The organism is Variovorax sp. OV084, assembly GCF_900111625.1.
In the GTDB taxonomy this organism is placed as follows: Bacteria; Pseudomonadota; Gammaproteobacteria; order Burkholderiales; family Burkholderiaceae_C; genus Variovorax.
The window spans coordinates 499,198-553,781 of the sequence record NZ_FOII01000003.1 but is presented as its reverse complement, the minus strand read 5'-3'; the positions used below and the strand labels follow the sequence as shown (position 1 = coordinate 553,781).

Below are 54,584 nucleotides of genomic sequence, written 5' to 3'. Positions count from 1 at the left end.
ACATCGCGAAGAACCTGCTGCCGTACCTCGTCGCGATGCTGTGCGCGGTCGGCGTACTGCGCGCTTCGGGCGCGCTCGACTTCGCGTTGAACGGCCTGCGCTGGCTGGTGAACGCCGGCGGCTTCGACGCTCGTTTCGTCGACGCCATGCCCACCGCGCTGGTCAAGCCCTTCTCGGGCAGCGCGGCGCGCGCGATGCTGATCGAGACCATGAAGAGCCAGGGCGTCGACAGCTTTCCCGCGCTGGTGGCCGCCACCATCCAGGGCAGCACCGAAACCACCTTCTACGTGCTGGCCGTGTATTTCGGCGCCGTTGGCATCCAGAGAGCGCGGCATGCGGTGGCCTGCGCGTTGCTGGCAGAGCTGGCCGGTGTTGTGGCGGCTGTCGCGGTCTGCTATTGGTTCTTTGGCTAGGACTCGGCGTTGTTTCGGGGCGCGATCACGCCGACGGGGTACCTTGCTCCGCGAATGTCCTCCGGCCTGCGGCCTCCCCCTTTATTTCGCTGCGCAAGGCACCCCATCGACGTGATCGTTCAGAGCACTTGTTGATAGGCCGGCATGAGCGCTGCGTCCATGTGCGAATGGCACCGGGTGCTCCCCGCAGCGAAATAAAGGAGGAGGCCGCAGGCCGGGGGACATTCGCGGAGGGGAGTACCCGGTGTCATTCGCACACCCCCCGAACCCTCACTTCCGCGGCTCGACAACAGGAAACATCGGCTCGAAGGTATCGAGCATCGAGAGCAATTCACCCAGCTTCGCCCGGTCACCATCGATCTTCACCTTGCCCGCCAGCACCGCAGCGGGAAAGCTCGTCTCCTTCAGCGTGACTGCATCGAGCGTGGCGCGGCTCAGCGTGACCGTGGCATCGGCTCCCGGCTGCTGACCGGCGATGTGCGTGAGCGCGGAGTTCTCCAGCGTCAGCACGAACTGCCGGTTCGAATCGGTGAAGTTCCAGTTGATGACCATCTTCTTGCCCTCGGCTTTGGCCGCATCGAGCCGCACGCCGAGGAAGTCGAAGAACAGGTCGTTGCTCACCGCCTTCAGCGTGTCGGCGTTGGAGCTGTTGCCGCCCGGAATCTTCGGCACGCCATTGCGCAGCTCCATCGCACCCACCAGATACGCGCTGCGCCAGGTGCCGGCCTCCGACTGGTAGCCCATCTGCTCGAGCGCATCGGCGCCCAGCTCGCGGGCCGCGCGGTTGGCCGGGTCTGCGTACACCAGCTGGCTCATCGCGCTGGCCACCCAGCGGAACTCGCCCTTCTTGAAGTCTTCGCGCGCACGCGCCAGCACCGCGTCTGCGCCGCCCATGTACTCGACCGTCTTCTTCGCATAGGCCACCGGCGGCAGCGGGTTCAGGTTGGCGGGATTGGCGTCGTACCAGCCCAGGTACTTCTGGTACACGGCCTTGGCGTTGTGCCGCAGCGTGCCGTAGTAGCCGCGCGCGGACCACTCCTGCTCCAGGCTCGCGGGCATGCGCAGCGTTTCTGCGATGTCGGCCGACGTGTAGCCCTGGTTGAGCAGGCGCAGCGACTGGTCGTTGATGAACTTGTACATGTCGCGCTGCTTCTTCAGCAGGTCGACGATGCGCTCGCCCCCGAAGGTGGGCCAGTGGTGCTGGGCGATGAGCACGTCTGTCTTGTCGCCGAAGGCCACGCGCGCCTCGTCGATGTACTTCGACCACAGGTTGCCGTCGCGCACCTCCGCGCCGCGGATGGTGTAGAGGTTGTGCATGTTGTGCGTCACGTCCTCCGCCATGTTGAGCACGCGGAACTGCGGCAGGTACATGATCATTTCCGACGGCGCCTCCGAGCCCGGCACGAGCTTGAAGACGAACTGCACGCCGTCGATGGTGCGCTCTTCGGTCGGCTTGTCGATTGTGGCCGTGGGCGCAATCAGCGAAATGGTGCCGCGCGCCAGCGCCTTGCCCAGGCCCGTGTCGACCTGCCCGCGCGCGCCCGGCGGCAGCAGCGTGCCGAACTGGTACTGCGAGCGCCGGCTCATCGCATTGCCCGCGAGGATGTTCTCGGCCACGGCCGTTTCCATGAAGCCCGCGGGCGCGAGCACCTGCACCTTGCCGGCCTTCACGTCGGCCTCGTCGATCACGCCCTTCACGCCGCCGAAGTGATCGGCATGGCCGTGCGTGTAGATCACCGTGCCCACCGGCTTGTGCGGGCGGTGCTGGTAGTACAGGGCAAGCGCGGCGCGTGCGGTTTCGGCGGCCAGCAGCGGGTCGATGACGATCAGCGAGCTGTCGCCTTCCACGATGGTCATGTTGGCGATGTCGAAGCCGCGCACCTGGTAGACGCGGTCGGTCACCTTGAACAGGCCATGGATCGCATTGAGCTGCGCCTGCCGCCACAGGCTCGGGTTGACGGTGTCGGCCGCTTCGTTTGCCTTCAGGAAGTCGTAGGGCTTCATGCTCCACACCGGCCGCGTGCCGCTGCCGGGCACCAGCGCATCGGGCACGGTGCCGACGAAGCCGCGCATCGCGTCCTCGAAGTCCTGCCGGTTGGCGAAAGGCAGCGTCTTCGCCATGTCGGCGTTGGCTTGCAGCGTGGAAGGCTCGGGCGCCTTGGGCGCGATCTGCGCGGAGATCGACGGGGCGCCGAGCGCGCAAGCCAGTGCGACGAATGCAGCTGTGGAGAAGGAAGAAGGGGTCATCCGGCAATTCTCCGAAGCGGCAGAAGCATTGGCAAATGCAAAATACGCGCTTCCTTTTAAAGTGAAACGCAAAATGCAGTTGCGCCAGCTCCAGCATCTTGTTGCCCTTGCCGAGCAGGGCAGCTTCGGCCGCGCAGCGCAGGCCGTGCACCTGTCGCAGCCCGCGCTCTCGCGCAGCATCGACACCCTGGAAGACAGCCTGCAGGCGCGCCTGATCGACCGGGCCTATGGCACCGTGCGCTTCACGCAAGCCGGCGAGCTCGTGCTGGCGCGTGCCCGCGAACTGCTGGCCGATGCGCAGCAGATCCAGCGCGACGTGCTGCAGCTCGAAGGCCTCGCCATCGGCAGCCTCGCCGTGGGGCTCGGTCCCTTCGCCGCGAGCACGCTCGGGCGCATGGCCCTGTCGCTGATGACGCAGCGCCATCCGCAACTCCTGATGCGCATGGAAGTGGCCGACACCGCCACGCTCAGCGAGCGCCTGCACCGGCGCCAGCTCGACCTGTTCATCGCCGACACTCGCGACCTGAAGAAGCAGCCCGGCCTCAAGCTTGCCCGGCTGCCCGACCTGCCGGTCTCGTTCTTCGTGCAGCCGAAGCACCCGCTGCGCCGGCTGAAGCAGGTGACGCTGGAAAAAGCCATGCGCTATCCCGTGGCCGGCCCCAACCTCCCCGCCGAGGTGGCTGCGTATTTCGACAGCCAGATCCAGCGCGACGACCGCGGCGTGTTCAACGTCACCTGCGACGACGCCGGCACCCTGCGCCACCTGGCCCTGACCGCCAACGCGGTCATCCTCGCGCCCCACGCGCCGGCCCTGAACACCGACACCAACGCCCTCGTGCCACTGCCGGTGGTCGGCTTTGCCCGCATGCAGACGCACTACAGCCTGGTGACGCTCGCGGGCCGAACGCCCTCGGCCGCCGCCACCGTCTATACCCGCCTGGTGACAGAGTTGATGGGCCCGGTCAGGCAGCCCGCCGGGCGCTGAGCCAAAATGGCCCTCCTGCCGACCACCGCCCAGCCTCTTTCGTGACCACTCCCCGCCGGGCCCAGCCGCCCTCCTTTTCGACCGACGAGTTTCGTGAATCGCTCGGCATGTTCGCCACCGGCGTCACCGTGGTCACTGCGCGCGCGGCCGACGGCACGCTGGTCGGCCTCACCGCCAACTCGTTCAACTCGGTGTCGCTGGCACCGCCGCTGGTGCTGTGGAGCCTTGCACGCGCGGCCGGCTCGATGCCCGCACTGAGCACCGGCTCGCACTACACGGTGAATATCCTGGCGGCCAACCAGAAGGCGCTGGCCGAGCGCTTCGCCACCAAGAACATCGACCGCTGGGCAGACGTGGCCTTCACCGAGGGCCTCGGCGGTGCGCCGGTGCTGGTAGGCGCGGCGGCCAGCTTCGAGTGCTTCAACCGCAGCCGCTATGACGAAGGCGACCACGTGATCTTCGTGGGCGAGGTGGAGCGCTGCACGCACGACGCGGGCGCCTCGCCGCTGCTGTTCCACGGCGGGCGCTTCTACACCGAGCATCCCTTGTAATGAACCGCCCTGCGCTCCTGTCGTCTGTCTTGTTGCTTGCCGCACAGACCGGCATGGCGCAGGAAGCGAACGGGCCGCTCAAGCAGAACTGGTTCGACGACCCGTTCTTCCAGGTGTCCGCGGGCCTGCCGGCCTGCGCCATGCCCGAGGGGCCGTTCTACACCGCCGAAGAGCGCCGCATGCAGACCCATTCGCGGCTGGAGCGCGGCACCAGCTGCTGGCTGGCCGGCAAATGCACCGACAGCAACGCCTACCGCTACGACAAGCCCCTCGCACCCAAGGTGCGCGCCGCGCTGCTGGCGGTGCCCGGAGTGAACAAGGGCAGCGTGTGGGTCATGATCCAGCGCCGCTGGGTGTACCTGCAGGGCTGCGTGCCGAACGCGGCGCTGGCGAAGAAGCTGGAACGCGCGGCGCGTGCATTGCCCGATGTGGAGACGGTGGTGCCCGACCTGATGGTGGGCACGCGGGGCAAGCCGCCCTACCCGCTGGCCGCGAAATAGGGCCCCTGGCACTCAGCTTCCCAATGCCGATTCGTGCCAGTGCCGCAGCAGCAGCCGGCCGATCGCGCTCACCACCAGGAAGAACAGAAAGCCCAGCAGCGTCGCCGCGATCACCTCCGCGAACAGCAGTGCGGTGTACATGCGCCCCTGCGCGAACACGATCTGCACGCCCAGCCCGCCTTCGGCATTGCCCGAGCCGATGATGAATTCGCCCACGATGGCGCCGATCACCGACAACCCTGCCGAGATGCGCAGTCCCGCGAAGATGTGCGGCAGCGCACCCGGCAACCGCAGCTTCCAGAACGACACCAGCCCGCTCGCGCGGTGCAGCGCGAACAGCTCCGCAAGATTGCGCGAGGTCGAGCGCAGGCCCAGCATCGTGTTGTTGATGATGGGGAACAGCGACATGATGAAGCTGACGATCACCACCGACAGCTCGTTGTAGCCGAACCAGAGCACGATGAGCGGCGCGATCGCCACCACCGGCACGGTCTGCAGCAGCACCGCGTACGGGTACAGGCTGCGCTCCAGCAGCCGCGACTGCGCCAGTACCGCCGCACCCGCGATGCCGAGAAAGATGGCCAGCGCATAGCCCAGCAGCGCCTCCTTCAGCGTAGAGAGCGTCGCGCCCGCGAGCACTGCGGCGTTCTCGGCCGTGGCTGCCGCCACTTCCTGCGGCGACGGCAGCAGATAGCCCTTGCCCTGATAGACGGTGGCACTCAGCAGCCACCACAGGCCGATGGCGAGCAGCGCGACGACCAGCACGGGGGCGGCGTTGCGCACGAAAGCCATGGCCGAAGAAGAAGAATCAGACCGGGTCATCGCCATCTCCCTCAAGCCACGGCTTGCGCATGGTGCTGCGCACGCAGCACCGCCGTCACCTGTCCCGTAAGCGCCGCAAAGCCGGCGCTGGCGCGCAACTCGGGCGCGCGCGGGAATTCGAAAGGCACGTCGATCACGTCGAGGATGCGCCCCGGCCGCGGCGACATGACCACCACCCGGTTGGACAGGTACACCGCCTCATGCACGTTGTGCGTGACCAGCACGCCGGTGAAGCCGGCCTGGCGCCACAACGACGAGAGCTCTTCCTGCAGCACGTCGCGCGTGAGCTCATCGACCGCCGCCAGTGGCTCGTCGAGCAGCAGCAGCCCCGGCCGCAACGCCAGCGCGCGCGCCAGCGACAGCCGCATGCGCATGCCGCCCGAAAGCTGGTGCGGGTACGACTTCTCGAAGCCCGCAAGCCCCACCAGCTTCAGCGCCTCGGCCGCACGCGCCCGGTAGCTCGCGGGCGCATGGCCTTCGAGCTCCATCAGCAGCTGCGCGTTGCGCTCCACGGTGCGCCAGGGCAGCAGCGCGGCTTCCTGGAACACGAAGGCGGTCTCGATGCCGTCGGGCCGCGTGCAACGGCCCGTGCTCGGCGCGATGAGCCCCGCCATGATGCGCAGCAGCGTCGACTTGCCGCAGCCAGAAGGTCCGACGATGGAGACGAATTCGCCGGGGCGCAGCGCGAGGTCGACCGTGCCCAGCGCCTGCAACCCGGAGTCGAAGCGCTTGGACACGCCCTCCAGCCCGACGGCCGCGCCGCTCATGGGTTGCAGCCCGGCACCAGCGTGCGGTCGTAGCCCTGCTTCGCGTCGAAGTTCGCCGGCAGGAAGTTGACGCTGCGCAATTGGCCCGCCAGTTCGCTCCAGCGCGCGTCGGTCATGCAGCCGATGCGGCCTAGGTCGTGCGAGATCAGCGTCTCGATCATTTCCTTGTTGGCCGCGTCGTAGATCTCGGGCGTCATCTGCTTGTTCATGCCGGTGATCAGCGGCTTCAGCCCCGAGGGGTTGCGCACGTAGTTGGCCCAGCCCTTCTGCACCGCCGCGATGGTGGCCTTCACCAGCGCGGGGTTCTTTCGGATCATGTCGTCGGTGGTGAACAGCACGTCGTAGGGCCGGTAGCCCAGCGACGCCAGCGTGACCTGCTGCACCTGCACGCCGGCCGCGGCCATGCGCGCGGGCAGGAAGAGCGAGTAGCCCTGCTGCACCATCTTCGGGTCGTTGCGGAACAGGCTCAGGTCGCCGCTCACCGGGATCTCGCGCGTGCCGGTGAGCTTGTACTGCTTCTTCGTCCACTCCCAGTAGGCGTTGCCGATGTTCACCGCGAAGGTGCGGCCCTGCAGGTCGGCGATGGACTTCACGGCCGGGTCGGCGTGGTAGACCAGCGTGTAGGGCACGTAGTCGAGGTGTGCGAACACCGCGCGCACCGGCGCGCCGCGCAGGCGGGCCAGCAGCACGTCGTCGGCATTGCCGATGCCGAACTCGGCCTGGCCCGAGGCCACCTGCGGAATGGTCTGGATCTTCGGGCCGCCCTGCAGCACGCTGATCTCGATGCCGGCCTCCTTGCCGAGCTTGTCCTGCTGGGCCTGCCAGTAGCCGGCCTGGTCGGGCTGGGCGAACCAGTTGCTGAGGATGCGCACGGGCTTGGGAGCGTCGGCAGCCTGCGCGGAAAGAGGCAGCACCGCCGCCAGCGCCAACGGGAACGCAATGCGAAGGGCGGAAGAAATCATGATGCGGAAACCTTGAGCCATGGAAGTTGCGCCGCGCTGTAGCGGAAGGTCTGGAACACGCTGTTCTGCCGGCCGGGCACGTACTTGCGCGCGGCCTCGTCCGGGTATTCGGCGAACCAGGGAATCACGTACTCCCACACCACCTCGCCGGCCGGTGTGACCTCGAACAGGCGCCCCGTGGCCGACTCGGTGACGTGCGTGTTGCCGTTGGGCAGGCGCTGCGCGCTGCCCATGTAGGCGGTGTAGAACGCGTTGACCAGCTCGTCCGCGTACTGCCACACGACCTCGTTGGAGGCCGGGTCGATTTCGAGAACGCGCGAGAACGCCACATGCTTGCCGGTGCGGAAGTTGCCGTTGTCGAAAGCAAGAATGTGGCCGTTGGCCAGCGCGACGGGCGCGTGCTGGTGCGACAGCACCGACGGCGGAATGTGCAGCTTCACGCCTCCCGTGGCCTTGTCGACGCCGACGATGCCGGAGGTGGTGCGCAGGCTCATCAGCACCAGCCCCTCGCGCGTTACGTCCAGGCCGTTCACCAGCGGCCAGTGGGTCCGGCCGAAACCGGGGTGGATGGGGAAGTCTTCCGGCGCCAGGTGCTCCCAGGCCTTCCATTCCCACACCAGCTTGCCGTCGCGGTCGACCTCGCGGATCACGTCGCCGTACATGGCCTCGCCGGGGCCGTGGGCGGTGCCACCCGGCACGCGTTCGGCAAAGCCGGGCGGCACCGGCGCGCAGCCGGCGTACAGCAGGTGGCCGTTGTCGAGCCAGCGGGCGTCGTGGTGGTGCGTCGGGTCTTCGAAGCGCCAGACGATCTCGCCCCCGGGCGTGGCCTCGTAGAAATCGCCGCCGTGCCACAGCGACCAGGCGCCGTAGATCTCGGGCGAGTTCGCGTGGTTGCCGTTGTAGCCGAGGTTGCCGTTCTTCAGGATCACCGCCGCGCGGCCCGGGCGCACAGGCATCTTCCACTGGTGCGCGACGCGGCCCTCGATGTCGATCAGGTAGACGTTGCCGTCATCGGTCTGCGGCGCGATCAGGGTGTAGCCGCCGGCGCTGAGCGCCGGGTCGTGGGCGATCAGGCCGGTGCCGCGGCGGCGCTGGGTGATCTGGTCGACGGTGGTGGTGGTCACGGAAGCGAACCTCGGGAGTTTGAAGAGTGGTGCGAATCTAGGCCGCATCGCCCGTCAGGAAAATCTGTTTGTTTCGTACGGTGCGTATAGAAAATCCATACACTCCCCGCCACCATGCGCGCCATCTCCCAGACCTTCCGCTGTTTCGACGAAGTGGCCCGCCGCGGCTCGGTGCGCAAGGCCGCCGAGGCGCTGCACCTCACGGCGGCCGCCGTGCACCAGCAGGTGCTCAACCTCGAGGAACAGGTCGGCACGCCGCTGTTCGACCGGCTGCCGCGCGGCATGCAGCTGACCACGGCCGGCGAGATCATGGTGGCCGCCGTGCGGCGCGGGCAGCGCGACTTCGATAACGCCATGGCCCAGGTGGAAGACCTGCGGTCGCTGCGGCGCGGGCACATCAACCTGGCGGTGTCGCATTCGTCGGCCGAACAGCTGGTGCCCGAGGTCATCGAGGCGGCCATGAAGAACTACCCGGGCGTGACCTACAGCGTGCGCTCGGGCAGCGGCGAGAACATCCTGAAGTGGGTGGCCAATGGCGAATCGGACATCGGCTTCTGCCTGCGCCGCAAGCCGCCGCCCGGCGTGGAAGAGATACGCGCGTTTCCGCAGCACCTGGGCCTGGTCACGCCGCCCGGCCATCCGCTGGCGGCGCTGGGCAAGCTGCCGCGGCTGCGCGACTGCCTGGACCACCCGCTGATCCTCATGACGCCCGACACCGAGCTGCGCGCCATGGTCGACCAGATCGACCACCGCGAGCACCGCAAGGTGCGCCCGCTGGTGGAGACCAGCTCGGTCGCAATGGTGCGGCGGCTGGTGGCCGGCGGCACGGGCATCGGCTTTCTCATTCCCGAGAACGTGGCCGAAGACGTGGAACGCGGCACGCTGGTGTGGACCGGCCTGGCCGACGCGGGGGCGCGCTCGTTCAGCTGCCTCTACCAGCGCGCGGGCCAGACCACCGCGGTGGCCATGGGCATGTTCCTGCAGTTCCTGGAGGCTGCGCTGCTGGCCATCGAAAAGCGCTTCGAGCAGCGCGCGCCGCTGCCTTCGCTGACCGCGTTCGCACAGTAAACACGCTGGCACGATACGATCATCGGATGAATTACGCGGCAATCCGCCGCGACTGACCGGCCCCGAATGATCCAGCGCAAGACCCACCTCGACTCCCTCGCCATCGGCCTGCTCATTGCCTGCTGCGCCTTCTGGGGCCTGCAGCAGATCCTCATCAAGACCACCGTGGCCGAGGTGCCGCCGATGTGGCAGGCCTCGATCCGCATGATCGGCGCCACGGTGCTGCTGTGGCTGTGGTGTGTATCGCGAGGCGTGCCACTGTTCGAGCGCGACGGCACGCTGTGGCCCGGCTTGCTGGCCGGCCTGCTGTTCTCTGGCGAGTTCGCCGGCATCTACCTGGGGCTGCAGCACACCAGCGCCTCGCGGCTCACGGTGTTTCTCTACACCGCGCCTTTCTGGGTGTCGCTGCTGCTGCCGCGCTGGGTGCCGGCCGAGCGGCTGCGGGGCTTCCAGTGGCTGGGGCTGTTCATTGCGTTCTCGGGCGTGGTGCTGGCCTTCAGCGAGGGCTTCGGCCACATGAGTTCGTCGCAGCTCATCGGCGACGGCATGGCGCTGGCGGCCGGCATGCTCTGGGGCCTGACCACGCTCACCCTGCGCACCACGCGCCTGGCCACGGCCAGTGCGGAGAAGACGCTGTTCTATCAAGTGGCGGTAACGGCGGCGGTGTGCCCGGTGCTGTCGCTGGCGCTCGGCGAGCACTGGGGCTTTTCGTATTCCGCGTGGGCCTGGACTTCCATCGGCCTGCAGACGGTGGTCGGCGCCTTCGCCAGCTACCTCGCGTGGATGTGGCTGCTGCGGCACTACCCGGCCACGCAGATGTCGTCCTTCACCTTTCTCACGCCGCTGTTCGCGCTGGTGTTCGGCGTGGTGCTGCTGAAGGAGCCGCTCACGGCGCAGCTGATCGTGGCACTGGCCGGCGTGGCGCTGGGCATCGTGCTGGTGAACCGGCGGCCTGCGGTACAACGCTCGGCATGAGCAAGACCACAACGAACTTCCAGCCCGTTCTCGACGAGATCGTCGCCACGCTGCGTCCGCAGCTCGGCCAGGGCGGCACCGTCGCGAGCTACATCCCGGCGCTCGCCCGCGTGGACGCGCGGCAGTTCGGCATCGCGCTGCGTACCTGCCAGGGCGAAGAAGCCGGCGCGGGCGACTTCGAGACGCCCTTCTCCATCCAGAGCGTGTCGAAACTCTTCACGCTCACGCTCGCCATGCAGCGCATGGGCGACGCGCTGTGGGAGCGCATCGGGCGCGAGCCCTCGGGCAATCCGTTCAACTCGCTGGTGCAGCTCGAAAACGAACAGGGCAAGCCCCGCAACCCGTTCATCAATGCCGGCGCCATAGCAGTGGCCGACCGGCTGGTGAGCCAGGCGAAGGCCACCGGCGGCAGCGCGAAGGCCGACATCCTCGCGCTCATGGGCAGCCTGTGCGGCGAGTCCATCGGCTTCGACGACGAAGTGGCGCAGTCGGAGGCCGACACGGGTTTTCGCAACGTCGCGCTGGCCAACTTCATGAAGAGCTTCGGCAAGATCGACAACGACGTCGCGACCGTGCTCGACACCTACTTCCACCAGTGCTCGCTGCGCATGAGCTGCCGGCAACTGGCGCGCGCCGCCGCCTTCCTTTGCCGCGACGGGGCGCACCCGATCGACGGCGAGCCCGAGATCACGGGCGAGCGGCAGACGCGCCGCATCAACGCGCTGATGCTCACCTGCGGCACCTACGACGCGGCGGGCGACGTGGCCTTTTCCATCGGCCTGCCCTGCAAGAGCGGCGTGGGCGGCGGCATCGTGGCGGTGGTGCCCGACAAGCTCACGCTGTGCGTGTGGTCGCCCGCGCTCGATGCCACCGGCAATTCGCTGCTGGGCATGAAGGCACTGGAGCTCTTCGTCGCGCACACGGGGCTGTCGGTCTTCTGATCGATCAGGCCGCCATGGCCACCGGCGCCGTGGCCAGGCTGCCCATGCCTTCCAGCGCGGCCTCCACTGCCTCGTCGAGCGGCGTGTGCGGCTCACGACCCAGGAAGGCAACCAGCTTCGCGTTGTCCATGCCCACGGGCGTTTGCCACAGGTAGCGCATCTCGCGCATTTCGCGGAAGGTGGTGACGAAGGGCGAGGCCAGCGCCAGCAGCCACCACGGAAAGGCCGACACACTCACCTTGGCACCTGTGCGGCGAGCAACTACCTTGCGGATGGCATCGCTCATGCGCGTGCCGTCGGCGTCCCAATGGCCGGCCATGTGGAAGCGGGCGAAGGCTTCGAGCCGGTCACGCCGCGCCAGCAGCTCGACCATGGTGCGGGCCACGTCCGGCAGGTACGACCACTGGTGGCCAATGCCGGCGCGGCCGGGATAGCTCACGCCCTTGACGGGCTGGCCCGCCTTCACCAGCCCCTGCGAGAACCAGTTGTTGCCGGCCTTCGGTCCGAAGAAATCGCCAGCGCGCACGATCAGCACGCGGGCACCCTGGCGGCTGGCGTCTTCGAGGCGCCGTTCCATCTCGACGCGGATCGCGCCCTTGCGCGTGGCCGGATGCTGCGGCGAGTCTTCGGCCAGCAGCGGGAAGGCATCGGGGCCGAAGTTGTAGACCGTGCCGGGCAGCACGATCGTCGCGCCTTCGGCCTTCGCGGCGGCGATGGTGTTGTCGAGCATCGGCAGCACCAGCTCCGACCAGCGGCGGTAGCCCGGCGGGTTGACCGCATGCACGATGACCGAGCAGCCCTTCGCGGCCTGGCGCACAGCCTGCGCGTCCATTGCGTCGCCAGCCAGCCAGGTGATGCCGTCCCTGCGTCCTTCGGTCGCGCCGCGCTTGAGCGCGCGCACCTCCCAGCCCGCATCGCGCAGCTGGTGGGCTACCTCACCGCCGATGCCGCCCGTTGCGCCAAGAACCAGAACCGTGTCGTTGCGTGCCATGAAATGCTCCAGAACAGTTGTCGATGGAGAAATTCTGGGTTCGGCAGGGTTCAATTGGAATTGCCGAACATAAGCCATCGGCCATACATTTATGTATGACTTCGAACATCGGCTGGGAGCTGTACCGCTCCTTCCTCGGCGTGCTGCGCGAGGGCTCTCTCTCGGGCGCGGCGCGCGCGCTCGGCATCACGCAGCCCACGGCCGGGCGCCACGTGGCAGCGCTCGAAGAGGCGCTGGGCGTGGTGCTCTTCACACGCTCGCAGACAGGGCTGCTTCCCACCGAGGTGGCGCTGTCGTTGCGCGCGCATGCCGAGGCCATGGAAAGCACCGCCGCCTCGCTGGAGCGGGCCGCCAGCAGCCAGGGCGAAGGCGTGCGCGGCGTGGTGCGGGTGTCGGCCAGCGAGGTGGTCAGCGTCGAAGTGCTGCCGCCCATCGTGGCGCGGCTGCGCGAGGCGCACCCGGCGCTGAAGGTCGAGCTGGTGTCGACCAACCGCGTGCAGGACCTGCTTCAGCGCGAGGCCGACATCGCCGTGCGCATGGTGCGGCCCAGGCAAGAGCAGCTGCTGGCGCGCCGCATAGGCAACATCGAGTTGGGCTTCCATGCGCACCGCGACTACCTCGCCCGCCACGGCACGCCGCGCAAGCTCGAGGAGCTGGCCGCGCATTCGGTGATTGGCTACGACCAGCCCTCGGCCTTCGTGCGCAACGCGGGCAAGTCGCTCAAGGTCTTTTCGCGCGATGGCTTTTCGCTGCGCACCGACAGCGACCTCGCGCAGCTGGCGCTGATCCGCGCGGGCGCGGGCGTCGGCATCTGCCAGGTGGCGCTGGCCAGGCGCAACGACGCGCTGGTGCGGCTGATGCCGCGCACCTTCTCGCTGAAGCTCGACACCTGGGTCACGATGCACGAAGACCTGCGCAACAGCCCGCGCTGCCGCGCCGCCTTCGACGCACTGGTCGAAGGCCTCTCGCTCTACATCGGTGGCCCTGCGGCAGAGGCGAAAATACTCCGCGCCAGACCAACGACACCCGAATGACCGACCCGACAGACTCCGACACCCTCCCCCTGCAGGAAGACCGCCTCTGGCGCGACGACCGCTGGACCGCCCGCATCATCAAGAACGAGGAAGACGACGGCTGGGCCGTCGAGATGACCCGCCACGGCGACCCCGAGCCGGCACTGGTCGGCCCCTGGACCATGGGCCGCGACAAGAAGAATCCGAAGCCGCTCGACGGCCCCGCCTTTTCCACGCTCGTGAAGACCGCCGCCGAAGTCATCCGCCGCCACGAGCAGCAGCTGCACGCCACGCTCAACAAGAGCGTGACCGTCACCGCGCGCAACGACCAGCGCATTCGCGTGGCCCTGGGCATCGTGCCCGACGAGGACAACCCCTCGGCCACGCTCACCGCCTATGACGACGCCGACGACTCCGAGCTCGCCAGCGTCAACGTGTCACCCGCCTTCAGGCTCACCGCCTCCAGCGCCACCGCCTGGATCGAATCCGGCTACGCGCGCCCCCGCTGAACACAGCACCCACCGCAATCAGCGAAATGACGTATGTGCAGCCCGCGCTGAGTTGAGAACAATCGGCTTCGACGACACGAACCCGTTGCACCGCAGACAGACAGGCCCGAACCGGTTGAACCCCGGTTCGGGCCCTTTTTGTTTGTTTTCTTTCTCAACCATCCTTCAGGAGCAGCGTCATGAGACATGGTGATATTTCGAGCAGCAACGATTGCGTGGGCGTCGCGGTCGTCAACTACAAGATGCCCCGCCTGCACACCAAGGCAGAGGTGCTGGACAACGCCCGCAAGATCGGCGAAATGCTGGTCGGCATGAAGAAGGGCCTGCCGGGCATGGACCTGGTGATCTTCCCGGAGTATTCGACGCACGGGATCATGTACGACGCCAAGGAGATGTACGACACCGCGGCCACCGTGCCGGGCGAGGAGACCGCGATCTTTGCCGACGCCTGCCGCCGCGCCAACGTGTGGGGCGTGTTCTCGCTGACCGGCGAGCGCCATGAGGAGCACCCGAACAAGGCGCCCTACAACACGCTGATCCTGATGAACAACCAGGGCGAGATCGTCCAGAAGTACCGCAAGATCATGCCGTGGGTGCCCATCGAGGGCTGGTATCCGGGCGACTGCACCTACGTGAGCGATGGCCCCAAGGGCATGAAGATCAGCCTGATCATCTGCGACGACGGCAACTACCCCGAGATCTGGCGCGACTGCGCGATGCGCGGCGCCGAGCTCATCGTGCGCTGCCAGGGCTACATGTACCCGGCCAAGGAGCAGCAGATCATGGTATCGAAGGCCATGGCCTTCATGAACAACACCTACGTGGCGGTGGCCAACGCGGCGGGCTTCGACGGCGTGTACTCGTACTTCGGCCACTCGGCGCTGATCGGCTTCGACGGCCGCACGCTGGGCGAATGCGGCGAGGAAGAGATGGGCATCAACTACGCCGAGCTTTCGATGGGCCTCATCCGCGATGCGCGCAAGAACGGCCAGTCGCAGAACCACCTGTTCAAGCTCGTGCACCGCGGCTACACCGGCACCATCAACTCCGGCGACGGCGACAAGGGCGTGGCAGCCTGCCCGTACAACTTCTACACGAAGTGGATCAACGACCCAGAGGGCACGCGCGAAATGGTGGAGTCGTTCACGCGCAGCACGGTGGGCACGCCGGAGTGCCCTATAGAGGGCATTCCGAACGAGCCGGCCCAGCACCGATGAACGCGGCGGTTCCCGATCCGCTGGCTGCCTACCGCATCGAGACCGAGCCCTTCTACCGGCCCGCGGGCAACGAGGTGGCGCTGTACCGGCAGGCGTACCGCCACCGCATGCCGCTGATCCTGAAAGGCCCGACCGGCTGCGGCAAGACCCGCTTCGTGGAGCACATGGCGTGGTCGCTGGGCCGGCCGCTGGTCACGCTGGCCTGCAACGAGGACATGACGGCCTCCGACCTCGTCGGGCGCTACCTGCTCGACGCCAACGGCACGGCCTGGCACGACGGGCCGCTGACACTCGCCGTGCGGCACGGCGGCATCTGCTATCTCGACGAGGTAGTGGAAGCGCGGCAGGACACCACCGTGGTGATCCACCCGCTGACGGACGCGCGGCGCATCCTGCCGCTCGACAAGAAGGGCGAGCTGGTGCGCGCGCATCCCGACTTTCAACTCGTGGTGTCATACAACCCCGGCTACCAGAGCAGCGCGAAGGACATGAAGCCTTCGACGCGCCAGCGCTTTGCGGCGCTGGAATTCGACTACCCCGGCAGCACGCTCGAAGCGGAGATCGTGTCGCACGAAGCCGCCATCGGACTCGACCTCGCGGCGAAGCTGGTGGCCATCGCGCGCTGCTCGCGCGAGCTGAAGCACCGGGGGCTCGACGAAGGCGTGTCGACGCGCATGCTGATCTATGCGGGCGTGCTGATCCGCGACGGCGTGACGCCGCGCGAGAGTTGCGAGATGACGATGACGCGCGCGCTGACCGACGACCCCGACATGGCGAGCGCGCTACAGGGCTTTGTCGAAGCGCAGTTCGGATGAACGCTGCGTTGTCGCTGCTGGCCCGTGGCCTTGCCGGCATCGATGTCGAAGTTCAGGCGCTGGCCGGACCACGCGCCGTGCTCGTCGGCAAGCGCCTGTTGCTGCCTGAAGGCACTGGCGAAGAACGCTTGCGCCGCGCCATGGTCGCGCATGCGGTCGCGCACCTGCGCCACTCCACGCCTGCCCGTCCAGCGCGTGCGCTCAAGCCCATGGGCATCGCGGTGATCTCGGCAATCGAGGACGCGCGCGTCGAACGCCTGCTGTGCCGCGACTTCCCCGGCCTGCACGGTTGGTTCGCTGAATCGCTGGCGCCCGTGCCCGACCCGCTGGACCTGGGCTTCGCGGCGCTCGTCGCGCGCATGGACCGCATGCTGATGCTGCCCGCATGGCAGGACGACAACCACTGGGTCAACAAGGCTCGCCGCCTTTTCGACGAAACCGTCGCACGCACTGGCCTTGAAGACTGCGACGCCTTCCGCGCCATCGCCTCCATCCTCGCCAACGACCTCGGCCAGATGCGCGTTCGCTTCGAGCCCCGGGACTACGCGGTGCCCGCACCCTACCGCGACGACAACAGCTACCTCTGGGATTTCGGTGACGCCGATACGCCGCCGGACGAGGCCATCGCGCTCCAGCAATCGGGGGCGCTTGGCGAAGGCAGCGGCCACCCGTCAGCCGGCGGCATGGATGAGATGGAACTGGGCCGCTACACCTACCCCGAATGGGACCGCAAGCTGGAGCGCCTGCGCCCCGACTGGTGCACGGTGATCGAGAAGCTGCCCGCATGGCAAGGCCTCAGCGCACCGCGCGAGCAAGCCACGGCCGACAGCAAACGCATCCCTCCGCTCGCCCTGCCCCGCTCCCGCCATCTCGACCGCACGCACCGGCTGCGCCGCCAATGGGAAGGCGATGAAATCGACCTGAACGCCGCCATTGAAGTACTGATCGACCGCCGCCTGCGCCTGCAGCCCGACCCCCGCCTGTTCATGCGCCCCGGCAAGGGCCCGCGCCCTTCGAGCCTGCTCGTGCTGCTCGACCTGTCGGCATCGGCGAACGATGCGGGCCCGCACACCGTCTCGCTGCTCGACATCGAAAAGCGGGCCGCGCTGCTGCTTGCCACATCGAACACGCAAGGCATCGACCGCCTCGCGATCCACGGCTTTTCGTCGAACACGCGCGCCGAGGTCTATTACTACCGCCTGCTCGACTTCGGCCAGCCGCTCGATGCCGCGTCGCGCGCCACCATCGGCGCGGTGCAGGGGCGCTACTCCACGCGCATGGGCGCCGCGCTTCGCCATGCGACCTCGCACCTGCACGGCGAGCCCGCGGGCCAGCGCGCGATCCTGCTCGTGACCGACGGCGCGCCTTCCGACATCGACGTGCACGACCCCGGGTACCTGGTCGAAGACGCCCGCCAGGCCGTGGCCGAGGCGCGCGAAGCCGGCGTGCACACCGCCTGCATTGCGGTGGACGGCGCAGCCGATGCCTATGTTCGCCGCATCTTCGGCTGGCGCAATCACGGCATTGCCGACGATGTACGCACGCTCCCCCAGCGCCTGGCGCGCATGAGCGCCCGGCTCGGGATGCTCAGGCCTGGCTGAACGCCGTCAGCACCTTCAGCACGCTCAGCGTCGCGCCGTCGAGCATCGCGTGCTGGCGATGCGCAATGCCCACGCGGCGCGTGAGCTTCGGGCTCACCGGCAGGATCTGCATGCGGTCGTTGCGCACCGTGTCGGTGGACTGCTGCAGCGGCAGCAGCGCGGCGCCATAGCCGGCCGCCACCAGGCTGCGCATGGCCGCGTCGTAGTTGAGCTCGATGCGTGCGCGCGGCGCGAAGCCGGCATCTGCGAACCACTCCATCGTGAGCCGGTACATGTGCGTGGTCGCCTCGTTGAAGATCAGCGGCTGCGTCGCCAGCCAGGCCGGCGTGACGCGCCTGGGCGCCTTCCAGCGCTGCGGCACGAAAGCCATCATGGGCTGCTCGCACCACGGCGTGACGACGATGCCGCGCAGCGGCGGCTGCGGAATGGCGACCAGGCCAATGTCGAGCGTGCCCGCCGCCAGCCGTTCCATGGCCTCGTAGGAGCCGCGGATGCTCACTTCGACGTCGATGCCCGAATGCTCCTCCCCCAGCGCTTCGAGCACCTGCGGCAGCAGGTCGACCAGCACGCCGGTCGAAGTGCCCAGCCGCACGCGGCCCACGCGTCCTTCGGCCTGGCGCTTGACTGCTTCGACGGCGTCGTCGGTGTCGCGCAGCAGCTTGCGTCCGCGCTCGACCAGCGCCGCTCCGGCGGCCGTGGGCGTGATGCGCCGGTTGCCGCGCACCACCAGCGGCGCGTCGAGGCGCGATTCGAGTTCGCTGATGTGCAGGCTCACCGTGGGCTGCGCCAGGTGCAGCGCCCTGGCCGCCGCCGAGAAGGTGCCGAGATCGACGATGGCGATGAGGGTGCGCAGTTGATCGAGGTTGAGCTGTCGCATCGGGTCGCCTCAGTATCAGTAAAGGTGATGGGAAGTGTCAGGAATCTCAACTTCCACAATAGCATGCACCGCCGGAAGATGAGCGCTCCCAACCAAGGAGCCCATCGTGACCGCGCCCAAGCCATCGTCTTTTCATCAACGCCTGATCCATGCCCTGCGCGGCTGGCGCCGCCGGGTGGTGAACAGCCGCCGCGCGCACGCCGACTCGCGGCAACTGGCCGGCATGAGCGACCACGATCTGCGCGACCTGGGTATCGGGCGCAGCGAAGTGCCCGAGCTGCTGGACCGCCATCGGCACTGATCAGGTTCTGCGCCCGTTTTGAGGTTCAATTCGGGCGTGCCCAAGCCTGCTCTCCTTTCCATCGAACTCACCTCGCCGCAGTCGGTCAACGGCCGGCGCGCGGCCTTTCAATCGCTCTGGCTGCTGGTGCGCATGCAGCATGCGCACGATGCCGGCGCCGGTGTCGTGCGGCTGGCCGACCTGCGCGGCGAAGTGTCCGATGCCAGCACCTTGCGCATGGTCGTGAGCCGCGCGTTCCGCGACTTCAAGGCCTGGAACATCGAGGTCGGCTGGGGCGAAGACACGCAGCGCGAGCCCCGCTTCCTGAATGCCGAGCGGCGCAGCCAGGGCCCGTTCTGGCTGCCCGCCGCCGAGGCGAAGCGCGTGCGCGTGCTGGTGCAAGGCCGCGCGGCCACGGCCGCCGAAGTGGCGTCGTTCCTCGGCCTGCGTTCGCGCAAAGCCCAAGCCGCCGGCTCGCCGCCGCCCGACGCGGTGCATCTGCAGGACGCAGCCTTCTGGAAGCAGCTTGTCGCCTCGCAGCAGGCGGCGCGGCAGGGCCGGCTGATGGCGCCGGTGGCGGGCGGGAACGGCAGTGGCGACGGGAGCGCGCTCGAATCGATCCGCCTCGCCGGCACGCTGGCAGCCACCGACTTCCAGCGCGCGCTGGTCACGCTCAACGAGGCCATGCTGTGGCGCCGGCTCGGCGACAACGAGCAGGCGCGTCGGCGGCTGCAGGCGTTGAAGAAGCAGCGGCTCGCGCACCACGTGGCGGGCAACGACTACCTCGGCGCGATGGAATGCATCGTCTCCGCATGGTGTGCCTACACCGCGCGCGACCTGCCGCTGGCGCAGTCGCTGTTGAGCGGCATGGCCGAAGATGCGGCGCGCGGGCTGGTGCTGCGGCACCACCCCGACGTGCGCTTCGAGTGGTGCAACCTGTGGGCGCTGGTATGCCGCTCGCGCGCGCTGGCGCTGTCGGCCGAAGACAAGCCTGCCTCGGCCGCGCTGGCCGAAGAATCGCTGCGCCGCTTCGGCGAGGCGCTGGCAGCCGCCTTCGAATCGCACTCCTTCGACGCGGCGCAGCACGTGGCCGCCAACATGGGCATGGCCGCATGGCTGTTCGATCGCGTAGGGTTGTCCGACCTGCCCGCGCTTGCACACGACGGCAAGGCCGACACCACGCGGCGCGCGGTGCAATGGATTGCCTTCAGCGAATGGCTCTGCGGCCACACCGACGGCCAGGGCCGCTCGGCGTGGAATGCGATCTACCTGATGCGCATCGCGCGCGGGCACTGCCGGCCAGAGAAGCAGCCCACGCTCGCGCAGTTCCGTGCGCAGAAGCCACTGGACCCGGCCGCCATCTCGAAGCTGGCCGGTCCGCTCGCCGATGCCTTCGATGCGACGAACTGGCCCGCGCGCTGGGTCGACGTGGCGCAGGCGCGGCTTGCCGACCACCAGGCGGGGCGCCGCCGCTACCCGGGGCTGCAGCATTGCAGCCTGCTGTTCGAGCACGCCTGGTATGCGGCGCACGCGGGCGACCTGAAGGCGGCGGAACAGTCGCTGAGCCTGCTGCGCGAAGCGCTGCCCCAGCTGGTGCCGAGCGACCGCGCGTACTTCACCGAATCATGGAACGACGCGCTGCCGGCCGAGCTGGTGCTGGAGGCAAAGCCGCCGCGCCGGCCTGCGGCGCGGCGCGCGAAGTCAACGCCCTAGTTGCAGGCGGCGATGGCGTGGGCGAAAACAGCGCTTCCCGCACCCGCTCGCGCAGCACCGGCAGCACATCGCTCTCGAACCACGGGTGGTGCTTGAACCAGCCCGTGTTGCGCGGCGAAGGATGCGGCAGCGGAACAAAGCGCGGCGCATAGTCGGCGAAGGCCTCCACGGTTTCGGTGACGCTGCCGCGCGCCGTCTTGCCGAGGAAGTGGCGCTGCGCGTACTGCCCGATGAGCAGCGTCAGTTCGATGCGCGACATCTGCGCGAGCAGCCGTTCGTGCCACAGCTCGGCGCACTCCTTGCGCGGCGGCAGGTCGCCGCTGGCACCACGCCCCGGGTAGCAATAGCCCATCGGCATGATCGCAATGCGCGTCGCGTCGTAGAACACGTCGCGGTCGATGCCGAGCCATCGGCGCAGCTGCTCGCCACTCTTGTCGTCCCACGGCACGCCCGTGCGGTGCACGGTCATGCTGGGCGCCTGGCCGACGATCAGCAGCCGGGCGCTCGCGCTGGCCTGCACCACTGGCCGCGGGCCCAGCGGCAGATGCGCCTCGCACACGCGGCAGGCACGGATCTCGGCGAGCAGTGCATCCACGGTGCCTCAGCCGGCGAACGGGCGGAAGAAGGCGTTGAGCTCGGCGCCCGGTGCGGCATCTGCAAAGCCGTCGAAGCGCCCCTGGTCGGCCAGCGTGCGCGCAGCGCGGATGAAGCCGCCCCAGGCCGCGCGCGCCATGCCGCCGCCCACGCTCACGCGGCGCACGCCAAGCCCGGCGATGTCCTGCATCGTGAACTCGCTGGCCGCACCCACCAGCAGGTTGACCGGCTTGCCTCCTGCGGCAGCAACCACGGCGGCGATCTGCTCGCGGGTCTTGATGCCGGGCGCGTAGAGACAATCGGCACCCGCGTTCGAATAGGCCTTGAGCCGCGCGATGGCGTCGGCCAGGTCGGGTCGCCCGGCGAAGAAGTTCTCGGCGCGGCCGACCAGCAGCACGTCGGCGCCCGATGCATCGATGGCCTTGCGCGCGGCGCGCATGCGCTCGACCGCCACGTCGATGGAAAAGAGCGGGTCGGCGGCGTTGCCCGTCGAGTCTTCGATGGACAGGCCCGCCACACCGGTCTCGATCGCGAGGCGCACGCTCTCGGCCACGCCCTGTGCATCGGCGGCAAAGCCGTTCTCGAAGTCGGCATTTACGGGCAGGTCGGTGGCTTCCACCAGCTCACGCAAGTGCGCCAGGATGAGTTCGCGCGACATCGCCCCATCGGCCTGACCCTGCGACCACGCAAAGCCCGAGCTGGTGGTGGCCAGCGCCTTGAAGCCCAGGCCTTCGAGGAAGCGCGCGCTGCCCGTGTCCCAGGGGTTCGGAATGACGAAGCAGCCTTGTTCGTGAAGGGCGCGGAAGTCGGCGCGTTTCTCGGCGACGGTACGGGTCATTGGAGTGCCTCGGTTTGCTTTGCGGGAGTTGGAACGAAAGAAGGGCCGGTCAGGATAAGCCTGTCCGCGCGACAGCCTCGCCCGGCGGGTTTTGCAGCAGGTAGTCGATGAAGGCGCGCACCGCCGGCAGCATGCCGCGCCGGGAAGCGAACGCGGCCTGGATCTCGCTGGTCGCACAGGCCCATTCGCCGCACACGCGCACCAGGCGGCCTTCGGCGAGCGCATCGCGGCACATGATCTCGGGCAGCAGCGCCAGGCCCATGCCCTGCTCGGCGAGGTGCCTGAGCGCGAACATGTCGTCGGTGACGAAGTGCGGCGTGAAGCCGAATTCCTGCACCTGCGCGCCGCGCTCCAGCGCCCAGCGGTAGCGGTCGTTCTCGGCGGGCAGCGACAGCACGGGCCATGCGGCCAGGTCGGCGAGCCCCAGCGGCGCGCCAAGCTGCGCCAGCAGCGCGGGGCTGGCCAGCAGCACGTCGACGGTGGAGCCCAGCGGCCGGGCGATGAGGCTGGAGTCCTCGAAAGGCGGGCGCCGCACGCGCAGCACCACGTCGATGTTCTCCTGCATCGGATCGACGCGCCGGTTGCTCACTTCCAGCTGCAGCCGCACGCCGGGGCAGGCACGCATGAAGGCCGGAATCAGCGGCGTGAGCCAGAACTGCGCGAGGGTGAACGGGCAGCTCACGCGCAGCAGGCCCTGCGGCTGCGAGGTGGCCTGGCGCAGCACGTCGAAGGCTTCGTCGCCCGCCGCCACCGTGGCCTGGCAGCGCTCGTAGAACTCCCGGCCCACGCCGGTGAGCAGCAGGCGGCGCGAACTGCGCTGCAGCAGTCGCACGCCCAGGCGCTCCTCGAGCTGCGAGATGCGGCGGCTCAGGCGCGACTTGGGAATGCCCAGGTGCCGGCTCGCTGCGCTGAAGCCCTGCTGCGTCACCACGTGGGCGAAGAGCGCCAGGTCGTTGAGGTCTTCCATGTCTCTCGTTCTGTTTTTCGTTCCACCGGCAGAACGATCCGTTCATGCCGGGCGAATTGTTCTGCGTTCGTTCCACCAGCATCATCGATCGCTCCCTCTCGGTCAACCACCCGTTCCAGCACACGCCATGAAACTCGCCAGCTTCCACCACCGCGACGCCCTTCGCTTCGGCGTGGTCCGAAATGAGGAAATCGCCGACCTGACGGACCAGCCCGGCGCGCCGCCCGGGCTGCGCGAACTCCTTGCGTGCGGCGACGAAGGCATGGCGTGGCTGCACGCCGTGCTGGCGGAAGCACCCCGCGTGGCACTGGCCGGCGTGCGGCTGGCGGCGCCCATTCCCGCGCCGCAGAAGTTCCTGGGGCTCGGCGGCAACTACGCCTCGCACCTGGAGGAGGCCGCGAAGCTGGGGCTCGTTCGGCCACCGGGCCAGGTGTGGTTCAACAAGCAGGTGTCGTGCGTGGCCGGCCCCTTCGATGCAGTGCACAAGCCCCGCGTGTCCGACCAGTTCGACTACGAGGGCGAACTCGGCGTGGTCATCGGCAGGCGCTGCCGCCACGTGCGCGCGGAAGACGCGATGGCCATGGTCGCGGGCTACGTGGTGGTCAACGACATGAGCGTGCGCGACTGGCAGATGCGCGCGCCCACGCACACGCTGGGCAAGTCCTTCGACACGCACGGCCCCTTCGGGCCCTGGCTGGTGACGCGCGACGAGATTGCCGACCCGCACGCGCTGCGGCTGCGCACCTGGGTCAACGGCGAGCTGCGGCAGGACGGCAACACCGCGCAGATGATCCACCGCATCGAGGCCATGCTGGTCGAACTGAGCACCGCCTTCACGCTGGAGCCGGGCGACGTGCTGAGCACCGGCAGCCCCGCTGGAGTCGGCGGGCTGATGGACCCGCCGCGCTACCTGGTGCCGGGCGACGTGGTGCGCGTGGAGATCGAAGGCATCGGCCACATCGAGAACCGCGTGATTGCCGAACCCGCCGGCTGAGCGTTGCGCCCCAAAGAAAGAAGGAGACACCCATGAACGACATTGCGACCCCGGTACGCCCGCTACCCGACTTCACGCGCACCGCGCTCAGCCCCGTCAAGCTGGCGCACGTAGTGCTGCGCGTGAGCGACCTGGCGCGTTCGCGTGCTTGGTACCTCGACGTGCTGCAGGCCCATGCCGCGTTCGAGAACGAGATGCTGTGCTTCCTGACCTACGACGACGAGCACCACCGCATCGGCCTGATCGCAGGACCGGAGCTGAAACACGAAGCCGACGCGAGCAAGGGCCTGGAGCACATCGCCTTCACCTACGGCTCTCTCGGCGAATTGCTGGCCAACCATCGCCGACTGGCCGCGCGCGGCATCCGGCCCTACTGGTGCATCAACCACGGGCCGACCATCTCGATGTACTACCGCGACCCCGACGGCCACCGGCTCGAGTTGCAGCACGACGTGTTCGAAACAGCCGAGGAAGTCAGCGCCTTCTTCGCCAGTGGCGCTTATGCCGAGAACTTCATGGGCGTGGTGTTCGACCCCGAAGCGCTGGCTGCGCGCTTCGAGGCCGGCGAGCCACTGGCTTCGCTCACCGAACGGCCCCGGCTGCCGGAAGGCAAGGCGCCGTGGGACATGTTCGTGCCCTGAGCTTCGGCGCGGTCAGCACTCCACCACGTTCACCGCGAGGCCTCCGAGCGAGGTTTCCTTGTACGTCGACTTCATGTCCTCGCCGGTCTGCTTCATGGTGCGGATCACCGCGTCGAGCGACACGTAGTGGCTGCCGTTGCCGCGCAGTGCCATGCGCGCCGCATTGATCGCCTTCACCGCGCCCATTGCGTTGCGCTCGACGCAGGGGATCTGCACCATGCCGCCGACCGGGTCGCAGGTGAGGCCGAGGTTGTGCTCCATGCCGATCTCGGCCGCGTTCTCGACCTGCGCCGGCGTGGCGCCGAGCACCGCGGCCAGCGCGCCGGCCGCCATCGAGCAGGCCACGCCCACCTCGCCCTGGCAACCGACCTCCGCACCCGAAATGGAAGCGTTGGTCTTGTAGAGCATGCCGATGGCCGCCGCAGTGAGCAGGAAGTCGACGATACCCTCGTCGCTCGCCTGCGGCACGAAGCGCTGGTAGTAGTGCATCACGGCGGGCACCACGCCCGCAGCGCCGTTGGTGGGCGCGGTGACCACGCGGCCGCCGGCTGCATTCTCCTCGTTCACCGCCATCGCGAAGGCATTGACCCAGTCCATCACCGCGAGCGGGTCGGCCGCGCCGGCTTGCGCCAGCAGCTCGCGGTTCAGCTCGGGGGCACGGCGGCGCATGCGCAGCGGGCCGGGCAGCGCATGCGCGGCCAGCGGGTTGTCGATGCCGAAGCCGCGTTGCACGCACTGCTGCATCACGCCCCAGATGCGCAGCAGGCCGCTGCGCACTTCAGCCTCGGGCCGCCACACGCATTCGTTGCGCATGACCAGCGCGGCCACCGACAGGCCGTTGTCATGGCATTGCGCCATGAGTTCGTCGCCGGTGGTGAAGGGATGCGGCACGGCGGAAGCAGCCGCCACCGTTGCGGCCACGGCCTGCCCGCCTTCGACGACGAAGCCGCCGCCGACCGAGAAGTACGTGGCCTCGGCCAGCGTGCCGCCATCGGCCGCGAAGGCCGTGAAGCGCATGGCGTTGGGGTGTTCGGGCAGCGACTCTTCGCCGCGAAAGGCGATGTCGCGCACGCGCTCGAAGGCAATGGGCGTGGTGCCCAGCAGGCTCAGCTGGCCGGTGCGGCGAAGCGCTTCCAGCCGCGGCTGCACGGTCTCGGGCCGCACCGTGTCAGGCGCATCGCCGAAGAGCCCGAGGATCACGCCCTGGTCGGTCGCGTGGCCGTGGCCGGTGGCGCCGAGCGAGCCGAACAGGTCAACGTGCAGACGCGCCACCTGCGCGAGCACGCCGCGCCGTTCGAGCGACTGCGCGAACAGCAGCGCCGCGCGCATCGGCCCGACGGTGTGCGAACTGGACGGGCCGATGCCGATCTTGAAGATGTCGAAGGCGGAGAGCATCAGCGCATCATGCTCTCGTCCGTTGATGCCGGCAGCTGCTGTTTGACCAGCGCCACCCAGTAGGCGGCGCCCAGCGGCAGGATGGCGTCGTTGAAGTCGTAGTACGGGTTGTGCACGTTCGGATCGTTCGGGCCCTCGCCCGCGCCAATGCCGATGTAAGCACCCGGGCGCTTCTGCAGCATGAAGGCGAAGTCTTCCGAGCCCATGGCCGGCGGGATGTCGGTGTGCACCTGCTCGCGCTCGACCAGGCTGGCGGCGGCGGCGATGGCGGCGTCGGTCTCGGCGGGCGTGTTGACCACGCCGGGGTAGCCGCGGCGGTAGTCGAGCGCCACCCGGGCGCCGTGCGTGACTGCAACGCCGTCGCAGATCTGCTGCATCGCGGCCTGGGTCTGGTCTTGAATGACGGGGTCGAGCGTGCGCACGGTGCCGCGCAGCACCACGGTCTCGGGGATCACGTTCCAGGTGTCGCCGCCGTGGATCTGCGTGACGCTCACCACGGCCGAATCGGTCGCGCCGGTGCGGCGGCTCACGATGGTCTGCAGTGCGTTCACCAGCTGGGCCGAGACAACCACCGAATCGATGCCGGTCTCGGGCATGGCGCCGTGGCTGCCCTTGCCGGTGATGACGATCTCGAAGGTGTCGAGAAAGGCCGTCATCGTGCCCTTGCGGATCGCGAACTGGCCGCGCGGCAGGGCCGGGAAGTTGTGCATGCCGTAGACGGCGTCGGCCGGGAACTGCTCGAACAGGCCCTCTTCCACCATCACGCGGCCACCGCCCTCGTTCTCTTCGGCGGGCTGGAACACGAAGTGCACCGTGCCCTTGAATGGCTTGTGGCGCGACAGGTGCTCGGCCGCGCCGAGCAGCATGGCGGTGTGGCCGTCATGGCCGCAGGCGTGCATCTTGCCGGCGCACTTGGAGGCATGCGCCTGCGTGCCCAGCTCTTGCATGTTGAGCGCATCGAGGTCGGCGCGCAGCGCGATGCCCGGGCCCTCGCCATTCTTCAGCGTACCGACCACGCCAGTGCCGGCCAGGCCGCGATGCACCGTCAGGCCCATCAGCATCAGCGCGTTGGCGACGACGTTGGCGGTGCGGTGTTCCTCGAAGGCGGTCTCGGGGTTGGCGTGGATGTCGCGGCGCCAGCTCAGCATGCGGGCGCGGGTGTCTTCGTCGATGTCGGGGTCGCGGTACATGGCAGTTCTCTCGTGGGTTGTCAGTGGAAGAATTCGGCGATCAGCGTGGCGCCGAGAAAGGTACCGGCCGTGGCGGTGAGCGACACCACCACGATGCGCCAGCCCAGCTGGCGGAACACGGGCAGATCTTTCGCGACGGAGAAGCCGGCCAGCGCGAGCACCGGCGTCGTGAAGGCAAGGAAGTTGAGCTTGGCGGTGAGCGCGATCAGCGCGTCGGAGAACGGGAACAGGCCCGGAATGCCGACCACGGTAGCCACCACCGACAGCACCAGCACCATCGGCAGGCGCGGCATGAGGCGCTTGATGCCCTCGACCACCAGCGCGATCGCCACCACCACAGCCATGCCTTCGAGCGAGACCAGCATCGGCACCTTGTAGGTCAGCGAATTGCCGATGAGCACGCCGCCACCCACCACCGCCCAGGCGATGAGCGTGTCGCGCAGTGGCAAGGCACCGCCATGCGCCACGCTGACCTGCGACACGGCGCCCGTGCCTGCCGAGTCCTGCGCGCCGCGCTTCGAGAAGCGGCCCAGCACCGGCTCCAGCTTGCCGTAGAGCCACGAGCACAGCGGCAGCGACAGGAACAGCGTGAAGTAGAAGCCGGCCACCGTAGTCAGCAGGTTCGATGCGGCGGCAATCGCTGTGAGCTGCGGCAGCATCTCGGCCGGCTGCTGCGCGGCGATGGCGCCCAGCGCCGCGGCCATCAGGCTGCCCGAGCCCACGCCGGCGCCCATGGCCAGCGAGCGCGGATCGAAGATGTGCAGGCTGGCGATGAAGCCCGCCAGCACCGCGATGAAGAGCGCGCCCAGCACCGTGCCGGTGATGTACTCGGCCAGCACGCCGCGGCCCTCGGGCGAGGCCATGCCGTACTTCTCTCCGATGATCACGAGGTTGCCCTCGCGGCCCACCGAAAAGGTGGCGCCCACGGCTTCGCGCTTGATGCCCAGCAGCAGCGCCAGCGGCAGGCCCAGCGCCAGAGTACCCAGCGCATGGCCGAACTCCTGGAACAGCAGCGCCCAGCCGGCCTGCTTGACCTGCGGCAGCGCGGCACCGACCGTGAGGCCCAGCTTCACCACGAACAGCAGCAGGCCCGCATTCAGCAAGCCGCCGGCAAACGACTGCTCGGCAGTCGCCACGCGCGCCACGCCCGGCACACGGCTGTGCGCGATGCCCCAAGCGGCTGCGATCAGCAGCGCCCACAGCATCGGCAGCAGCGCCACCTTGCCCGGGCCGACGCTGAACTGCACCGGGCCGATGAGCTCGGCCACAGCCACGATGGCGAGGGTGACGAGCGCGAGCTTGAGTTTTCCGGAGGCGCTGGAGGGCGCGGCAGCGGCAAGGACGGAGGCGGCAGAGGTCATGGGTGGGGCGTCTTTTCGTGGCGCAGTACCTGCGGGGTGCCGGCGAGTTTCGGCTTGCAGGTCTATTGCATCAATGACCGTAAATCGGGATATTCGATGCATTGAATGCAACACTCGCCACGAACTTCAGGAGACCGGGCCATGGACGACAAGCTCGACACGCGCCGCGTGCGCTACTTCATGCAGGTGCTCGACAGCGGCTCGGTGCGCGGCGCCGCCGACGTGCTCGACATGGACCCTTCGGCCGTGAGCCGCGCCATCGGCATCCTCGAACAGGAGTGCGGCGTGCCGCTGCTGGAGCGCCACGGCCGCGGCGTGGTGCCCACCGACGCGGGCGAGATGCTGGCTGGCTACGTGCGGCGCCAGAACAGCCAGAAGCAGCACCTGATGGCGCAGATGGACAGCATCCGCAAGATCGAGCGCGGCCACATCGACGTCGTGGCCGGCGAGGGGTACGTCGACTGGCTCATGCGCCACAGCCTGCGAGACTTCATGACCACGCACCCGAAGATCACCATCGACCTCGACGTGGCGAGCACCGACGAGATCGTGCAGCGCGTGGTCGAGGAACGCGCCCACATCGGCATGCTGTTCCAGCCGCCGAAGGACGACAGGCTCACCTCCCACCAGTCTCACTCGCAGCCGATCCAGGCGCTGGTGCTGGCCACGCACCCGCTCGCGCAGCTGGGCCGTCCGCTGAAGCTGGCCGACCTGCTGCCCTACCCGGGCGCCACGCTGCATCGCAACTTCGGCGTGCGCCAGCACATCGAGGCGGCCGAGGTCAGCGAAGGCGTGCGACTGCCATCGCTGCTGACCACCACCTCGTTCAGCGCGCTCGGCCACTTCGTGTCGGCCGGGCTGGGCTATGCGCTGGGCACGCGCATCTCGCTCACGCCGAACGCCACCAACCCCGAACTGGTCGAGCTGCCGATGAAGAACCCGCTGCTGTCGCAGGGCCGCTCGCACATCGTGTCGCGGCACGGGCGCATGCTGTCGCCGGCCGCTGCCGAATTGCTGCGGTGCGTGGTGGCGGACATGCGGCGTTATGCCGATCTGGCTGCCGGCAAGGAGAAGCCGGAGAAAGCGGAGAAGCGCGCCGCCTCGCGCGCACGAAGCACCGCGGCATGAGGCACGACATTGCGCGCCTCGCCCTTTCGGTGTTCTGATCGGGCCCCATGTCGTACGCCATTCCGCTTTTCATCCACCTGCTCTGCGCCGCCTTCTGGGTCGGCGGCATGGCGACCATGCACTTCGCGGTGCGCCCTTCCGCCGTCGCCACGCTGGAGCCGCCGCTGCGCCTGCGCATGATGGCCGCGACGCTGCGGCGCTTCTTCGTGGGGGTGGACGCGTCGGTCACGCTGCTGTTCGTGACCGGCGTGGCGATGATCCTCTCGACGGGCGGCTTCCGCGGCCTGCACTGGCGCATCGAGGCGATGATGAGCATCGCGATCGTGATGGCCGCCATCTACGTCTACATCCGCGCCTCGGTGTTCAAGGCAATGCGGCGCGCGGTGGAAGAAAGCGCCTGGCCGGTGGCGGCCGCGCGGCTCAACACCGTGCGCAAGCTGGTGATGGTGAACCTGGTGTTGGGCGTGATCGTGTTCGGCGTGGCGACCATCGGGCGGGCTGGCTGAGGCTGCGGCGCTCAGACCAGGTTGAGCTCGACGTCGATGTTGCCGCGCGTGAGCTTGGAGTACGGGCAGGTCTGGTGCGCGGCGTCGACCACAGCGCGGGCGGTTTCGCGCTCGAGGCCCGGCAGGCTCACGTTCAGGCGCGCGCGCAGGAAGTACTGGCCGTCTTCGTTGGCCAGGTCGACCTCGGCATCGACGGCCAGGTCGGCGGGCAGCTTGATCTTCATCGCGCCGGCCGCCTTGCCCATCGCGCCGATGAAGCAGGCCGACCAGCCCGCGGCGAACAGCTGCTCGGGGTTGGTGCCCGCGCCAGAGGTGCCGGGCGACGAAAGCCGGATATCGAGGCGCCCGTCGTCGCTGCGCGATGCGCCGTCGCGCCCGCCGGTGGTGTGGGTCTTGCCGGTGTAGAGGATCTTTGCGGTGGTGGAGCTCATGGGAATTCCTTTCAGGCTCGCCGGAATGGCGATGCATGGATTGAATCGGCGGGCTGTATCCGCGATGTGTCGAGCGGGGCGCACTTTTGCATGCCCGTGTGTGCGGCGGGCGGCCAGACACACTGGCGTACAAAGCGGCCGCTCCGTCGAGCCGCAGGTCAGCGAGGAGCGCCCTTGAGCTCGACGGTGTTGCCGTCGGGGTCGGCGATGTAGATCGAGGGGCCATTGCCCTCGGCGCCGAAGTTGTTCTGCACCTCGCCGTTCACCGCTACGCCGTGGGCAGCCATCAGCGCGCGAATGGCGGCTTCGTCGAAAGGCTCGATGCGCAGGCAGATGTGATCGACGTTGCGGCCTTCCACGCCGGCAAGCGCCCCGCCCTGCCTGCCCAGTGGGCCATCGGGCGTGACCAGATCGATCAGGCTCGCGCCGGCGCGCAGGTGCACGAGCCCCAGGTCGTCGCGGCGCTTCTCGATGGCGCAGCCCAACACGTCGCGGTAGAACGTGATGGCGCGTTCGATGTCCTTCACGCGCAGCACGATGTGGTCGATGCGCAGCACCGAGAACGGTGGCGTGCGCATCGGGCTCGTCATGGCTGCCTGGTGGTCAAACCACGCCGGCCGATCGCAGGGCGTCGAAGCGGGCGGAGTCGATGCCCATTTCCGCCAGCACTTCCTGCGTGTGCTGACCCAGCGCCGGTGGTGCGTGGCGCAGCACGGGCGGCGTGGCCGTCAGCCGCAGCGGGCTCGCCACGCCCGTGATGCTGGCGATGCCGTCGCCCGCATCGCGCGGCAGCGTGACCGCAAGGCCGCGCGCCTTGACTTGCGCGTCATCGAAGGCCTGGGCAATGTCGTTGATCGGGCCGCAGGGCACGGCCTTGTCTTCGAGCAGCGTGACCCACGCGGCCGTGGTGCGGGTGCGCGTGAGTTCTTCCATCATCGGGATCAGCACCAGACGGTGCTTCACGCGCAGTGTGTTGGTGGCAAAGCGCGCGTCGGTCGCCCATTCCGGATGGCCCGCTGCTTCGCAGAAGCGCGCGAACTGCCCGTTGTTGCCGATGGCCAGCAGCATCGAGCCGTCTTGCGTCGGAAAGTCCTGATACGGCGCGAGGCTCGGGTGCGTGTTGCCCTGGCGTTCGGGCGCCTTGCCGGTGTTGAGGAACGCGCTCGCCTGGTTGGCGAGGATGGCCATGCCCACGTCGAGCAGCGCCATGTCGATGTGCTGGCCTTCGCCGGTGCGGTCGCGCACCTGCAGCGCCGCGAGGATGGCGGTGCTGGCGTAGACGCCGGTGAACAGGTCCGTGAGCGCCACGCCCACGCGCAACGGGCCACCACCGGGTACGTCATCAGGACGACCGGTGATGCTCATCATGCCGGTCATGGCCTGGATCATCAGGTCGTAGCCCGCGCGCTCGGCATAAGGGCCGTCGTGGCCGAAGCCGGTCACGCTGCAGTAGATGAGGCGCGGGTTGGCCGCGCGCAGGCTCTCGTGGTCGAGGCCGTATTGCTTGAGGCCACCGGTCTTGAAGTTCTCCACCACGATGTCGGCCTGCGCCGCCATTTGCCTGAGCAGCGCCTGCCCGTCGGGCGTGGCCATGTCGACCGTGACCGAACGCTTGTTGCGGTTGCAGGACGTGAAGTAGCTGGCCTGGTCGGTGTCGTTGCCGTTCGCGTCCTTGATGAAGGGCGGACCCCAGGTGCGCGTGTCGTCGCCGACGCCGGGGCGCTCGATCTTGACGACGTCGGCGCCCAGGTCCGCCAGGATCTGCGTGCACCACGGGCCCGCGAGCACGCGGGACAGATCGAGGACCCTGATGCCGTCGAGTGCTGCGGGCTTGGTCATGCGGCTCAGTTGGCGAAAGCTGCAATGCCGGTGATGGCGCGGCCCAGGATGAGCGCGTGGATGTCGTGCGTGCCTTCGTAGGTGTTGACCACTTCCAGGTTCACCAGGTGGCGGGCCACGCCGAATTCGTCGCTGATGCCGTTGCCGCCCATCATGTCGCGCGCCATGCGGGCGATGTCGAGCGACTTGCCGCAGTTGTTGCGCTTCATGATCGAGGTGATTTCCACCGCGGCGATGCCTTCGTCCTTCATGCGGCCCAGGCGCAGGCTGCCTTGCAGGCCCAGCGTGATCTCGGTCTGCATGTCGGCCAGCTTCTTCTGGATGAGCTGGTTGGCGGCGAGCGGGCGACCGAACTGCTTGCGGTCCAGCGTGTACTGGCGGGCGCGATGCCAGCAGTCTTCGGCGGCGCCGATCGCGCCCCACGAGATGCCGTAGCGGGCGCTGTTCAGGCAGGTGAACGGGCCTTTGAGGCCCTGCACTTCGGGGAAGGCGTTTTCTTCGGGGCAGAACACGCCGTCCATCACGATCTCGCCGGTGATGCTGGCGCGCAGGCCGACCTTGCCGTGGATCGCCGGAGCCGACAGGCCCTTCATGCCCTTCTCGAGCACGAAACCGCGGATGGGGCCGACCGTGCCGCTTTCGCTGACTTCCTTGGCCCACACCACGAACACGTCGGCGATGGGCGAGTTGCTGATCCACATCTTCGAGCCGCTGAGCGAGTAGCCGCCCGGCACCTTCTTGGCACGCGTGGCCATGCTGCCGGGGTCGGAGCCATGGTCGGGCTCGGTCAGGCCGAAGCAGCCGATCCATTCGCCGGTGGCGAGCTTGGGCAGGAACTTCTGCTTTTGCGCTTCGGTGCCGAATTCGAAGATCGGCACCATTACCAGCGAACTCTGCACGCTGGCCATCGAGCGGTAGCCCGAGTCGACGCGCTCGACTTCACGGGCGATCAGGCCGTAAGCCACGTAGTTGAGGCCGGGGCCACCGTACTGCTCGGGGATCGTCGGGCCCAGCAGGCCGAGCGCGCCCATTTCGCGAAAGATGGCGGGGTCGGTTTCGCCGGTGCGGAAGCCTTCGATGACGCGGGGCGCAAGGCGCTCCTGGCAGTAGGCATTGGCCGCGTCGCGGATCATGCGTTCTTCGTCGGTCAGTTGCTGGTCGAGAAGAAGGGGGTCGTCCCAGTGGAATTGCGCTTTGGCGGCCATGTGGCTGTCTCCGGAAATTAGGGGAAAGGTGAAAAGAGGGGGAATGGGGCCGATGCTAGCCATGCGGGGGGCATGACGCAAACGATGATTCCGCACCCAGATATGCGTTCGTAGAATGTCTTGCAAGATGTTCGATCGGCCTCTTCATTGGTGAGGCCAGGGTTTCATACATACACCCGAGGCATACATGCGCCGCAAGATCCCACCCCTGCAAACCCTCGTGTGCTTCGACGCCGCCGCGCGCCACGAGAGCTACACCCGCGCTGCGCAGGAACTGGCGCTCACCCAAAGCGCCGTGTCGCGCCGGATCGGCACGCTCGAAGCCTTCCTCGGCGTGGCGCTGTTCCGCCGCACGCGGCACGGGGTAGCGCTCACGGCCAGCGGCGCGGCCTACGCGCGGCAGATCACCAAGCGGCTGGAAGCGATGGAGCGCGACACGCTCGACGCAATGGCCCACCAGGGCGAAGGCGGCTCGCTCTCGCTGGCGGCCGTGCCCACCTTCGCCACCCGCTGGCTGATGCCGCGCCTGAAGGGCTTCGCGGCGCTGCAGCCCGACGTGGTTGTGCACATCGAGACGCGCACCCGTCCCTTTCTGTTTGCCGACGCCGAGTTCGACGCCGCGCTGTACGCCGGCACGCCCGCGCAGGTAGAGAACTGGGCCGGTACGCGCGCGCTGCTGCTGATGCACGAAGACGTGGTGCCGGTGTGCAGCCCGTCGCTGCTCCCACGCGGCAAGGCCGTGACGCCGGCCGCCATCGCGAAGATGCCGCTGCTGCAGCAAAGCACGCGGCCCGACGGCTGGCGCCAGTGGTTCGACGCGCAGCAGATCGACGCGCCCAACGCGCGCGGTGGTCCGCGCTACGAGCTGTTCTCGATACTGGCCGCGGCCGCGTCGCACGGGCTCGGCGTGGCGCTGATGCCGACGATGCTGGTGGCTGACGAACTGGCACGCGGCGAGCTGGTGGTGGCGTGCGCTCGGCCCCTTTCGGGCGAGCGCAATTACTACCTCGTGACGCCGGAGCGGGCCGATCAGCGGCCGCTGCTGAAGTTCTTCAGCGACTGGCTGCTGGAGCAGGCCCGGCAGGGTTGACGCGCCGCTAGCGCAGCGTGATGCCGAGCGAATCGAAACCCGCGTCCGGAAACGGCGAGCCTCGATGGTTCGCAGGCGGGACACTGGGCGCATGACAAGAAAGCCTTCCCGCATCGATTCGCTCGACTGGCCCCGCATCGAAGCGGACCTCGCCGCCCGCGGCTGCGCCGTCATCGGCCAGCTGTTCACTCCCGAGGAATGCGCCGCGCTCACCGCCATGTACGACGAAGGCCACCGCTTTCGCAGCCGCGTGGTGATGCAGCGCCACGGCTTCGGACGAGGCGAGTACCAATACTTTGCAAACCCGCTGCCGCCCAGGCTCGCGGCATACCGCAGCGCGCTGTACGAACGCCTCGCGCCGCTGGCCAATGCGTGGGCCGCGGCGATGGGCCAGCCGGCCGACTATCCGCCGGACCACACCGCGTATCTCGCGCGCTGCCACGCGGCGGGCCAGTTGCGCCCCACCCCGCTGCTGCTGCGCTACGACGAGGGCGACTACAACTGCCTGCACCAGGATCTGTACGGCGACCTGCAGTTTCCGCTGCAGCTCACGGTGCTGCTGAGCAAGCCGGGCGAAGACTTCACCGGCGGCGAGTTCGTGCTGACCGAGCAGCGCCCGCGCATGCAGTCGCGCGCCGAGGTGGTATCGCTCGCGCAGGGCGAGGCGGTGATCTTCGCGGTCAACCAGCGGCCGGTGGCCGGCACGCGCGGCAGCTACCGCGTGACGATGCGCCACGGCGTGAGCCGCGTGCGTTCGGGGCGGCGGCATACGCTGGGCATCATCTTTCACGACGCGCGCTGAAGGGCCGCTCCCACGCGCTTCCACGACTCCGGTCTAGACAGGCCTGAGCCACCGCGGCGCTGTTCAGTACCGCACGGACAGCCGAAGTCGAGCGAAAATCGCGCCCGCCTCCGGCGCCACCAGGATCCCCGACACCAACGATCGAGGCCGTGGATCACCGAAGGTCGGCCCGCGGCTTCGCTGCAGCGGGTGCATTCGAGTGGTCGTCAGGGAGCTGTATGAACAACAAGAACTCTTCCGGGAATCCGGAAGTGGCTGGAAAGCCGTCGGTCGAAAAATCTGTCACACAACCGGCACCGGCCGGGCGCTCGCGCCGCTTCCGGGTGGACGTGGGCACCATCGTCAGCGTGGTGGCGCTGGCCCAGTCGCTGCTGCTGGTGTCGCTCGGCTACTGGGGCTCGCAGCGGCTGGTGTCGCGCATCGGCGTGTCCGCGCACAAGGCCAACCATGACCGCACCGAAGACAAGGTGCTGGCCTTTCTGCAGAAAGCCGAGTCGGTCATCAACGCGGTGGGCACCGCCCCCAGCCTGCAGCCCGCGGGCGAGCACTCCGAAAGAACGGCGGAGCTGCTCTGGACGCTGCTGCAGCAGTCGCCCGAGCTCGACAGCATCTACGTCAGCAACGAGAAGGGCCAGATGCTGATGGCGCTGCGCTACCCGGTGCCGGCCACGCGCTACATCGAGCGCGGCGCAGACTCCACCACCGAGACCTGGCAGTACAAGCTGCCGCTGGATGCCGAGGCCGACGTGCAGCAGCGCTATGCCACGCAGCGCCTCGAGTCGTTCCGCAGCAACTACAACCCGACGCAGCGCAGCTGGTACGTGCAGGCATGCAAGGCACAGGGGCCCATCTGGACGCAGCCGTACGTGTTCGCAGCCGCGCAGGAGCTTGGCGTGACCTACGCACTGCCCAGCAAGCGCCGCTACGCCGACAGCAGCGCGCAGGCGCTGGTGGTGGCGGGCGACGTGTCGCTCGGGCGGCTGTCGGAATTCGTGCGCCAGTTCAGCAGCGACGGCTACGGCGACAGCGCGCTGCTGAGCGCCGACTTCCGCGTGCTCGCGCGCAGCGACATGCCGGGCGTGCTGCACGAGCTGCAGCCGCCCAGCGGCGTGCTCGGTGCATTGCATGCGCACATGGTGGCCGACGGCACGGCGGGCGGCGGCACCGACACCGAGTTTTCCTTCACCCACGAAGGCCGCCGCTATCTGGTGCAGGCCTCGCGCATTCCCAGCACCGGCTGGCAACTGGTGAGCTGGGTGCCCGAAGACATGCTGCTGGGCGACCTGCACCGCGCGGTGCTGTGGGGCCTGGCGCTGGCACTGGTCTTCCTGGCGATGGCGTTGTTCATGTCGCTGAAGCTGTCGAAGCTGGTGACTGCGCCGGTGGAGAACCTCTCGCACATCGCGCGCCGCATCGGCCTGCTGGAGCTGGACAACCTGCCGCGCGAACCGAGCCGGGTGCTCGAGATCCAGCACCTCGACCAGGCCCTGGACGACTCGGCGCGCAGCCTGAAGGCCTTCAGCAAGTTCGTGCCGGTGGACGTGATCAACCAGCTGATCGACGCGGGCCACACGCTCGCACCCAGCGGCTCACCGCGGCGCGTGACGGTGATGTTCACCGACGTGGAGGGCTTCACCTCGATCTCGGAGTCGCTCGACACCGACGTGCTGGTGGTCATGCTGACCGAGTACTTCAACCTGGCGACGGGCGTGTTCGCGCGGCACGGCGGCGTGGTCGACAAGTTCATCGGCGACGGCATCATGGTGCTGTGGGGCGCGCCCTCCGACCTGAAGGACGCGGAATACAAGGCCTGCCTGGCCGCGCTGGAGCTGCACGTGGAGATGGACGATCTCAACCGCAAGTGGGCGGCACAGGGCCTGCCCGAGTTCCGCACGCGCGTGGGCATCCACACAGGCACGGTGATCGCGGGGGTGCTGGGCTCGAACGACCGGCTGTCGTACACGGCGTTCGGCGACGTGATCAACGTGGCGAGCCGCATCGAGGGCTTCAACAAGCAGCTCGGCACGCAGACGCTGATGTCGGAAACCACCTTCGCCGGGCTCGGCGGCCGGCTTCACACGCGGCGCATCGAGGAACAGGCGGAACTGCGCGGCCGGCAGACGCGCATGGTGCTCTACGAGCTGATGACTTCCTAGCGCGGAGCCTGGGCGACGCGCACCAGCACCAGGTCGGCGCTGGTGGCGCCGCCTTGCGTGAGCACGGAATACTGCGTGTCGTTGATGAACAGCAGCTGCTCGCCGCGCGAGATGCGCGCCGACACGGCGTAGCGCATGCGCGGGTCGATGCGCGCGGCATCCACCTTCAGCTCGTAGGCAAAGGGCACCTGCTTGCCGTTGGCCTTGATGCGCTGCTCGGCAAGCACGGTCGAGGGCGCGTCCATGCGCGACACGTCGAGCAACTGCACCACGACTTCGGCCGCGGGGTCGAGCGCGATGCGTTCGCGGTAGGTGACGGTGCCGCTCACGCGAAGCTGCGCGGCACCGCCTGCAGCTGGCGAAGAAGGCACTGCGCAAGCGCTCAGCAACGAGGCGCCCGCGATGACGGAGAACATGAGGAGGCTGGTGCGTCTTTTCATGCGGCCATTATGCGGAGGCACTTGCGGAGGCACGCTGTGCGGCAAAGGCCACGTACCAGTCCAGGCTGCCGGGGTTTGCCATCGCCTCGCGGTTGACCACCTTCTCGATAGGCTGGCCCAGCAGCAGCTTCTTGATCGGCAGCTCCTGCTTCTTGCCCGAGAGCGTGCGCGGAATCTCGGCCACCTGGAAGATGTCGTTGGGCACGAAGCGCGGCGACAGCGAAGTCTTGATGGCGTTGTTGAGCCGCGTGCGCATGGCGTCGTCGAGCGACACGCCGGGGCGCAGCACCACGAACAGCGGCATGTAGCTGTCGCGGCCCAGGTATTCGAGGTCGACCACCATCGAGTCGAGTACCTCGGGCAGGCCCTCGACGGCGCTGTAGATCTCGCTGGTGCCCATGCGCAGGCCCTGGCGGTTGATGGTGGCGTCGCTGCGGCCGTAGATGATGCAGCCACCGTCCTCGCCGATCCTGATCCAGTCGCCGTGGCGCCACACGCCGGGGTAGGTGTCGAAGTAGCTCGACACGTAGCGCGCATTGCCTTCGTCGCCCCAGAAGTAGAGCGGCATCGACGGAATGGCCTTGGTGCACACCAGCTCGCCGACTTCGCCGATGACCGGCTGGCCCTGCTCGTTCCACGCCTCGACCGCATGGCCGAGTTCGCGGCACTGCATCTGGCCCGGCACTTCGGGCAGGTCGCGGTTGCCGCCGACGAAGGCGCCGCAGAAATCGGTGCCGCCGGAAATGTTGCACCACCACACCTCTTTCGAACCCGCCTCGAGAATCTGCCTGGAGCCCCAGCGCTGCACCTCTTCGGGCAGCGGCGAGCCGGTGCTGCCGAGTGCCCGCACGCGCGACAGGTCACCGCATTCCTTCGCGACAAGGCCGGCCTTCATGCAGTTGGTGAAGTAGGCCGCGCCCGCGCCGAAGAACGTGACCTTGTGCCGCGCCACGAAGCGCCACAGCACGCTCCAGTCGGGCTTCTCCTTGCTGCCCGCCGGGTTGCCGTCGTAGATGCAGATGGTGGCGCCGAAGGCCATGCCCGAGAGCTGCGAGTTCCACATGACCCAGCCGGTGGAGCTGTACCAGTGGTAGCGCTCGCCGAAGTTGTTGGCGCCATAGCTCGCGCCCACGTCGTTGTGCAGGCCGCAGGCATGCATGGTGAGGATGATGCCGCCCTGCCCGTGCACGATGGGCTTGGGCAGGCCGGTGGTGCCGCTCGAATATACGATCCAGATCGGGTGGTCGAAGGGCAGCCATTCGGGCTCGAAGGCTGCGACCTCGGCACCGTTGCGGTCGATGGCCTGCGCCCAGTCGACGTCATGCGGCACTGCGCTGGCGGCGTACGGCGACTTCACCAGCAGCAGCTTCTGCACGCTCGGCAGCTGGCCCCGCAGCTCCTGCAGCACGGCGCTGCGGTCGAGCGGCTTGCCGCCGTAATGAACACCGTCGACGGCGATCAGCACCTTGGGCTCGATCTGGCGGAAGCGGTCGGCCACTGCGGCCGTGCCCATGTCGGGCGCGCACACGCTCCAGATCCCGCCGATGCTGGAGCACGCGAGAAAGGCCACCATGGTCTCGGGCACGTTGGGCATGTAGGCCGCAACGCGATCGCCGCGCTGCACGCCGAGCGACTTGAGCGTGAGCGCTACTGACGCAACCTGGCGGCGCATTTCGGGCCACGACATCTCGCGCACTTCGCCGCGTTCGTTGTCGCTCACGATGGCGGGCATGCCGGCCGCGTGTGCCGCATCGGCATGGCGCAGCACCTCGCGTGCGTAGTTGACCTGGGCGCCCGGGAACCAGCGCGCGCCGGGCATGCGCGATTCGGCAAGCACGGCTGTGTGCGGCGTGGGCGACTCGATGCGGGCGTAGTCCCAGATGCTCTGCCAGAAGGCATCGAGCTCGGTGACGGACCAGCGCCACAGGGCGTCGTAGCTGTCGAACACGAGGCCGCGCGTCTCGCGCAGCCAGTCTTGATAGAGGCGGATCTGGGGGATGTTGGGAGCGGACATGGCACGAGCGTAGCGCTGCGAACGACCGTGCTCAATCGGGGTTGACCTCAGGGTTTGTACGCGTGTTCAATGTTTTTGTACAAGCGTTCAATACGCCCTCATGAGCACCCGCACACCTGCCGCAAGGCGCATTACCTCGCGCGCCGCGACGCCGCCCCCCGCCGCAGTCGCCATCGCGACTGCGCGGCCCGATCGCAAGCAGGCGATCCTGCTGGCGGCCGAGAAGCTTTTTGCGCAGCACGGCTACCACGTGGTGACGATCCGCCAGATCGCCGAGGAGGCCGGCGTGCCGCTGGCGCTGGTGGGCTACTACTACGGCCAGAAGCACGAGCTGTTTCACGCGATCTTCGAGCACTGGGGCCACTCCATCGAGGCGCGGCTCGCGGGGCTGGCCGCTGTGAACATCGACCCCGACGACGCGCGCACGCTGCCGCGCATCATCGAAGCCTTCACCGCGCCCGTGCTGGCGCTGCGCGCAAGTTCAGAGGGCGAGTACTACGCGCTGCTGGTCGCGCGCGAGCTGTACCACGCCACCGAGGAAGCCGACCGCGTGCTGCGCGCCTACTTCGACCCGCTGGCCGAGGCGTACATCGATGCGCTGCACGTCGCGCTGCCGCATGCCACGCGCAGCCAGGCGGCCTGGGGCTATCAGTTCGCGCTGGGCTCGCTGCTGCACCACCTGAACGACAGCCGCATCGAACGGCTCTCGCGCGGCGAGAACACGCGCGCCGACCCGGCCGTGGCGCCGATGCTGGTGAGCTTCATCGTCGGCGGCCTGCGCGCCGCGCTGCCGCGGCCCAAGACCCCACGCACGAACAAGACCATCTCCAGGAGACAAAAGCCATGATGAAACGACGCACCCTGCTGTCGGCGCTTGCCGCAGCATCGGTCACCGCCGCGCTGCCTTCGCGCGCCCAGTCCAACCCGAAGATCGTGTTCGGCTACACGGCCGTGACCGACTTCGCCTCGGTCTTCGTGGCGGCCGAAGAGGGCTACTTCAAGAAGCGCAATCTCGAGGTCGAGCTCAAGTTCATCCCGCTGAACTCGACGATCCCGGCGGCGCTGCAGTCCGACTCGCTGCAGATCGGCGGGCCCACGCCCTCGGTGTTCCTGCAGGCGGTGGATGGCGGGCTCGACCTGGTGCTGGTGGCCGGCGGCGGCCTCACCTCGAAGACCATCACCGGCTTCGGCCTGGTGGCGCGCGCGGGCTCGGGCATCAAGGGTCCGCAAGACTGCATTGGCAAGAAGATCGGTGTGCCGGGCCTCGGCGCCTTCCTGCACGTGACCTTCCGCGCATGGCTGAAAGACAGCGGCGTGGACTACCGCAAGGTCAACTTCGTCGAGGCCGCATTCCCGCAGCATGCCGACCTGCTGCGCGGCGGCTCGGTCGACGCAGTGGTGTCGGCCGACCCGTTCATGAGCCGCATCACCGAGAGCGGCGCGGGCTACGTGGCTTCGTACTACTCGACCTTCCTGCCCGAGAACAACCAGACCATCGTGCATGCGGCCAAGCGCGAGTGGGTGGCGAAGAATCCGGCGGCGGCACGCGCCTTTCGCGAAGCACTGGTCGAGTCTGGCGCGTTCATGCAGCAGCCGAAGAACGACGCCAAGGTGCGCGCTGCCATCGGCAAATACATCAAGCTGCCGCCCGAAGTGCTGGCCAAGGTGCAGATCTCGCCGCCCGGCCCCGTGGTGACGGAAAAGCAGCTCGCCTACTGGACCGGGCTGATGAAAGAGCAAGACATGCTCAAGACGAGCATCGACGTTGCGAAGCTGGTGGCGAAGTGATCTCAGCGCCTGCCCCCATCACCGCACGCGCCGCGCTGTCGGCGAGCGCCTTTCATTCGCCGGCCAGCCCCACGATGCAAGCCACTCCCTTCCTGCGCTTCGACGGCGTGACCATCCGCCTCGGCGGGCGCGAGATTCTGTCGCCCACCTCGTTCGACTTGGCGCGCGGCGAGTTCGTCTGCATCGTCGGCCCCAGCGGCTGCGGCAAGACCACGCTGCTGCGCGCGGCCAGCGGGCTCGTCACTGCGAGCGCGGGCGAGGTGCGGCGCAACGGCGTGAAGATGACCGAGCCTTCGCGCGAAGTCGCTTTCGTGTTCCAGGACTACGGCCGCGCGCTGCTGCCCTGGCGCACGGTGGAAGGCAATGTGAGCCTCGCGTTGGAAGCGGCCGGCGTGCCCGCCGCCGAGCGCGCGCCGCGCATCGCCGACGTGCTCGGCAAGGTCGGCCTCGCGAAGCATGCGCAGAAGTTTCCGGTGCAGCTGTCGGGCGGCATGCAGCAGCGCGCGCAGATTGCACGCTGCCTCGCGCAGAAGCCCGAGCTGATGATGATGGACGAGCCTTTCGGCGCGCTCGACGCGCTCACGCGGCAGAGCCTGCAGGACGAGCTCGCGCGACTGGTGCGCGATGACGGGCTCACGGTGCTGTTCGTCACGCACGACCTGGAAGAGGCCATCTACCTCGGTGACCGCGTGATCGCGTTGCAGGCCAACCCGGGGCCGGGGCGGCCGAGTCTCGCGCGGATGATCGACGTGAAGATCCCCCGGCCGCGCGACCAGCTTACGACGAAGGAGCATCCTGAGTACCTGCAGTTGCGGCGTGAACTGTTCGCCTTCATCGAGCAGGGCCATGACTGAGAACCGCCTCTTCCGCTGGCTGCGGCCGTGGGTGTTTCCGGTGGTGCTCGTCGGAGCCTTCGAGTGGTACGCGCGACGTGCAGCCGCGCTGGGCAGCGATGCGCTCGCGCCACCGAGTGCTGCGGCCAAGGCATTCGTCGGCGCGGCCATGGACGGCTCGCTCTGGCAGGCCACCGGCTTCACGCTCGGCACCGCGGCACTTGGTTTGCTGCTGGGCGCTGTGCTCGGCATCGCATTGGGCCTGGTGCTCGGACTCTCGCGCCGCGCGGCGCAGCTCGGCTCCGTCTCCATCGAGGTGCTGCGCCCGGTGCCTTCGGTCGCGCTGATTCCGCTCGCGATGCTGACCTTCGGCTTCGGCGTGCGCATGGAACTGGCCATCGTCGCCTTCGCCACCTTCTGGCCGCTGCTGGTGCTGGTGCAGTCGGCGGTGCAGCAGATCGAGCCACGGCTGCTCGAAGTCAGCCGCGTGCTGGGCCTGTCGGCGCGTGAGCGGGCCTTCAAGATCGTGCTGCCGGCCATCGTGCCGCGCCTGTTCGTCGCGCTGCGGCTGGGCGTGGCGGTGGCGCTGGTGGTGGCCGTGACGGTGGAGATCGCCGCCAACCCGAATGGCATGGGCTACGCGATGATGATCGCGCAGCAGAGCTTCGACCCCGCGCTGATGCTCGCCTGGCTGGGCTGGATCGGGGTGGTGGGCTTTGCGGTCAACGCGGGCATGCTGCTGTTGCAGCGCGTGGTGTCGCGGCGCATGGGGGTGCCGTCATGAGCGGCAACAACAACAATCGCACCGGCCTGAACTGGCTCGGCTCGCTGGGCGTGTTGCTCGCGCTGCTCGCGCTGTGGTGGGTCGCGAGCAACGCGGGCTGGGTCAGCCGCGTGTTCCTGCCGACGCCGCAGGCTACCTTCTCCAGCCTGCTCGAAGGACTCAACCTCTCCGGCGAAGGCGGCAACGGCGAACTGCTCGGCTTCACGCAGGCTACTGTGGGCCGGATGATCGAGGGCTGGCTGCTCGCTTCGCTCTTCGGCGTGCTGCTGGGCGCGGCCATCGGCGTGTCGCCCTCGGTGCGTGCGTGGGTGCAGCCGACGCTGGAGTTCATTCGCCCCCTGCCCGCCTCGGCGCTTCTGCCGCTGGCGATTTCGATCTTCGGGCTGAACCCCGGCATGGTGCTCTTCGTGGTCGCCTTCGGCGCGATGTGGCCGGTGCTGCTGGCAACGGTGCACGGCTTCGCGGCGGTGGAGCCGCGCCTGTCGGAAGTGGCGCGCTGCCTGCAGATGTCGCGCGCGGCGTACATCTGGAAGATGGGCCTGCCCAATGCGATGCCCGACATCCTGGCCGGCATGCGGCTCGCGCTGACCATTGCGCTGATCGTCGCGGTGGTGGGCGAAATGATCGCCTCGCAAAGCGGCCTGGGCCAGGCCATTCTGCTGGCCGCGCGCGCCTTTCGCGCGAGCGACCTGTTCGCCGGCATCGTGCTGCTTGGGCTCATCGGCTTCGTGAGCAACGCGCTGCTGGCCTTTGCCGAGAAACGCCTGCTGCGCTGGCAGCAGCCCTGATTCCTTCCTCTTCTCTTTCCCTCTCTTCCTTTTCTTCCAACACGAACACCCCACAAGGAGCCCCGCCATGCCACGCAAATTCGTCGACCTCTCGATCTTTCTCGAAAACGACGTGCTCTCCGACCCGCCGGCCTTCGCACCGAAGATCCAGTACTTCACGCACGAGCAGACCTACGAGCAGATCGAGCCCTTCTTTCCCGGCCTTCAGCGCGAAGACCTGCCCGACGGCGAAGGCTGGGCGGTGGAGCTGGTGCAGCTGTCGACGCACAACGGCACGCACCTCGATGCGCCCTATCACTTCCACTCGACCATGGACAAGGCGCTGGGCGAGAAGAAGCCCGCCATCGCGATCCATGACGTGCCGCTCGAATGGTGCTTCCAGCCGGGCGTGAAGCTCGACTTTCGCCACTTCGCCGACGGCTATGTGGTGACGGCCGACGACGTCGAGGCCGAGTTGAAGCGCATCGGCCACACGCTGAGTCCGCTGGAGATCGTGGTGGTCAACACGCGCGCCGGCTCGCGCTACGGCAACCCCGACTACGTGTCGGCCGGCGCGGGCATGGGCTACGAGGCGACGATGTACCTGCTTGAGCGCGGCGTGCGCCTCACCGGCACCGACGCATGGAGCTGGGACGCGCCCTTCGTGCACACCGCGAAGAAGTACGGCGAGACGCATGACGCCTCGCTGATCTGGGAAGGCCACAAGGCCGGCCGCGACATCGGCTACTGCCACATCGAGAAGCTGCACAACCTCGAAGTGCTGCCGCCCACGGGCTTCTTCATCAGCTGCTTTCCGCACAAGATCCGCGGCGCGTCGGCGGGGTGGACGCGCGCGGTCGCGATCTTCGACGACGCGCTGATGGCTTCGGTGTGAGGGCCTCTTCACCATGAGTGCACTCAACCACACGCACGACGCCAACGCGCGCAGCTGGGTCGAATCGGCCAATGCAGCGAACAGCGACTTTCCGATCCAGAATCTGCCGCATGCGGTGTTTCGCCGCGCGGGCAGCAGCGAGGCGTTTCGCGGCGGCGTCGCCATCGGCGACCAGGTGCTGGACCTTGCGGCGCTGGCCGCCCAGCAACAGCTCGACGGTCTTGCACTCGATGCGGCGCGAGCGGCCGCGCTGCCCGCGCTGAACGACTTCTTCGCGCTCGGCGGCGCCGCGTGGAAGGCGCTGCGGCACGCGCTCTTCGACCTGCTGAAGAACGACGCACCCGTCGCCACGGTACAGGCCGTGCGCGAATGCCTGGTGCCGCAGGCCGAAGTCGAATACACGGTGCCTGCACGCATCGGCGACTACACCGACTTCTACACCTCGATCGACCATGCGCTGAACATCACACGCCTGTTCAACCCCGAAGGCGACGTGACGCCCAACTTCCGCTGGATTCCGACCGCGTACCACGGGCGCGTGTCGACCATCGGCGTGAGCGGCCAGCGCTTTCACCGGCCGATGGGGCAGGCGATGGCGCCGGGCGCGAAGGCGCCGACGTATCAGGCCTGCGCGCGGCTCGACTACGAGCTGGAGCTAGGCGTGTGGATCGGCACGGGCAATGCGCAGGGCGAGCCCATTGCGCTCGAACATGCGGAAGAACACATCTTCGGCATCTGCCTGCTGAACGACTGGTCTGCGCGCGACATCCAGTTCTGGGAGATGGCGCCACTCGGTCCCTTCCTCGCGAAGAACTTCGCAACCACGATCTCGCCATGGATCGTGACGATGGAAGCGCTCGTGCCCTACCGGCAGGCGTGGACGCGGCCAGCGAGCGAGCCCCAACCGCTCGCGTACCTGGAGAACGCGAAGAATCGCGAGAGCGGTGCGCTCGACATCCGCCTGGAGGTCTGGCTCGAAAGCGAGAAGGCGCGCAAGGAGAAGACCGGACCGTCGCGCCTGTCGTCCACGAGCTTCAGGCACCAGTACTGGAGCGTCGCGCAGATGGTGACGCACCACACGATGGGCGGTTGCAGCCTGAACCCGGGCGACCTGTTCGGCAGCGGCACGATCTCCGGGCCCGGTGCAGGTGAAGCCGGCGCAATCATCGAACTGACGCGCGCCGCGCAAAGCCCGGTGACGCTGACCAATGGCGAGCAACGCGGTTTTCTGGAAGACGGCGATGCGGTGCTGCTGCGCGGCTGGTGCGAGAAGCCGGGGCATGCGCGCATCGGGTTTGGGGAGAGCCGGGGGACGGTGTTGGCGGCCAGGGGTTGACCTGAGGCACCAATGAAAAAGGCCACCCGATGAGGTGGCCTTTTTCTGCAATGTGGAGCGGGAAAAGAGTCTCGAACTCTCGACCTCAACCTTGGCAAGGTTGCGCTCTACCAACTGAGCTATTCCCGCGTGAAGCCTCAGATTATAGGGTGATCTTGAGCCACTTTTCCCGGATCCGGGAAAAAAGTTCGCTCATGCGTCGAACACCAGCGACCGATGCAGCGACACGCCGGCCATCAGGCCGTCCGCCGAGGCCAGCGTGGCATTGGTGAATTTCATAGAGAGGTCGCCCGCCGCGTAGACGTCGGGCACCGTCGTCATCTTCATGCCGTCGACGCGCAGCACCGGGCCGAAGGGGCCGTCGTCGAAGGCGCAGCCGAGCTGTTCGGCCAGCGGGCTGGACGGACGCGTGTGCGGCACCACGTACAGCGCCTCGATCGGCACGAGCCTGCCATCGTCGATGCGCACGCCGGCAAGCTGAGGCGCCGCGCCTTCCAGGCCCACGATGCGCCCCGGTTCGATCACCACGCCGCGCGACTGCAGCCTCGCGCGCGTCTCGGCATCAGGTCCGTCGCCGCCATTCAGGAAGACCGTGGTCGGGCCCCACTCGTTGATCAGCAGCGAATGGTCCGGCGGATGCCCGCTGTGGAACAGCACGCCCAGTGGACGCCCGCTGAACTCGTAGCCGTGGCAATAGGGGCAGTGCAACACGCTCTTGCCCCAGCGCTCGCTGATGCCGGCGATGCCGGGCAGGCCGTCCTGAATGCCGTACGCCAGGAGCAGCTTGCGGGTCGAGACCTGCTCGCCGTTGTCCAGTGACAGCGTGAATCCCTCGACACCATCGGCGCTCGCGGCCACCGCACTGCCGCTGACGAACTTGACGGACGGATACGCAAGCAGCTTGTCGCGCGCGTCGGCAATCATCTTCAAGGGCGGCACGCCGTCCTGCCCGAAGAAACCGTGCGACGCCGCGGCAAAGCGGTTGCGCGGCGCGCCCGCATCGACGACGCACACGTTCCTTCGTGCGCGAGCCAGCTGCATGGCAGCGGAAAGGCCGGCAAAGCTGCCGCCCACGACAAGAGCGTCATAGCGCATGTTCAATGTCCTTCGATGTAAAGCCGCCGCCCGTCATGCGGCGGTGGAAGTCCCTGGAAAGATCGGCCAGCGTGATGCTGTTGAAACGCCTGAGCAGCAGCGCCTCGGCCTCGTCGCACGCTCCGTCGAGCGCCGCGTTCACGGCCTGCTCGACGATGCAGCCCGGGCTCTCGGTGCGATTGCCCATTGCCAGCAGCGCGGGCGCGCCGACGGCGTTGTGGATGTCGCCCAGCGTCACCGCCGCCAGCGAGCACGACAGCACCCAGCCGCCGCCATGGCCCTTGGCCGAGCTGACGAACCCCGCCTGCCGCAGGCCGGCCATGAGGCGGCGCACGACGACCGGGTTGGTGTGCATCGCGGCCGCGAGCGACTCGGACGTGACGGGGTCGTTCATCTCGGCCATGTGCAGGAGCACGTGGAGAACGGCTGAAAGCTTGCTGTCTCGTTTCATGCAACATTATGAGTTGCATATGTTTGTCATGGCGTGCCGAAGGGTCTTGCGGGGCCGGAACGCCCGTCGGTTGTCACGACACTGAGGTGAGAATCGGGCCGCACCATGACGCCCGCCCCGACAACCCTGCTCGACGCCGCCCTGCGCGGCGTGCTGCTGGCCTTGCTGCTCGTGCTCGCGCTGGTCCTCGGCCGCGACCGCCCTCGCCTGCCGGTCGCGCACGCCGGCGTGCTGCTGACGCTGGGCCTGTGCATCCAGGTCATCGGCTCCGCGCCGGCCTTCGAATCGCTCGTGCCGCGCGTGTGGCAGTCGCCGTTCGTCGCCGTGGCGGTCGGCAATGCAGTGCTGTTCTGGGTGTTCGTGCAGGCACTGTTCAACGATGACTTCAGGCCGCGGCCCGTGCACGTTGCCGCTTGGCTCGTGGTGGCCGCGGTGGCCGCGCTCAACTGCGCGGTGGTGGCGGGCAGCGCCTCGGTGCTCGCACCGGTGACGATGGGCGTTCAGCGCGCCGTGCCACTGGTGTTCGCGGTGCTGGCCGCGATGGCGGCAGCCTCGCAATGGCGGGCGGATCTGGTGGAGGGGCGGCGCCGGCTGCGCGTGTTCATCGTGGTGACGGGCGTCGGCTACAGCGTCGGGATGCTGGTCGTCCGGCTGGCCTCGCCGCGCGGGCAGCTGTCCAGCCTGTCGGCGACGGCTGATGTGGCGATGCTGCTGCTGATCGTGGCGGTGGTGGCCTGGCGGATGGTGCGGCTGGCGGGGTCGGAGCTGTTTCCGGCCGCGGTGGTTCCGGATGCGCCTATCCCAACGGTCGAACCGCCCCCCGTCGACCCCCCGGCCCCCGACCCCGCCGAAGACCGCCTCGCCGAATCCCTGCAACACGCCATGGCGGTCGATCACGCCTATCGCAGCGAAGACCTGAGCATCGCGGCCCTCGCCGCGCGGCTCTCAGTGCCCGAATACCGCCTGCGCCGCCTCATCAACCAGCGGCTGGGCCATCGCAATTTCAACGCCTTCGTCAACGGCTTCCGGCTGGCCGAGGCCACGGCGGCGCTGGCCGACTCCTCGAAGCGCGAGCTGCCGGTGCTGACCATCGCCTTGACCGCGGGCTTCCAGTCCATCGGCCCGTTCAACCGCGCGTTCAAGGCCGCCACCGGCCTCACGCCCACCGAATTCCGCAAGCAGAAGCTGGCCGAATCCTGAAATCTCTTGCCGAAAACCGCGTTTGCGGCTTTCGGCAAGACGCGGCCGGCGCGCCGCTGCATCGTCCGGGTCGCCGGGGGCATGGGCCTCCGATGACAAGGAGTTCGATGCGACGACGTTTCCATTTCATCTTCCTGCTGGCCTTGTGGTCCGGATGGGCCCAAGCCTCGATGGGCATGGCGGAGCTTGCCGCCACGGCCGATGACGGCCCGGTGACCGTGTTCTATCCATCCGCAGATGCGGCCCAGCCGACCCGGCGCGCCCGCTTCACGCTCGACATGGCGGCGCAGGGCGCACCGGTGCGCGGCAATGGCCGGCTGGTCGTCGTCTCGCACGGCTCCGGCGGCGCGCCGTGGGTGCACGTGGACCTGGCGCGCAGCCTGGTAGACGCCGGCTTCATCGTCGCCATGCCCGAACACAAGGCCGACAACTACAAGGACGACAGCAACCCCGGTCCCGACAGCTGGTCGATGCGCCCGGCCGAGGTGTCGCGCGCCATCGACGCAGTGGCTCGCGACCCGCGCTTCGCGCCGCTGCTGCAACTCGACAAGGTCGGCATGTACGGCATGTCGGCCGGCGGGCATACGGCGCTGAGCCTCGCGGGCGGGCGCTGGTCGCCGGCCGGGTTCAAACAGCATTGCGAGGCGAACCTGGCGGACGACTTCCAGTCCTGTGTCGGCCTGATCATGCGGCTGACGGGCGGGCCTTTCGATAGCCTGAAGAAATGGGCCGCGCTGTGGGTCATCCGCCATCGCTTCGACGACGCCACCCCGCGCGAGCACACCGACCCGCGCATCGCCGCCATCGCGGCGGCCGTGCCTTCGTCGGCCGATTTCGACATGGCCTCGCTGGCCAACCCGCGCGTGCCGCTGGGGCTCATCACCGCCCGGCAAGACCGCTGGCTGATCCCGCGCTTTCACAGCGACCGGGTGCTGGCGGCCTGCCTGCCGCGCTGCGAACTGATTGCCGACATGCCCACCGCCGGGCACGGTTCGCTGCTGTCGCCGCTGCCGCCGGGACTCACCGGGCTGATCGGCGACATGCTCAACGACCCGTCTGGCTTCGACCGCGCCGGCGTGTTACCGGACGTGAACCGCAAGACAACAGCATTCTTCAGCACGCATCTGCTGCCTTGATGCGGGCCGGGGCCTAACGTACGAGCCTCTGATTTCGCCGACAGCCGATTCCCACACGCGTGGGCGACTGTCGCGCACATGGCGACAGATGGCGGCCCGGCCATGGTTGCACCCGAATCGATCGAACCTCGGTCGGTTCTTGAAATCGTGACCATGCTACGAAAGGAACAGTCACCCATGAAGCAACAGCAACACAACCGCATCTTCCTCGGCGCCCTGCTCGCAGGCCTCCTGGCCGTCGGCGGCGCAGCCCAGGCGCAAGGCGTCGGGGTCGGCGTGGGAGTCAATGCAGACGTGAACACTTCGGGCGCCGCCGGCACCGGCTCCCCACAGGGCGGAGCCGCAGCAGGCGCCGGTGCACGCACCGGTGCGGCCGCAGGCGCCCGCACGAATGCCGGCACTACCGCCACCGACGCGGCCGGCAACTCGACAGGCGGCGTTGGCAATGCCGTCGGTGGCGTACTGGGTGGTGCCACCGGCGCTGTCGGCGGCGCCACGAATGCAGTGGGCGGCGTGGCGAACACCGCTGGCAGCACGCTGAATGGCGCAACCGGCGCCGTGGGCTCGACCGCCGGTACCGTGAAGCCGGCAAACGCCGGCGCAAAGGCTCGCGCCAAGGCCCAAGGCTCGGGCGCTGTCGACATCAAGCAGCAGTAACCCCGGCGGCCAAGCCGAAGAAAGCCCGCAGCGCCCGCGTTGCGGGCTTTTTAATTGATGAAGCCTCAGTCGGCCAGCTTGAGCTTGAACAGGCTGGTGACTTCCGCGTCGAGCACCACCAGCTCGCGCTGGTTGAAGAGCCGCCAGCGCCAGCGCAGGATGCCGAGCGTGGGGCGCTTCTCGGAGCGGCGCACCTCGATCACGTCTGCCACCAGTCGCAGCGCGTCGCCGGGCCGCACGGGGTTGGGCCAGCGCACATGCTCGAGCCCCGGCGACGCAAAAGACTCAGAGCCGGCGAGCGCCGCGCCGACCACCAGCCGCATCGCGATGGAGCACGTGTGCCAGCCGCTGGCGATCAGCCCGCCGAAGGGGCTGTCGGCAGCCGCATCGGCATCGGTGTGAAACCACTGCGGGTCGTAGGCCCGCGCGAACTGCAGGAGCTCGGCTTCAGTAAGCACGTAAGGGCCGGCCTCGATGACCTGGCCCGCATGGAAGTCGGCGAACTTCATCCGCCGCAGCTTAGTACGTTTCGAGGTGCAGGCGGCCTTCGCGCTTCAGGGCAGCGCCGACGGAGTCCCAGTCGAGCCCCGCTTCCTTCGCCACGTCGCGCAGTGCGAGCACCACGCCCTCTTCCATGCTCTTGAGGCCACACACGTAGAAGTGGCTGCTGCCGTCTTTCAGCAGTGCGGCCAAGTCGGCGGCGCGTTCGCGCATCAGGTCCTGCACGTAGCGCTTGGGTTGCCCCGGCGTGCGCGAGAACGCGAGGTTGATGTCGATGAAGTCCTTGGGCAGCGACTGCAGCGGGCCGAAATACGGCAGCTCCTGCTGCGTGCGGGCGCCGAAGAACAGCATCAGCTTGCCGCCTTCGAACTTGCCGCTCTTGCGCAGCCGGCGGCGCCATTCGGTCATGGCGCGCATCGGCGCGCTGCCGGTGCCGGTGCAGATCATCACGATGTGCGACCTGGGGTGGTTCGGCATCAGGAACGACGCGCCGAAGGGCCCCACCACCTGCACCGTGTCGCCCACCTTCAGGTCGCACACGTAGTTGGAGCACACGCCGCGCACCGGCTCGCCTTCATGGTCTTCGGTCACGCGCTTCACGGTGAGCGAGACGTTGTTGTAGCCGGGCCGCTCGCCGTTGCGCGGGCTGGCCACCGAGTACTGGCGCGCATGGTGACGCTTGCCGATGGCGTCAACGCCAGGCGGCACGATGCCGATCGACTGGCCTTCGAGCACCGGGAATGGCAACACGCCGAAGTCGAGCACGATGTGATGCGTCTCGCTGTCGAAGCCCGCCTCGGTGCAGTTGAAGTTGCCCACCACGGTGGCGGTGGTCGGCGTCTTCGGCGGAAAGAGATTGGTGTAGGCGTGCGCAGCCGACCAGGGCGGCACGGTGGCGCCGTACTGCGCGGAGTTGAAGGCCGGCTCGACGGATTCGACTGCAGCCTGGGCTTGCGCCTGGGTTTGCTCAGGCGCGGCGGCATCGCCAGCGGCTTCGGCAGACACGCCGGCCGCTTCCAGTTCTTCGGGCGAGAGCTCGGCGGGCAGCGATTCCCAGGTGAGCTGTTCCTCGATCGTGTACGCGCGCACCAGCGGCATCGTGCGCCAGTTGTCGATCGAGCCCGTCGGGCACGGCGAGATGCAGGCCATGCAGCCGTTGCAGACGTCGGCTCGCACGACGTAGTTGTTGTCGTCGTGCGTGATCGCGTTGACGGGGCAGGTGGCCTCGCAAGTGTTGCAGCGGATGCAGATCTCGGGGTCGATCAGGTGCTGCTTGATGACCCCGGCTTCAACGGCCATGTCCATGTTGTTCTCCATCCCCTCGCCGTGGGGACGAGGGATTCATATCCAGGCGCTCAGCCGAAACGCACGTATTCGAAGTCCACGGGCTGGCGATTGATGCCCATCACCGGCGGCGAGATCCAGCCTGCGAACTTGCCCGGCTCCACCACGCGGCCCATCAACGATGCCACGAAAGCGAAGTCTTCGGCGCTCGGCAGCCATTCGTCGCGCTTGGCGGCCCATTCCACGTCGTTCACCACGCGGCCTTCCGGCGACATCTTGATGCCGGCGAGCGCGCCGATCTGGCGGTTGAAGGCCTTGTGCGGCACCACCAGGCGGGTCGGGATGCCGGCCTTTTCCAGCACCTTGTTCCAGCGGCCGACGCCGGCCACCGAGTCCTTGATGAAGTCGTCGCGCAGCACTTCGTTCAGTGCATTGAGCATCGGCACGTCTTTCTCGACGAGCTGGCCTTCCTTCACTTCGAGCACCTTGTAGGTCTGGCCCTTGAGGATGTGATCGTCCGTGCGCTTGCCTTCTTCGTAGCGGCCCTTCAGGCCCGAGCTGTAGAAGATGGCGGCGTTGCTCGACTGGTCGGCGCCGAACAGGTCGATGGTCACGCTGTAGTGGAAGTTCAGGTAGCGCTGGATGGTGCCCAGGTCGATGCAGCCCGCGGCGCGCACCTTCTGCGCGTCATCGGTCTTCAGCTCGTTCATCACCTGAGCGGTGCGCGCGATGACGCGCGACACGCCGCTTTCGCCCACGAACATGTGGTGCGCTTCCTCGGTCAGCATGAACTTCGTGGTGCGCGCCAGCGGATCGAACGCGCTTTCGGCCAGCGCCGAAAGCTGGAACTTGCCGTCTCGGTCGGTGAAGTACGTGAACATGAAGAACGCGAGCCAGTCGGGCGTGCGCTCGTTGAACGCACCCAGGATGCGCGGGTTGTTCTCGTCGCCCGAGGTGCGCTGCAAGAGCGCCTCGGCTTCCTCGCGCCCGTCGCGGCCGAAGTGCTTGTGCAGCAGATAGACCATCGCCCACAGGTGGCGGCCTTCTTCCACATTGATCTGGAACAGGTTGCGCAGGTCGTACATGCTTGGCGCCGTGAGGCCCAGATGGCGCTGCTGCTCGACCGATGCGGGCTCGGTGTCGCCCTGCGTCACGATGATGCGGCGCAGGTTGGCGCGGTGTTCGCCGGGCACGTCCTGCCAGGCCTTCTCGCCCTTGTGGTCGCCGAAGTGAACTTCGCGGTTGGCGTCGCCCGGGTTCAGGAAGATGCCCCAGCGGTAGTCGCGCATCTTCACGTGGCCGAACTGGGCCCAGCCCTGCGGATCGACGCTCACGGCCGTGCGCAGGTACACCTCGTGGTTGGTGGAGCCTTCGGGGCCCACGTCGTCCCACCAGTTGATGAAGTTGGGCTGCCAGCCTTCGAGCGCGCGCTGCAGCGTGCGGTCTTCGCCGAGGTTGACGTTGTTGGGGATCTTCTCGCTGTAGTTGATCGTGCTCATCGTTGTTCCTTGGGTTGTGCGGACTGTCAGCTCAAACGCGGTTCATGTCGAAGCCGGCCTTTTCGCCGGTGCCGTAGACCTTGAGCGCACCCTTTTCGCCGACGGCGTTGGGGCGGTTGAAGATCCAGTTCTGCCAGGCGGTGAGCCGGCCGAAGATGCGGGTGGCCATGTTCTCCTTGCTCGCGAAGCGCAGGTTGGCTTCGAGGCCGGTGAGCGCGTCGGGCGACATGGCGGCGCGCTCCTCGATGACGATGCGGATCTCGTCGTCCCAGTCGATGTCGTCGGGTGCGGCGGTGACCAGGCCGAGCTTCAGCGCTTCGTCGGCGTCGAGCGCCTTGCCTGCGGCGGCGCGCGCGGCTTCGAGCGGCGCGGCCTCTTCATAGAAGCGGCGCTGCA

55 protein-coding genes, 1 tRNA gene and 1 pseudogene (2 of these 57 only partly in view) are annotated in these 54,584 nt (G+C 68.1%); 31 read left to right on the top strand and 26 right to left on the bottom strand.

From position 1 onward, the window contains the following. Positions 1-413 carry the 3' end of a nucleoside recognition domain-containing protein gene (locus BMW87_RS12705; protein ID WP_093057005.1) on the top strand. It extends 817 nt beyond the left edge of the window, so 413 of the gene's 1,230 nt are visible here — the last part of the coding sequence; the start codon falls outside the window, past its left edge; the stop codon is at positions 411-413. Between the two features lie 270 nt (positions 414-683). Here BMW87_RS12705 and BMW87_RS12700 read toward each other — a convergent pair whose 3' ends face one another. Beyond that, the gene (locus BMW87_RS12700; RefSeq protein WP_093076613.1) at positions 684-2,660 is read right to left on the bottom strand and encodes an alkyl/aryl-sulfatase; all 1,977 of its coding nucleotides are present in this window, start codon (positions 2,658-2,660) and stop codon (positions 684-686) included. A 61-nt stretch (positions 2,661-2,721) separates the two neighbouring features. On the opposite strand from BMW87_RS12700, the gene BMW87_RS12695 reads away from it, so the two are divergent. From BMW87_RS12695 to BMW87_RS12685, 3 genes are read left to right on the top strand one after another with little or no spacing between them, the layout of a single operon-like run. Beyond that, positions 2,722-3,645 (top strand): LysR family transcriptional regulator, encoded by a 924-nt coding sequence (locus tag BMW87_RS12695; protein ID WP_256216739.1) that lies wholly within the window; start codon positions 2,722-2,724, stop codon positions 3,643-3,645. Positions 3,646-3,686: 41 nt separating this feature from the next. Next, on the top strand, positions 3,687-4,196 hold the full coding sequence (locus tag BMW87_RS12690; RefSeq protein ID WP_093057008.1) for a flavin reductase family protein: 510 nt from the start codon (positions 3,687-3,689) through the stop codon (positions 4,194-4,196). Further along, the gene (locus BMW87_RS12685; RefSeq protein WP_093076610.1) at positions 4,196-4,696 is read left to right on the top strand and encodes a BON domain-containing protein; all 501 of its coding nucleotides are present in this window, start codon (positions 4,196-4,198) and stop codon (positions 4,694-4,696) included. The genes BMW87_RS12690 and BMW87_RS12685 overlap by 1 nt, the downstream gene beginning before the upstream one ends. A 12-nt stretch (positions 4,697-4,708) precedes the next feature. Here BMW87_RS12685 and BMW87_RS12680 read toward each other — a convergent pair whose 3' ends face one another. The 4 genes from BMW87_RS12680 to BMW87_RS12665 are packed head-to-tail and all read right to left on the bottom strand — an operon-like array spanning position 4,709 to position 8,371. Further along, the gene (locus BMW87_RS12680; protein ID WP_093076673.1) at positions 4,709-5,518 is read right to left on the bottom strand and encodes an ABC transporter permease; all 810 of its coding nucleotides are present in this window, start codon (positions 5,516-5,518) and stop codon (positions 4,709-4,711) included. A gap of 11 nt (positions 5,519-5,529) precedes the next feature. Beyond that, positions 5,530-6,285, bottom strand: a complete 756-nt coding sequence (locus BMW87_RS12675) for an ABC transporter ATP-binding protein (protein WP_093076609.1) — start codon at positions 6,283-6,285, stop codon at positions 5,530-5,532. After that, on the bottom strand, positions 6,282-7,247 hold the full coding sequence (locus BMW87_RS12670; protein ID WP_093076607.1) for an ABC transporter substrate-binding protein: 966 nt from the start codon (positions 7,245-7,247) through the stop codon (positions 6,282-6,284). Before BMW87_RS12670 ends, BMW87_RS12675 begins: the two co-directional genes overlap by 4 nt. Continuing rightward, on the bottom strand, positions 7,244-8,371 hold the full coding sequence (locus tag BMW87_RS12665; RefSeq protein ID WP_256216738.1) for an aryl-sulfate sulfotransferase: 1,128 nt from the start codon (positions 8,369-8,371) through the stop codon (positions 7,244-7,246). Before BMW87_RS12665 ends, BMW87_RS12670 begins: the two co-directional genes overlap by 4 nt. Before the next feature lie 114 nt (positions 8,372-8,485). On the opposite strand from BMW87_RS12665, the gene BMW87_RS12660 reads away from it, so the two are divergent. The 3 genes from BMW87_RS12660 to BMW87_RS12650 all read left to right on the top strand — a co-directional run bounded on the left by BMW87_RS12660 (position 8,486) and on the right by BMW87_RS12650 (position 11,355). Next, positions 8,486-9,439, top strand: a complete 954-nt coding sequence (locus tag BMW87_RS12660) for a LysR family transcriptional regulator (protein ID WP_093076604.1) — start codon at positions 8,486-8,488, stop codon at positions 9,437-9,439. A 66-nt stretch (positions 9,440-9,505) separates the two neighbouring features. Next, a complete protein-coding gene (locus BMW87_RS12655) occupies positions 9,506-10,414 on the top strand; it encodes a DMT family transporter (RefSeq protein ID WP_093076603.1) in 909 nt (302 codons plus the stop codon). Continuing rightward, a complete protein-coding gene (locus tag BMW87_RS12650; protein WP_093076601.1) occupies positions 10,411-11,355 on the top strand; it encodes a glutaminase in 945 nt (314 codons plus the stop codon). The genes BMW87_RS12655 and BMW87_RS12650 overlap by 4 nt, the downstream gene beginning before the upstream one ends. A gap of 4 nt (positions 11,356-11,359) precedes the next feature. On the opposite strand, the gene BMW87_RS12645 is transcribed toward BMW87_RS12650, so the two are convergent. After that, on the bottom strand, positions 11,360-12,346 hold the full coding sequence (locus BMW87_RS12645; RefSeq protein ID WP_093076599.1) for an NAD-dependent epimerase/dehydratase family protein: 987 nt from the start codon (positions 12,344-12,346) through the stop codon (positions 11,360-11,362). A gap of 95 nt (positions 12,347-12,441) precedes the next feature. Here BMW87_RS12645 and BMW87_RS12640 point away from each other — a divergent pair, with 95 nt between their 5' ends. The 5 genes from BMW87_RS12640 (at position 12,442) to BMW87_RS12620 (ending at position 17,501) form a co-directional block, all read left to right on the top strand. Beyond that, positions 12,442-13,380: a LysR family transcriptional regulator gene (locus tag BMW87_RS12640; protein ID WP_093076598.1), complete on the top strand. Its 939-nt coding sequence runs from the start codon at positions 12,442-12,444 to the stop codon at positions 13,378-13,380. Further along, entirely contained in the window at positions 13,377-13,868 is a 492-nt protein-coding gene (locus BMW87_RS12635; RefSeq protein WP_093057018.1) for a hypothetical protein, read from the top strand. The genes BMW87_RS12640 and BMW87_RS12635 overlap by 4 nt, the downstream gene beginning before the upstream one ends. Positions 13,869-14,047: 179 nt before the next feature. Next, on the top strand, positions 14,048-15,085 hold the full coding sequence (locus BMW87_RS12630; RefSeq protein WP_093076596.1) for an aliphatic amidase: 1,038 nt from the start codon (positions 14,048-14,050) through the stop codon (positions 15,083-15,085). After that, positions 15,082-15,900 (top strand): CbbQ/NirQ/NorQ/GpvN family protein, encoded by an 819-nt coding sequence (locus tag BMW87_RS12625; protein ID WP_093076595.1) that lies wholly within the window; start codon positions 15,082-15,084, stop codon positions 15,898-15,900. The genes BMW87_RS12630 and BMW87_RS12625 overlap by 4 nt, the downstream gene beginning before the upstream one ends. Further along, positions 15,897-17,501: a nitric oxide reductase activation protein NorD gene (locus BMW87_RS12620; RefSeq protein ID WP_093076593.1), complete on the top strand. Its 1,605-nt coding sequence runs from the start codon at positions 15,897-15,899 to the stop codon at positions 17,499-17,501. Before BMW87_RS12625 ends, BMW87_RS12620 begins: the two co-directional genes overlap by 4 nt. Here the strand turns inward: BMW87_RS12620 and BMW87_RS12615 are convergent. Further along, positions 17,488-18,378, bottom strand: coding sequence for a LysR family transcriptional regulator (locus BMW87_RS12615; RefSeq protein ID WP_093076592.1), 891 nt, complete (start codon positions 18,376-18,378; stop codon positions 17,488-17,490). The two genes, BMW87_RS12620 and BMW87_RS12615, sit on opposite strands and share 14 nt — an antisense overlap. Before the next feature lie 106 nt (positions 18,379-18,484). On the opposite strand from BMW87_RS12615, the gene BMW87_RS12610 reads away from it, so the two are divergent. Next, positions 18,485-18,679, top strand: coding sequence for a YjiS-like domain-containing protein (locus tag BMW87_RS12610; protein ID WP_093057023.1), 195 nt, complete (start codon positions 18,485-18,487; stop codon positions 18,677-18,679). A gap of 36 nt (positions 18,680-18,715) precedes the next feature. Beyond that, positions 18,716-20,371 carry a hypothetical protein gene (locus tag BMW87_RS12605; protein ID WP_093076671.1) on the top strand — a complete coding sequence of 552 codons (1,656 nt, stop codon included), beginning with the start codon at positions 18,716-18,718 and terminating at the stop codon, positions 20,369-20,371. 28 nt (positions 20,372-20,399) lie between these two features. Here the strand turns inward: BMW87_RS12605 and BMW87_RS12600 are convergent. The 3 genes and pseudogenes from BMW87_RS12600 to BMW87_RS12590 all read right to left on the bottom strand — a co-directional run. After that, a pseudogene (locus BMW87_RS12600) lies at positions 20,400-20,966 on the bottom strand (uracil-DNA glycosylase family protein); the annotation flags it as partial. A gap of 6 nt (positions 20,967-20,972) precedes the next feature. Beyond that, positions 20,973-21,803 carry an isocitrate lyase/PEP mutase family protein gene (locus BMW87_RS12595; protein WP_093076590.1) on the bottom strand — a complete coding sequence of 277 codons (831 nt, stop codon included), beginning with the start codon at positions 21,801-21,803 and terminating at the stop codon, positions 20,973-20,975. Between the two features lie 49 nt (positions 21,804-21,852). Next, positions 21,853-22,770: a LysR substrate-binding domain-containing protein gene (locus tag BMW87_RS12590; RefSeq protein ID WP_093076589.1), complete on the bottom strand. Its 918-nt coding sequence runs from the start codon at positions 22,768-22,770 to the stop codon at positions 21,853-21,855. A gap of 127 nt (positions 22,771-22,897) precedes the next feature. Between BMW87_RS12590 and BMW87_RS12585 the strand changes: the two genes are divergently transcribed. Both BMW87_RS12585 and BMW87_RS12580 read left to right on the top strand, forming a co-directional pair. After that, positions 22,898-23,764, top strand: coding sequence for a fumarylacetoacetate hydrolase family protein (locus BMW87_RS12585; RefSeq protein WP_093076587.1), 867 nt, complete (start codon positions 22,898-22,900; stop codon positions 23,762-23,764). Positions 23,765-23,796: 32 nt separating this feature from the next. Continuing rightward, a complete protein-coding gene (locus BMW87_RS12580) occupies positions 23,797-24,405 on the top strand; it encodes a VOC family protein (RefSeq protein WP_093076586.1) in 609 nt (202 codons plus the stop codon). Between the two features lie 12 nt (positions 24,406-24,417). Here the strand turns inward: BMW87_RS12580 and BMW87_RS12575 are convergent, their stop codons facing one another. Genes BMW87_RS12575 through BMW87_RS12565 form a run of 3 tightly spaced genes read right to left on the bottom strand, consistent with a single transcriptional unit; the run spans position 24,418 to position 28,351 of the window. Further along, positions 24,418-25,803, bottom strand: a complete 1,386-nt coding sequence (locus BMW87_RS12575; protein WP_177192765.1) for an L-serine ammonia-lyase — start codon at positions 25,801-25,803, stop codon at positions 24,418-24,420. Continuing rightward, entirely contained in the window at positions 25,800-26,990 is a 1,191-nt protein-coding gene (locus BMW87_RS12570; RefSeq protein WP_093076583.1) for a M20 aminoacylase family protein, read from the bottom strand. The genes BMW87_RS12575 and BMW87_RS12570 overlap by 4 nt, the downstream gene beginning before the upstream one ends. Before the next feature lie 20 nt (positions 26,991-27,010). After that, entirely contained in the window at positions 27,011-28,351 is a 1,341-nt protein-coding gene (locus BMW87_RS12565; RefSeq protein ID WP_093076581.1) for a DUF3100 domain-containing protein, read from the bottom strand. 141 nt (positions 28,352-28,492) lie between these two features. On the opposite strand from BMW87_RS12565, the gene BMW87_RS12560 reads away from it, so the two are divergent. Together BMW87_RS12560 and BMW87_RS12555 are read left to right on the top strand one after the other, a co-directional pair. Beyond that, entirely contained in the window at positions 28,493-29,479 is a 987-nt protein-coding gene (locus BMW87_RS12560; protein ID WP_256216737.1) for a LysR family transcriptional regulator, read from the top strand. Between the two features lie 47 nt (positions 29,480-29,526). Further along, a complete protein-coding gene (locus tag BMW87_RS12555; protein WP_093076580.1) occupies positions 29,527-29,985 on the top strand; it encodes a CopD family protein in 459 nt (152 codons plus the stop codon). Positions 29,986-29,996: 11 nt separating this feature from the next. Here the strand turns inward: BMW87_RS12555 and BMW87_RS12550 are convergent, their stop codons facing one another. The 4 genes from BMW87_RS12550 to BMW87_RS12535 all read right to left on the bottom strand — a co-directional run bounded on the left by BMW87_RS12550 (position 29,997) and on the right by BMW87_RS12535 (position 33,460). After that, the gene (locus BMW87_RS12550; protein ID WP_093057033.1) at positions 29,997-30,416 is read right to left on the bottom strand and encodes an organic hydroperoxide resistance protein; all 420 of its coding nucleotides are present in this window, start codon (positions 30,414-30,416) and stop codon (positions 29,997-29,999) included. A gap of 158 nt (positions 30,417-30,574) precedes the next feature. Continuing rightward, a complete protein-coding gene (locus tag BMW87_RS12545; RefSeq protein ID WP_093057034.1) occupies positions 30,575-31,006 on the bottom strand; it encodes a VOC family protein in 432 nt (143 codons plus the stop codon). A gap of 13 nt (positions 31,007-31,019) precedes the next feature. After that, positions 31,020-32,255, bottom strand: a complete 1,236-nt coding sequence (locus tag BMW87_RS12540) for a CaiB/BaiF CoA transferase family protein (protein WP_093057035.1) — start codon at positions 32,253-32,255, stop codon at positions 31,020-31,022. Between the two features lie 5 nt (positions 32,256-32,260). After that, complete coding sequence (locus BMW87_RS12535; RefSeq protein ID WP_093057036.1) at positions 32,261-33,460, bottom strand: acyl-CoA dehydrogenase; 1,200 nt, start codon at positions 33,458-33,460, stop codon at positions 32,261-32,263. Between the two features lie 187 nt (positions 33,461-33,647). Here BMW87_RS12535 and BMW87_RS12530 point away from each other — a divergent pair, with 187 nt between their 5' ends. The 3 genes from BMW87_RS12530 to BMW87_RS12520 all read left to right on the top strand — a co-directional run bounded on the left by BMW87_RS12530 (position 33,648) and on the right by BMW87_RS12520 (position 37,508). Further along, positions 33,648-34,550: a LysR substrate-binding domain-containing protein gene (locus tag BMW87_RS12530; RefSeq protein WP_093076578.1), complete on the top strand. Its 903-nt coding sequence runs from the start codon at positions 33,648-33,650 to the stop codon at positions 34,548-34,550. A gap of 91 nt (positions 34,551-34,641) precedes the next feature. Next, a complete protein-coding gene (locus BMW87_RS12525; RefSeq protein ID WP_093076577.1) occupies positions 34,642-35,352 on the top strand; it encodes a 2OG-Fe(II) oxygenase in 711 nt (236 codons plus the stop codon). Between the two features lie 218 nt (positions 35,353-35,570). Continuing rightward, the gene (locus BMW87_RS12520) at positions 35,571-37,508 is read left to right on the top strand and encodes an adenylate/guanylate cyclase domain-containing protein (protein ID WP_093076575.1); all 1,938 of its coding nucleotides are present in this window, start codon (positions 35,571-35,573) and stop codon (positions 37,506-37,508) included. On the opposite strand, the gene BMW87_RS12515 is transcribed toward BMW87_RS12520, so the two are convergent. Together BMW87_RS12515 and BMW87_RS12510 are read right to left on the bottom strand one after the other, a co-directional pair. Further along, on the bottom strand, positions 37,505-37,948 hold the full coding sequence (locus BMW87_RS12515) for a YbaY family lipoprotein (RefSeq protein ID WP_256216736.1): 444 nt from the start codon (positions 37,946-37,948) through the stop codon (positions 37,505-37,507). The two genes, BMW87_RS12520 and BMW87_RS12515, sit on opposite strands and share 4 nt — an antisense overlap. A gap of 7 nt (positions 37,949-37,955) precedes the next feature. Then, positions 37,956-39,962, bottom strand: a complete 2,007-nt coding sequence (locus BMW87_RS12510; RefSeq protein ID WP_093076572.1) for an acetoacetate--CoA ligase — start codon at positions 39,960-39,962, stop codon at positions 37,956-37,958. A gap of 100 nt (positions 39,963-40,062) precedes the next feature. Between BMW87_RS12510 and BMW87_RS12505 the strand changes: the two genes are divergently transcribed. The 7 genes from BMW87_RS12505 (at position 40,063) to fahA (ending at position 46,365) form a co-directional block, all read left to right on the top strand. Next, positions 40,063-40,809, top strand: a complete 747-nt coding sequence (locus BMW87_RS12505) for a TetR/AcrR family transcriptional regulator (protein ID WP_093057042.1) — start codon at positions 40,063-40,065, stop codon at positions 40,807-40,809. Continuing rightward, the gene (locus BMW87_RS12500) at positions 40,806-41,750 is read left to right on the top strand and encodes an ABC transporter substrate-binding protein (RefSeq protein ID WP_093076571.1); all 945 of its coding nucleotides are present in this window, start codon (positions 40,806-40,808) and stop codon (positions 41,748-41,750) included. Before BMW87_RS12505 ends, BMW87_RS12500 begins: the two co-directional genes overlap by 4 nt. Beyond that, entirely contained in the window at positions 41,747-42,604 is an 858-nt protein-coding gene (locus BMW87_RS12495) for an ABC transporter ATP-binding protein (RefSeq protein WP_093076569.1), read from the top strand. Before BMW87_RS12500 ends, BMW87_RS12495 begins: the two co-directional genes overlap by 4 nt. Beyond that, positions 42,597-43,367: an ABC transporter permease gene (locus BMW87_RS12490; RefSeq protein ID WP_093076568.1), complete on the top strand. Its 771-nt coding sequence runs from the start codon at positions 42,597-42,599 to the stop codon at positions 43,365-43,367. The genes BMW87_RS12495 and BMW87_RS12490 overlap by 8 nt, the downstream gene beginning before the upstream one ends. Beyond that, on the top strand, positions 43,364-44,155 hold the full coding sequence (locus BMW87_RS12485; RefSeq protein ID WP_093076566.1) for an ABC transporter permease: 792 nt from the start codon (positions 43,364-43,366) through the stop codon (positions 44,153-44,155). The genes BMW87_RS12490 and BMW87_RS12485 overlap by 4 nt, the downstream gene beginning before the upstream one ends. Positions 44,156-44,222: 67 nt before the next feature. Continuing rightward, complete coding sequence (locus BMW87_RS12480; RefSeq protein WP_093076564.1) at positions 44,223-45,029, top strand: cyclase family protein; 807 nt, start codon at positions 44,223-44,225, stop codon at positions 45,027-45,029. A 13-nt stretch (positions 45,030-45,042) separates the two neighbouring features. Beyond that, a complete protein-coding gene (gene fahA, locus BMW87_RS12475; RefSeq protein ID WP_093076563.1) occupies positions 45,043-46,365 on the top strand; it encodes a fumarylacetoacetase in 1,323 nt (440 codons plus the stop codon). 53 nt (positions 46,366-46,418) lie between these two features. Here fahA and BMW87_RS12470 read toward each other — a convergent pair. From BMW87_RS12470 to BMW87_RS12460, 3 genes are all read right to left on the bottom strand, one after another. Next, positions 46,419-46,494: transfer RNA gene (locus BMW87_RS12470), tRNA-Gly, on the bottom strand. Between the two features lie 63 nt (positions 46,495-46,557). Beyond that, positions 46,558-47,460, bottom strand: a complete 903-nt coding sequence (locus BMW87_RS12465) for an NAD(P)/FAD-dependent oxidoreductase (protein ID WP_093076561.1) — start codon at positions 47,458-47,460, stop codon at positions 46,558-46,560. Then, entirely contained in the window at positions 47,450-47,911 is a 462-nt protein-coding gene (locus BMW87_RS12460; RefSeq protein ID WP_093057051.1) for an RrF2 family transcriptional regulator, read from the bottom strand. Before BMW87_RS12460 ends, BMW87_RS12465 begins: the two co-directional genes overlap by 11 nt. A gap of 105 nt (positions 47,912-48,016) precedes the next feature. Here BMW87_RS12460 and BMW87_RS12455 point away from each other — a divergent pair, with 105 nt between their 5' ends. The 3 genes from BMW87_RS12455 (at position 48,017) to BMW87_RS12445 (ending at position 50,904) form a co-directional block, all read left to right on the top strand. Continuing rightward, positions 48,017-49,111: an AraC family transcriptional regulator gene (locus tag BMW87_RS12455; RefSeq protein ID WP_093076560.1), complete on the top strand. Its 1,095-nt coding sequence runs from the start codon at positions 48,017-48,019 to the stop codon at positions 49,109-49,111. A gap of 107 nt (positions 49,112-49,218) precedes the next feature. After that, complete coding sequence (locus tag BMW87_RS12450) at positions 49,219-50,247, top strand: alpha/beta hydrolase family protein (RefSeq protein WP_093076558.1); 1,029 nt, start codon at positions 49,219-49,221, stop codon at positions 50,245-50,247. A 177-nt stretch (positions 50,248-50,424) separates the two neighbouring features. Further along, complete coding sequence (locus BMW87_RS12445; protein ID WP_093057054.1) at positions 50,425-50,904, top strand: adhesin; 480 nt, start codon at positions 50,425-50,427, stop codon at positions 50,902-50,904. 65 nt (positions 50,905-50,969) lie between these two features. Here BMW87_RS12445 and BMW87_RS12440 read toward each other — a convergent pair whose 3' ends face one another. The 4 genes in view from BMW87_RS12440 to boxC are tightly spaced (at most 50 nt apart) and all read right to left on the bottom strand, a layout consistent with a single transcriptional unit that may run on beyond the window. After that, positions 50,970-51,413: a MaoC family dehydratase gene (locus BMW87_RS12440; protein WP_093076557.1), complete on the bottom strand. Its 444-nt coding sequence runs from the start codon at positions 51,411-51,413 to the stop codon at positions 50,970-50,972. Positions 51,414-51,423: 10 nt separating this feature from the next. Then, a complete protein-coding gene (boxA, locus tag BMW87_RS12435; protein WP_093076670.1) occupies positions 51,424-52,710 on the bottom strand; it encodes a benzoyl-CoA 2,3-epoxidase subunit BoxA in 1,287 nt (428 codons plus the stop codon). Positions 52,711-52,760: 50 nt separating this feature from the next. Further along, positions 52,761-54,188 (bottom strand): benzoyl-CoA 2,3-epoxidase subunit BoxB, encoded by a 1,428-nt coding sequence (boxB, locus tag BMW87_RS12430; protein ID WP_093057056.1) that lies wholly within the window; start codon positions 54,186-54,188, stop codon positions 52,761-52,763. A gap of 31 nt (positions 54,189-54,219) precedes the next feature. Further along, positions 54,220-54,584, bottom strand: partial view of a 2,3-epoxybenzoyl-CoA dihydrolase gene (gene boxC, locus BMW87_RS12425; protein ID WP_093076555.1) — the 3' end only. It continues 1,312 nt past the right edge of the window; 365 of the gene's 1,677 nt are visible here — the last part of the coding sequence; its start codon lies off the right edge, out of view; its stop codon occupies positions 54,220-54,222.

What these genes read in the sequence shown, in the direction of transcription:
- BMW87_RS12565 (WP_093076581.1), bottom strand. Translation starts at nt 28,351, where the DNA reads ATGACCTCTGCCGCCTCCGTCCTTGCCGCTGCCGCGCCCTCCAGCGCC.
- BMW87_RS12700 (WP_093076613.1), bottom strand. Translation starts at nt 2,660, where the DNA reads ATGACCCCTTCTTCCTTCTCCACAGCTGCATTCGTCGCACTGGCTTGC.
- BMW87_RS12550 (WP_093057033.1), bottom strand. Translation starts at nt 30,416, where the DNA reads ATGAGCTCCACCACCGCAAAGATCCTCTACACCGGCAAGACCCACACC.
- BMW87_RS12650 (WP_093076601.1), top strand. Translation starts at nt 10,411, where the DNA reads ATGAGCAAGACCACAACGAACTTCCAGCCCGTTCTCGACGAGATCGTC.
- BMW87_RS12570 (WP_093076583.1), bottom strand. Translation starts at nt 26,990, where the DNA reads ATGTACCGCGACCCCGACATCGACGAAGACACCCGCGCCCGCATGCTG.
- BMW87_RS12490 (WP_093076568.1), top strand. Translation starts at nt 42,597, where the DNA reads ATGACTGAGAACCGCCTCTTCCGCTGGCTGCGGCCGTGGGTGTTTCCG.
- BMW87_RS12595 (WP_093076590.1), bottom strand. Translation starts at nt 21,803, where the DNA reads ATGACCCGTACCGTCGCCGAGAAACGCGCCGACTTCCGCGCCCTTCAC.
- BMW87_RS12530 (WP_093076578.1), top strand. Translation starts at nt 33,648, where the DNA reads ATGCGCCGCAAGATCCCACCCCTGCAAACCCTCGTGTGCTTCGACGCC.
- BMW87_RS12455 (WP_093076560.1), top strand. Translation starts at nt 48,017, where the DNA reads ATGACGCCCGCCCCGACAACCCTGCTCGACGCCGCCCTGCGCGGCGTG.
- BMW87_RS12505 (WP_093057042.1), top strand. Translation starts at nt 40,063, where the DNA reads ATGAGCACCCGCACACCTGCCGCAAGGCGCATTACCTCGCGCGCCGCG.
- BMW87_RS12445 (WP_093057054.1), top strand. Translation starts at nt 50,425, where the DNA reads ATGAAGCAACAGCAACACAACCGCATCTTCCTCGGCGCCCTGCTCGCA.
- BMW87_RS12585 (WP_093076587.1), top strand. Translation starts at nt 22,898, where the DNA reads ATGAAACTCGCCAGCTTCCACCACCGCGACGCCCTTCGCTTCGGCGTG.
- BMW87_RS12525 (WP_093076577.1), top strand. Translation starts at nt 34,642, where the DNA reads ATGACAAGAAAGCCTTCCCGCATCGATTCGCTCGACTGGCCCCGCATC.
- BMW87_RS12590 (WP_093076589.1), bottom strand. Translation starts at nt 22,770, where the DNA reads ATGGAAGACCTCAACGACCTGGCGCTCTTCGCCCACGTGGTGACGCAG.
- BMW87_RS12515 (WP_256216736.1), bottom strand. Translation starts at nt 37,948, where the DNA reads ATGAAAAGACGCACCAGCCTCCTCATGTTCTCCGTCATCGCGGGCGCC.
- BMW87_RS12660 (WP_093076604.1), top strand. Translation starts at nt 8,486, where the DNA reads ATGCGCGCCATCTCCCAGACCTTCCGCTGTTTCGACGAAGTGGCCCGC.
- BMW87_RS12540 (WP_093057035.1), bottom strand. Translation starts at nt 32,255, where the DNA reads ATGACCAAGCCCGCAGCACTCGACGGCATCAGGGTCCTCGATCTGTCC.
- BMW87_RS12510 (WP_093076572.1), bottom strand. Translation starts at nt 39,962, where the DNA reads ATGTCCGCTCCCAACATCCCCCAGATCCGCCTCTATCAAGACTGGCTG.
- BMW87_RS12685 (WP_093076610.1), top strand. Translation starts at nt 4,196, where the DNA reads ATGAACCGCCCTGCGCTCCTGTCGTCTGTCTTGTTGCTTGCCGCACAG.
- BMW87_RS12645 (WP_093076599.1), bottom strand. Translation starts at nt 12,346, where the DNA reads ATGGCACGCAACGACACGGTTCTGGTTCTTGGCGCAACGGGCGGCATC.
- BMW87_RS12440 (WP_093076557.1), bottom strand. Translation starts at nt 51,413, where the DNA reads ATGAAGTTCGCCGACTTCCATGCGGGCCAGGTCATCGAGGCCGGCCCT.
- boxA (WP_093076670.1), bottom strand. Translation starts at nt 52,710, where the DNA reads ATGGACATGGCCGTTGAAGCCGGGGTCATCAAGCAGCACCTGATCGAC.
- BMW87_RS12655 (WP_093076603.1), top strand. Translation starts at nt 9,506, where the DNA reads ATGATCCAGCGCAAGACCCACCTCGACTCCCTCGCCATCGGCCTGCTC.
- BMW87_RS12625 (WP_093076595.1), top strand. Translation starts at nt 15,082, where the DNA reads ATGAACGCGGCGGTTCCCGATCCGCTGGCTGCCTACCGCATCGAGACC.
- fahA (WP_093076563.1), top strand. Translation starts at nt 45,043, where the DNA reads ATGAGTGCACTCAACCACACGCACGACGCCAACGCGCGCAGCTGGGTC.
- BMW87_RS12555 (WP_093076580.1), top strand. Translation starts at nt 29,527, where the DNA reads ATGTCGTACGCCATTCCGCTTTTCATCCACCTGCTCTGCGCCGCCTTC.
- BMW87_RS12640 (WP_093076598.1), top strand. Translation starts at nt 12,442, where the DNA reads ATGACTTCGAACATCGGCTGGGAGCTGTACCGCTCCTTCCTCGGCGTG.
- boxB (WP_093057056.1), bottom strand. Translation starts at nt 54,188, where the DNA reads ATGAGCACGATCAACTACAGCGAGAAGATCCCCAACAACGTCAACCTC.
- BMW87_RS12630 (WP_093076596.1), top strand. Translation starts at nt 14,048, where the DNA reads ATGAGACATGGTGATATTTCGAGCAGCAACGATTGCGTGGGCGTCGCG.
- BMW87_RS12480 (WP_093076564.1), top strand. Translation starts at nt 44,223, where the DNA reads ATGCCACGCAAATTCGTCGACCTCTCGATCTTTCTCGAAAACGACGTG.
- BMW87_RS12615 (WP_093076592.1), bottom strand. Translation starts at nt 18,378, where the DNA reads ATGCGACAGCTCAACCTCGATCAACTGCGCACCCTCATCGCCATCGTC.
- BMW87_RS12635 (WP_093057018.1), top strand. Translation starts at nt 13,377, where the DNA reads ATGACCGACCCGACAGACTCCGACACCCTCCCCCTGCAGGAAGACCGC.
- BMW87_RS12675 (WP_093076609.1), bottom strand. Translation starts at nt 6,285, where the DNA reads ATGAGCGGCGCGGCCGTCGGGCTGGAGGGCGTGTCCAAGCGCTTCGAC.
- BMW87_RS12545 (WP_093057034.1), bottom strand. Translation starts at nt 31,006, where the DNA reads ATGACGAGCCCGATGCGCACGCCACCGTTCTCGGTGCTGCGCATCGAC.
- BMW87_RS12670 (WP_093076607.1), bottom strand. Translation starts at nt 7,247, where the DNA reads ATGATTTCTTCCGCCCTTCGCATTGCGTTCCCGTTGGCGCTGGCGGCG.
- BMW87_RS12520 (WP_093076575.1), top strand. Translation starts at nt 35,571, where the DNA reads ATGAACAACAAGAACTCTTCCGGGAATCCGGAAGTGGCTGGAAAGCCG.
- BMW87_RS12560 (WP_256216737.1), top strand. Translation starts at nt 28,493, where the DNA reads ATGGACGACAAGCTCGACACGCGCCGCGTGCGCTACTTCATGCAGGTG.
- BMW87_RS12535 (WP_093057036.1), bottom strand. Translation starts at nt 33,460, where the DNA reads ATGGCCGCCAAAGCGCAATTCCACTGGGACGACCCCCTTCTTCTCGAC.
- BMW87_RS12460 (WP_093057051.1), bottom strand. Translation starts at nt 47,911, where the DNA reads ATGAAACGAGACAGCAAGCTTTCAGCCGTTCTCCACGTGCTCCTGCAC.
- BMW87_RS12620 (WP_093076593.1), top strand. Translation starts at nt 15,897, where the DNA reads ATGAACGCTGCGTTGTCGCTGCTGGCCCGTGGCCTTGCCGGCATCGAT.
- BMW87_RS12580 (WP_093076586.1), top strand. Translation starts at nt 23,797, where the DNA reads ATGAACGACATTGCGACCCCGGTACGCCCGCTACCCGACTTCACGCGC.
- BMW87_RS12465 (WP_093076561.1), bottom strand. Translation starts at nt 47,460, where the DNA reads ATGCGCTATGACGCTCTTGTCGTGGGCGGCAGCTTTGCCGGCCTTTCC.
- BMW87_RS12450 (WP_093076558.1), top strand. Translation starts at nt 49,219, where the DNA reads ATGCGACGACGTTTCCATTTCATCTTCCTGCTGGCCTTGTGGTCCGGA.
- BMW87_RS12500 (WP_093076571.1), top strand. Translation starts at nt 40,806, where the DNA reads ATGATGAAACGACGCACCCTGCTGTCGGCGCTTGCCGCAGCATCGGTC.
- BMW87_RS12485 (WP_093076566.1), top strand. Translation starts at nt 43,364, where the DNA reads ATGAGCGGCAACAACAACAATCGCACCGGCCTGAACTGGCTCGGCTCG.
- BMW87_RS12680 (WP_093076673.1), bottom strand. Translation starts at nt 5,518, where the DNA reads ATGACCCGGTCTGATTCTTCTTCTTCGGCCATGGCTTTCGTGCGCAAC.